General features: G+C 63.7%; 25 protein-coding genes, 6 tRNA genes and 1 pseudogene. 26 read left to right on the top strand and 6 right to left on the bottom strand.

Going from position 1 to position 46,642, the window contains the following annotated elements; all coding sequences use genetic code 11:
- The first annotated feature begins 261 nt into the window (after positions 1–261).
- The 16 genes from APH27_RS20310 to mgtE all read left to right on the top strand — a co-directional run bounded on the left by APH27_RS20310 (position 262) and on the right by mgtE (position 15,271).
- Positions 262–1,482 (top strand): aspartate aminotransferase family protein, encoded by a 1,221-nt coding sequence (locus APH27_RS20310; protein WP_027921092.1) that lies wholly within the window; start codon positions 262–264, stop codon positions 1,480–1,482.
- Between the two features lie 126 nt (positions 1,483–1,608).
- Positions 1,609–2,628: an arginine/ornithine succinyltransferase subunit alpha gene (gene aruF, locus APH27_RS20305; protein WP_060485742.1), complete on the top strand. Its 1,020-nt coding sequence runs from the start codon at positions 1,609–1,611 to the stop codon at positions 2,626–2,628.
- Between the two features lie 79 nt (positions 2,629–2,707).
- On the top strand, positions 2,708–3,736 hold the full coding sequence (gene astA, locus APH27_RS20300) for an arginine N-succinyltransferase (protein ID WP_027921094.1): 1,029 nt from the start codon (positions 2,708–2,710) through the stop codon (positions 3,734–3,736).
- Positions 3,737–5,200 carry a succinylglutamate-semialdehyde dehydrogenase gene (gene astD / locus APH27_RS20295; protein WP_060485741.1) on the top strand — a complete coding sequence of 488 codons (1,464 nt, stop codon included), beginning with the start codon at positions 3,737–3,739 and terminating at the stop codon, positions 5,198–5,200.
- A 23-nt stretch (positions 5,201–5,223) separates the two neighbouring features.
- The gene (gene astB / locus APH27_RS20290) at positions 5,224–6,573 is read left to right on the top strand and encodes an N-succinylarginine dihydrolase (RefSeq protein ID WP_060485740.1); all 1,350 of its coding nucleotides are present in this window, start codon (positions 5,224–5,226) and stop codon (positions 6,571–6,573) included.
- Positions 6,574–6,587: 14 nt separating this feature from the next.
- Positions 6,588–6,878, top strand: coding sequence for a hypothetical protein (locus APH27_RS20285; RefSeq protein ID WP_027921097.1), 291 nt, complete (start codon positions 6,588–6,590; stop codon positions 6,876–6,878).
- Positions 6,879–6,888: 10 nt separating this feature from the next.
- Entirely contained in the window at positions 6,889–7,896 is a 1,008-nt protein-coding gene (gene astE, locus APH27_RS20280) for a succinylglutamate desuccinylase (protein ID WP_027921098.1), read from the top strand.
- A gap of 306 nt (positions 7,897–8,202) precedes the next feature.
- Entirely contained in the window at positions 8,203–10,827 is a 2,625-nt protein-coding gene (alaS, locus tag APH27_RS20275) for an alanine--tRNA ligase (RefSeq protein WP_060485739.1), read from the top strand.
- Positions 10,828–11,071: 244 nt separating this feature from the next.
- Entirely contained in the window at positions 11,072–12,307 is a 1,236-nt protein-coding gene (locus tag APH27_RS20270; RefSeq protein WP_027921100.1) for an aspartate kinase, read from the top strand.
- A gap of 167 nt (positions 12,308–12,474) precedes the next feature.
- Positions 12,475–12,663: a carbon storage regulator CsrA gene (gene csrA, locus APH27_RS20265; protein ID WP_003254503.1), complete on the top strand. Its 189-nt coding sequence runs from the start codon at positions 12,475–12,477 to the stop codon at positions 12,661–12,663.
- 72 nt (positions 12,664–12,735) lie between these two features.
- Positions 12,736–12,826 (top strand) — tRNA-Ser (locus APH27_RS20260).
- Between the two features lie 106 nt (positions 12,827–12,932).
- A tRNA-Arg gene (locus tag APH27_RS20255) sits at positions 12,933–13,009 on the top strand.
- A gap of 72 nt (positions 13,010–13,081) precedes the next feature.
- Positions 13,082–13,158, top strand: a tRNA-Arg gene (locus APH27_RS20250).
- A gap of 70 nt (positions 13,159–13,228) precedes the next feature.
- Positions 13,229–13,305 (top strand) — tRNA-Arg (locus APH27_RS20245).
- A gap of 70 nt (positions 13,306–13,375) precedes the next feature.
- Positions 13,376–13,452: transfer RNA gene (locus tag APH27_RS20240), tRNA-Arg, on the top strand.
- A gap of 376 nt (positions 13,453–13,828) precedes the next feature.
- Positions 13,829–15,271, top strand: a complete 1,443-nt coding sequence (mgtE, locus tag APH27_RS20235) for a magnesium transporter (RefSeq protein WP_027921101.1) — start codon at positions 13,829–13,831, stop codon at positions 15,269–15,271.
- Positions 15,272–15,379: 108 nt separating this feature from the next.
- Here mgtE and APH27_RS20230 read toward each other — a convergent pair whose 3' ends face one another.
- Positions 15,380–15,706, bottom strand: coding sequence for an Arc family DNA-binding protein (locus tag APH27_RS20230; protein ID WP_003254499.1), 327 nt, complete (start codon positions 15,704–15,706; stop codon positions 15,380–15,382).
- 347 nt (positions 15,707–16,053) lie between these two features.
- Here APH27_RS20230 and phnN point away from each other — a divergent pair, with 347 nt between their 5' ends.
- The 9 genes and pseudogenes from phnN to APH27_RS20190 all read left to right on the top strand — a co-directional run bounded on the left by phnN (position 16,054) and on the right by APH27_RS20190 (position 36,729).
- The gene (gene phnN, locus APH27_RS20225; protein WP_060485738.1) at positions 16,054–16,641 is read left to right on the top strand and encodes a phosphonate metabolism protein/1,5-bisphosphokinase (PRPP-forming) PhnN; all 588 of its coding nucleotides are present in this window, start codon (positions 16,054–16,056) and stop codon (positions 16,639–16,641) included.
- Positions 16,642–16,768: 127 nt separating this feature from the next.
- A tRNA-Arg gene (locus tag APH27_RS20220) sits at positions 16,769–16,843 on the top strand.
- A gap of 202 nt (positions 16,844–17,045) precedes the next feature.
- Positions 17,046–18,023: a TauD/TfdA family dioxygenase gene (locus APH27_RS20215; RefSeq protein ID WP_027921103.1), complete on the top strand. Its 978-nt coding sequence runs from the start codon at positions 17,046–17,048 to the stop codon at positions 18,021–18,023.
- Between the two features lie 169 nt (positions 18,024–18,192).
- Positions 18,193–21,597 carry a non-ribosomal peptide synthetase gene (locus APH27_RS20210; RefSeq protein ID WP_060485737.1) on the top strand — a complete coding sequence of 1,135 codons (3,405 nt, stop codon included), beginning with the start codon at positions 18,193–18,195 and terminating at the stop codon, positions 21,595–21,597.
- 2 nt (positions 21,598–21,599) lie between these two features.
- Positions 21,600–29,366 (top strand): non-ribosomal peptide synthetase, encoded by a 7,767-nt coding sequence (locus APH27_RS20205; RefSeq protein ID WP_060485736.1) that lies wholly within the window; start codon positions 21,600–21,602, stop codon positions 29,364–29,366.
- Positions 29,359–33,486 carry a non-ribosomal peptide synthetase gene (locus tag APH27_RS20200; RefSeq protein ID WP_060485735.1) on the top strand — a complete coding sequence of 1,376 codons (4,128 nt, stop codon included), beginning with the start codon at positions 29,359–29,361 and terminating at the stop codon, positions 33,484–33,486. Before APH27_RS20205 ends, APH27_RS20200 begins: the two co-directional genes overlap by 8 nt.
- Before the next feature lie 147 nt (positions 33,487–33,633).
- Positions 33,634–35,631 (top strand): annotated as a pseudogene (locus APH27_RS20195) (hemagglutinin repeat-containing protein); the annotation flags it as partial.
- Positions 35,632–35,792: 161 nt separating this feature from the next.
- Positions 35,793–36,335: an EndoU domain-containing protein gene (locus APH27_RS26710; RefSeq protein WP_256250652.1), complete on the top strand. Its 543-nt coding sequence runs from the start codon at positions 35,793–35,795 to the stop codon at positions 36,333–36,335.
- Positions 36,336–36,342: 7 nt separating this feature from the next.
- The gene (locus APH27_RS20190; RefSeq protein WP_060485733.1) at positions 36,343–36,729 is read left to right on the top strand and encodes a hypothetical protein; all 387 of its coding nucleotides are present in this window, start codon (positions 36,343–36,345) and stop codon (positions 36,727–36,729) included.
- A gap of 146 nt (positions 36,730–36,875) precedes the next feature.
- Here APH27_RS20190 and APH27_RS20185 read toward each other — a convergent pair whose 3' ends face one another.
- The 5 genes from APH27_RS20185 to pvdM form a co-directional block, all read right to left on the bottom strand.
- Positions 36,876–39,344, bottom strand: coding sequence for a TonB-dependent receptor (locus tag APH27_RS20185; RefSeq protein ID WP_060485732.1), 2,469 nt, complete (start codon positions 39,342–39,344; stop codon positions 36,876–36,878).
- Between the two features lie 84 nt (positions 39,345–39,428).
- On the bottom strand, positions 39,429–41,087 hold the full coding sequence (locus tag APH27_RS20180; protein WP_060485731.1) for a cyclic peptide export ABC transporter: 1,659 nt from the start codon (positions 41,085–41,087) through the stop codon (positions 39,429–39,431).
- A 171-nt stretch (positions 41,088–41,258) separates the two neighbouring features.
- On the bottom strand, positions 41,259–42,113 hold the full coding sequence (locus APH27_RS20175; protein ID WP_060485730.1) for a formylglycine-generating enzyme family protein: 855 nt from the start codon (positions 42,111–42,113) through the stop codon (positions 41,259–41,261).
- A gap of 25 nt (positions 42,114–42,138) precedes the next feature.
- On the bottom strand, positions 42,139–43,428 hold the full coding sequence (gene pvdN, locus APH27_RS20170; protein WP_060485729.1) for a pyoverdine-tailoring periplasmic protein PvdN: 1,290 nt from the start codon (positions 43,426–43,428) through the stop codon (positions 42,139–42,141).
- Positions 43,428–44,786, bottom strand: coding sequence for a pyoverdine-tailoring dipeptidase-like protein PvdM (pvdM, locus tag APH27_RS20165; protein WP_060485743.1), 1,359 nt, complete (start codon positions 44,784–44,786; stop codon positions 43,428–43,430). The genes pvdN and pvdM overlap by 1 nt, the downstream gene beginning before the upstream one ends.
- 178 nt (positions 44,787–44,964) lie before the next feature.
- Here pvdM and APH27_RS20160 point away from each other — a divergent pair, with 178 nt between their 5' ends.
- Positions 44,965–46,596, top strand: coding sequence for a twin-arginine translocation signal domain-containing protein (locus APH27_RS20160; protein ID WP_060485728.1), 1,632 nt, complete (start codon positions 44,965–44,967; stop codon positions 46,594–46,596).
- The last annotated feature ends 46 nt before the right edge of the window (positions 46,597–46,642 follow it).

Raw genomic sequence — 46,642 nt, 5'->3', positions numbered from 1 at the left:
ATTTTCGCCATTACACACCAACCACGCCTTGCATCCGCTGCTACATCCATTTGCCTGTGCACACCCGTTCACCCAGCCCCCTCTCTCCCGTACACTGCGCGATTGCGACAGTGTTTGTCGCATTGCCGAAAGCCTTGGTAAAACTGGGTTTTGCGCTGTAACAAGTTGTCGCTTGGCCGCAAGGACAGGCGCGGATCAGTCCTTACAATCCCCCCCATCGCTCGCCACTTCCAGGCCAGCGTTCCTCTTCAGGAGACTCAGATGTCCGTTGAGCAAGCCCCGGTGCAACGTGCCGATTTCGACCAGGTCATGGTTCCCAATTATTCTCCGGCGGCCTTCATTCCTGTGCGAGGCGAGGGTTCCCGCGTCTGGGACCAGTCGGGCCGTGAGCTCATCGATTTTGCCGGCGGCATCGCGGTGAACGCCCTGGGCCACTGCCACCCGGCACTGGTCAAGGCCCTGACCGAACAGGCCAATACCCTCTGGCACGTATCCAACGTCTTCACCAACGAGCCGGCCCTGCGCCTGGCGCACAAGCTGGTCGATGCCACCTTTGCCGACCGTGCGTTCTTCTGCAACTCCGGCGCCGAGTCCAACGAGGCCGCCTTCAAGCTGGCTCGCCGCGTCGCCCACGACCGCTTCGGCCCTGAAAAGCACGAAATCATCGCCACCGTGAACAGCTTCCATGGTCGCACCCTGTTCACCGTCAGCGTCGGTGGCCAGCCGAAGTACTCCGACGGCTTCGGCCCGAAGATCACCGGCATCAGCCACGTGCCCTACAACGACCTGGAAGCGCTGAAGGCACAGATTTCCGACAAAACCTGCGCCGTGGTGATCGAGCCGATCCAGGGCGAGAGTGGTGTGGTACCGGCCGACAAGGCTTACCTGGAAGGTGCCCGCAAGCTGTGCGACGAACACAATGCCCTGCTGATCTTTGATGAAGTGCAGACTGGCGTTGGCCGTACCGGTTCGTTGTACGCCTACCAGCACTACGGTGTGACCCCGGACATCCTGACCAGTGCCAAGAGCCTGGGCGGTGGTTTCCCGATTGGCGCCATGCTGACCACCACCGACATCGCCAGGCACCTGGCCGTGGGTACCCACGGCACCACCTACGGCGGCAACCCGCTGGGCTGCGCCGTTGCTTGCGCCGTGCTGGACGTGATCAACACCCCGCAGACCCTGGCCGGCATCAAGGCCAAGCACGAGCGCTTCAAGTCCCGCCTGGAGAAGATCGGCCAGCAGTACGGCCTGTTCAGCCAGGTGCGTGGCGTCGGCCTGCTGATCGGCTGCGTGCTGACCGAAGCCTGGCAGGGCAAGGCCAAGGACGTGCTCAACGCCGCTGAAAAAGAAGGCGTGATGGTGCTGCAGGCCGGCCCTGATGTGGTCCGTTTCGCGCCAAGCCTGGTGGTCGAAGATGCCGATATCGACGAAGGCCTGAACCGCTTTGAACGCGCTGTGGCGCAACTGACCAAAGGCTGATCGGCCTGCGGTCGCTTCACCGATCCGTCGCGGGTCGGTGAAGCTCGAATTCCAGTGCGGGTGCCGTTGCGCCCGCCGTTTTTCCGTGCCGTCCTGGATGGCCCGTTTTTCCAAAGGAGTGACACCATGCTGGTGATGCGCCCCGCGCAAATGGCTGACCTGAACGAAGTGCAGCGCATGGCTGCCGACAGCCCCGTTGGTGTCACCTCGCTGCCGGACGATGCCGCCCGCCTGGGCGACAAGATTGCCGCGTCGGAAACCTCCTTCGCTGCTGAAGTCAGCTTCAACGGTGAAGAGAGCTACTTCTTCGTGCTCGAAGACAGCGACACCGGCAAGCTCGCCGGCTGCTCGGCCATCGTTGCTTCGGCCGGCTACTCCGAGCCGTTCTACAGCTTTCGCAACGAGACCTTCGTGCACGCCTCGCGCGAGCTGAAGATCCACAACAAGATCCATGTCTTGTCGCTGTGCCACGACCTCACCGGCAATAGCCTGCTGACCAGTTTCTATGTGTTGCCGGAACTGGTGAACAGTGGTTGGGCGGAGCTCAACTCCCGAGGTCGCCTGCTGTTCATGGCTTCGCACCCCGAGCGCTTCGCCGATTCGGTGGTCACCGAAATCGTCGGCTACAGCGACGAGCAGGGCGAGTCGCCGTTCTGGGACGCCATCGGCCGCAACTTCTTCGACCTCAACTACGCCCATGCCGAGCGCCTGTGCGGCCTGAAGAGCCGCACCTTCCTCGCCGAACTGATGCCGCATTACCCGATCTATGTGCCGCTGCTGCCCGATGAGGCCCAGGAAGCCATGGGCCAGGTGCACCCGCGGGCCCAGATCACCTTCGATATCCTTATGCGCGAAGGCTTCGAGACCGAGCACTACATCGACATCTTCGACGGCGGGCCGACCCTGCACGCGCGTGCCTCGGGCATCCGCTCGATCGCCCAGAGCCGCGTGGTGCCGGTCAAGGTGGACGATACCCCGGCCAAGGGCGGGCGCCCGTACCTGGTGTGCAACGGCCAGTTGCAGGACTACCGCGCAGTGTTGCTGGAGCTGGACTGGGTGCCGGGCAAGCCGGTCAGCCTGAGCAGCAAGGCGGCCGAGGCTCTGGGTGTAGGCGAAGGCGCCAGCGTGCGCCTGGTTGCCGCCTGAGCCCCGGCGCGCAAACCGGAACAGCAGGCAGGTATAGAGAGTCATGCGGCAGGCACAGGCCGCCGCACAAGGAGATAGCATGATCGTTCGTCCTGTACGCAGCAGCGATTTACCCGCGCTGATCGAGTTGGCCCGCAGTACCGGTACCACCGGGCTGACCACCCTGCCAGCCAACGAGGAGCGCCTTGGCCACCGTGTTGGCTGGGCCGAGAAGAGCTTCCGTGGCGAAGCCGAGCGTGGCGACACCGATTACCTGTTCGTGCTTGAGAACGATGAAGGGCTGGTGGTCGGCATCAGTGCCATCGCCGGGGCCGTGGGCCTGCGCGAGCCCTGGTACAACTACCGGGTCGGCCTGACGGTCAGCGCCTCTCAGGAACTGAAGATCTACCGCGAAATCCCCACGCTGTTCCTGGCCAACGACCTGACCGGCAATTCCGAACTGTGCTCGCTGTTCCTGCGAAGCGACTATCGCTCCGGGCTCAACGGCCGCTTGCTGTCGCGTGCGCGCATGCTGTTCATTGCCGAATTCCCTGAACTGTTCGGTAACAAGATCATCGCTGAAATGCGCGGCATGTCCGATGAGCAGGGCCGTTCGCCGTTCTGGGAAAGCCTGGGCCGGCACTTCTTCAGGATGGAGTTCAGCCAGGCCGACTACCTCACTGGCGTGGGCAACAAGTCGTTCATCGCCGAGCTGATGCCCAAGTTTCCGCTTTACACCTGCTTCCTGTCCGAAGCTGCGCGCAGTGTCATCGGCCGCGTACACACCGACACCGAGCCTGCGCTGGCGATGCTCAAGCAGGAAGGCTTCAGCTACCAGGGCTACGTCGATATCTTCGACGCCGGCCCGGCCATCGAATGCGAGACCTCTAAGATCCGCGCCGTGCGCGACAGCGAGACCCTGGTGCTGGCCGTGGGCACGCCAGGCGATGACGCTACCCCTTACATCATCCACAACCGCAAGCGCGACGACTGCCGCATCACTGCTGCGCCCGCGCGCCTGGCCGCCGGCACCCTGGTGGTCGACCCGCAGACCGCCAAGCGTCTGCGCATGGGCGCCGGCGACAATGTGCGCGCCGTGCCGCTGTCGGCAAGCCGGGAGGCCCAGTAAATGACTACGCATTACATCGCAGGCAACTGGCTGGCGGGCAAGGGCGAAGCCCTGCAGTCGCTCAATCCGGTGACTCAGGCGGTTGTCTGGCAAGGGCAGGGCGCCGATGCCGGCCAGGTCGACTCAGCCGTCAAGGCTGCCCGCCAGGCATTCCCGGCCTGGGCGCAACTGAGCCTGGAAGCGCGTATCGACGTGCTGGAGAAGTTCGCCGAGCAATTGAAGCAACATGCCGAGGCGCTGGCGCACTGCATCGGTGAGGAAACCGGCAAGCCGTTGTGGGAATCGGCCACGGAAGTGACCAGCATGGTCAACAAGGTGGCGATTTCGGTGCAGAGCTACCGCGAGCGCACTGGCGAGAAGAGCGGCCCGCTGGCCGATGCCACGGCCGTGCTGCGGCACAAGCCCCATGGTGTGGTGGCGGTGTTCGGCCCGTACAACTTCCCCGGGCATTTGCCCAATGGCCATATCGTCCCGGCGCTGCTGGCGGGTAACTGTGTGGTGTTCAAGCCTAGCGAGCTGACCCCCAAGGTCGCCGAGCTGACGGTCAATTGCTGGATCGCCGCGGGCCTGCCGGCCGGGGTGCTCAACCTGGTTCAGGGAGCACGTGAAACCGGTGTGGCACTGGCTGCCAACCGGGGTATCGACGGCCTGTTCTTCACGGGCTCCAGTCGCACCGGCAACCTGCTGCACCAACAGTTTGCCGGGCGCCCGGACAAGATCCTCGCCCTGGAAATGGGCGGCAACAACCCGTTGGTGGTGGATGAGGTCAAGGACCTCGACGCCGCGGTGTACACCATCATCCAGTCGGCGTTCATCTCTGCCGGCCAGCGCTGCACGTGTGCGCGCCGTCTGCTGGTGCCGCAGGGGGCCTGGGGCGATGCGCTGGTCGCCCGGCTGGTCGAAGTGTGCCAGGGCATTACCGTCGGTGCTTTCGATCAGCAGCCGGCGCCATTCATGGGCTCGGTGATCTCGTTGCAGGCGGCGCAGGCCCTGATCGCAGCCCAGGCCGAACTGCTGGCCAAGGGCGCCGTGAAACTGTTGGCAATGACCCAGCCCCAGGCCGACGCCGCGCTGCTGACGCCTGGCATTCTCGATGTCACCGCCGTGGCCGAACGCCCGGACGAAGAGTTCTTCGGCCCGCTGCTGCAAGTGATCCGCTATGCCGATTTCGATGCTGCCATCGACGAGGCCAATAACACCCAGTACGGCCTGGCCGCCGGCCTGTTGTCCGATTCCCGTGCCCGCTACCAGTACTTCTGGCTGCGCAGCCGCGCCGGCATCGTCAACTGGAACAAGCAGCTGACCGGCGCCGCCAGCAGTGCGCCGTTCGGCGGTGTGGGCGCCAGTGGCAACCATCGTGCCAGCGCCTATTACGCAGCCGATTACTGCGCTTACCCCGTAGCTTCGCTGGAGACCGCCAGCCTTGCCTTGCCGGCGACCCTGACGCCGGGCGTCACCCTATAACAACAGGTCACGGAGCCTAGCCGATGAAATCCTATGAAGTGAATTTTGATGGCCTGGTGGGGCCTACCCACAACTACGGCGGCCTGTCCTACGGTAACGTGGCTTCGCAAAGCAACAGCCAGCAAGGCTCCAACCCGCGTGAAGCCGCGCGTCAGGGCCTGGCCAAGATGAAAGCGCTGGCCGACATGGGCTTCAAGCAGGGTGTGCTGGCGCCACAGGAGCGCCCCGACGTGGCCGCCCTGCGCCGCCTGGGCTTCAGCGGCAGCGATGCCGAGGTGATCCAGCGTGCCGCCAAGGAGGCCATGCCGTTGCTGGTCGCCAGTTGCTCGGCCTCGAGCATGTGGGTGGCCAATGCCGCCACTGTCAGCCCGAGTGCCGACACCGCAGATGGCCGCGTGCACTTCACGGCTGCCAACCTCAATTGCAAGTACCACCGCAGCATCGAGCACCCGACCACCAGCCGCGTGCTGGCGGCGATGTTCAACAACGAGAAATACTTTGCCCACCACGAAGCCCTGCCTGCCGTGGCACAGTTCGGCGACGAGGGCGCGGCCAACCACACGCGCTTCTGCCGTGACTATGGCGAGGCCGGGGTGGAGTTCTTCGTTTATGGCCGCAGCGCCTTCGACAGCCGCTACCCGGCGCCGCAGAAGTACCCGGCGCGGCAGACGCTGGAGGCTTCGCAGGCCGTGGCCAGGCTGCATGGGCTGAGCGATGATGGTGTGGTCTACGCTCAACAGAACCCTGCGGTAATCGACCAGGGCGTGTTCCACAACGATGTGATTTCGGTCGGTAACGGTGAAGTGCTGTTCTATCACGAGGACGCTTTCCTCGAGACCGACGCGGTGCTTGGCCAACTGCAGGCTAAACTGGCCAGCAAGGGTGGCAACTTCCAGGCCATCCGTGTGCCACGCGCGGCGGTAGCGGTAGAGGATGCAGTGCGTTCCTACCTGTTCAACAGTCAGCTGCTCAGCCGTGACGATGGTTCGATGCTGCTGGTGGTGCCGGAGGAGTGCCGCAACAACGAGCGGGTCTGGGCCTACCTCGGCCAACTGACCGCCCAGGGGGGCGCGGTGAAGGAGGTCAAGGTGTTCGACCTCAAGCAGAGCATGCAGAACGGCGGTGGCCCGGCTTGCCTGCGTTTGCGCGTGGCATTGAAGGAATCGGAACTGGCGGCGGTCAATCCAGGCGTTATCATGACCGCCCCGCTGTACGACACGCTGGTGCAGTGGGTCGACAAGCACTACCGCGATCGCCTTGGCGAAGCCGACCTTGCCGACCCGCAGCTGCTGCTGGAATGCCGTACCGCGCTGGATGAATTGACCCAGATCCTGAAGTTGGGCTCGGTGTACCCGTTCCAACGCCAACCTTGAAGAGAGAATTTGCAATGACCGACGCCCTGCGCCTGATCCTCGAAGATGTAGACGGCACCCAGCTGGAAACCTCCTGCACCCGTTTTGCCATTGTCTGGCAAGGCAAGGAAGTGTGGGTTCAGCAGGACGGCCGTGGCCAGCTGCTGATCGGCGTGGATGTCGAGGAAGGCGATGCTGAATACGCCAACCTGCTGCTGCGCCCGATGGCCACCAACCTGGTCAGCCTGCAGCTGGAAATGGAGCCGGCAGAGGTCGGCGAAGATGACGATCACGTCCATGGCCCCGACTGCGGCCACCACCACTAAGGAAGCGCCTATGCTCGCCCTTGGCAAATTGCTCGAGCTGACCCTGACCGATCACGAGCCGGCCGAGAAGACCCAAGTGACACCCAAGGGCGTGCGGTTGCGCTGGTTGGGGGAGGGCGCACTGGAGGTGCGCCCACCTGAAGGCGAGGATTGTGGGCTGGACCTGCTGCTGTCGGCCGGCATACACGGCAACGAGACGGCACCGATCGAGCTGCTCGAAAGGCTCCTGCATGGCGTTGCCAACGGCAAGGTCAAGCCGCGCGCGCGGATTCTGTTCCTGTTCGGCAACCCCGTGGCCATCCGCAAGGGCGAGCGCTTCGTCGAGCAGGATATCAACCGCCTGTTCAACGGCCGCCACGAGCTCTCCAGTGGTTTCGAGGCATTGCGTGCAGCCGAGCTGGAGCAGTTCGCCCGGGTGTTCTTCAGCAAGCCGGAACGCACCCGCCTGCATTACGACCTGCATACAGCCATCCGCGGTTCGAAAATCGAGCAGTTTGCCCTGTACCCTTATAAAGAGGGGCGCAAGCATTCCCGTCGCGAGCTGGCCCGCCTGGCGGCAGCCGGCATGGAGGCTGTGCTGCTGCAGAACAAGTCGTCGATCACCTTCAGTGCCTTCACCTACGAACAGCTGGATGCCGAGGCATTTACCCTGGAGCTCGGCAAGGCCCGGCCGTTCGGGCAGAACGAGCAGGTCAACCTCGACAGGCTCGAAGAGCGCCTGATTCGTATCATCGAGGATACCGAGCCCGAGATCGACGGCTCGCTGGACGGCCTGAAGCTGTTCAGCGTGGCGCGCGAGATCATCAAGCACAGTGACAGCTTCCACCTGCACCTGCCGGCGGACATCGAGAACTTCTCCGAGCTGAGCAAGGGTTACCTGCTGGCCGAGGACCTGGCAGAGATGCGCTGGGTGGTCGAGGAGGAGGGGGCGCGGATCATTTTCCCCAACCCCAGGGTCAAGAATGGCCTGCGTGCCGGGATCCTGATCGTGCCAGATTCGGGGCAGCGCCTGGGCTGAGGCCAAAGCCGCCGTTGAAAACGGCGGCTGGTTTTCGGATCCGATTATTGATGAAAACCTTTTAATTCACCGCCTGTTCCATTTTCCCTTCCCTTGGGCGGTAATTGGCTTGCCAGTGGCGAAAGGCTGCATTTAGCATCCGCCCATGTCATTTTGTTTTGCAGGCGCCTTAAAAGCCGTCCAATCGACGCTTTCTATCGCATAAACACACTGCACCGAGATTGCAGGACCGATATAATGCGGCCCTTTGCCGTCGTTTCGTCGACGTGTTTGCCCCCAAGGGCCGCCGTTTCCGTGGAAGAACCTATGAAAAGCGCAGAAATCCGTGAAGCCTTCCTTCGCTTCTTCGAAGAGCAGGGCCATACCCGAGTCGCCTCCAGTTCGCTGATCCCGAACAACGACCCGACCCTGCTGTTCACCAACGCTGGCATGAACCAGTTCAAGGACTGCTTCCTCGGTGCCGAGAAGCGTGCCTACACCCGCGCAGTCAGCAGCCAGAAGTGCGTGCGTGCCGGTGGCAAGCACAACGACCTGGAAAACGTCGGTTATACCGCGCGTCACCACACCTTCTTCGAAATGCTGGGCAACTTCAGCTTCGGTGACTACTTCAAGCGCGACGCCATCACCTTCGCCTGGACCTTCCTGACGTCTGAGCAGTGGTTGAACCTGCCCAAGGAAAAGCTCTGGGTCACCGTCTACGCCTCTGACGACGAAGCCTACGACATCTGGACCAAGGAAGTCGGCGTGCCGGCCGAGCGCATGGTGCGCATCGGTGACAACAAAGGCGCCCCGTACGCCTCCGACAACTTCTGGACCATGGGCGACACCGGCCCGTGCGGCCCGTGCACCGAGATCTTCTACGACCACGGCGCCGACATCTGGGGCGGCCCACCCGGCTCGCCGGAAGAAGACGGCGACCGCTACATCGAGATCTGGAACAACGTCTTCATGCAGTTCAACCGCACTGCCGATGGCGTACTGCATCCGCTGCCAGCGCCGTCGGTCGATACCGGCATGGGCCTGGAGCGCATCAGTGCGGTCATGCAGCACGTGCACTCGAACTACGAGATCGATCTGTTCCAGAACCTGCTGTCTGCCGCGGCCAAGGCCATCGGTTGCAGCAACGACGGCCAGGCATCGCTGAAAGTGGTTGCCGACCACATCCGTTCCTGCGGCTTCCTGATTGCCGACGGCGTGCTGCCGTCCAACGAAGGCCGTGGCTACGTGCTGCGCCGCATCATTCGCCGCGCTTGCCGCCACGGCAACAAGCTGGGCGCCAAGGGCAGCTTCTTCTACCAGATCGTCGCTGCCCTGGCCGCCGAGATGGGCGAGGCCTTCCCAGAGCTGAAGAACCAGCAAGCGCACATCGAGCGTGTGCTCAAGGCTGAAGAAGAGCAGTTCGCCAAGACCCTGGAGCAGGGCCTGCGCATCCTCGAGCAGGACCTGGCGCAACTCAAGGGCGACGTGGTCCCGGGCGACGTGGTGTTCAAACTGTACGACACCTACGGCTTCCCGATGGACCTCACCGCCGACATCGCCCGTGAGCGCGAGCTGACCATCGACGAAGCCGGCTTCGAGCGTGAAATGGAAGCCCAGCGCGAGCGTGCCCGTTCCGCCAGCAGCTTCGGCATGGATTACAACAGCCTGGTCAAGGTCGACAGCGCCACCGAGTTCCTCGGTTATGACGCCACCGAAGGCCAGGGCAAGATCATCGCCCTGTACAAGGACGGCCAGTCCGTCGATCAGCTGGGTGAAGGCGAGCAGGGCGTCGTGGTCCTCGATCGCACGCCGTTCTACGCCGAATCCGGCGGCCAGGTCGGTGACAGCGGCTTCCTGCAGGCCGGCGCTGCACGTTTCGATGTGCGCGACACCACCAAGACCGGCGGTGCCTTCCTGCACCACGGCGTGGTCGCCAGCGGTGCACTGGTCATCGGCTCGCCAGTCGAGGCCAAGGTCGATGCCGACGTGCAGCACGCCACCTCGCTGAACCACTCGGCCACTCACCTGCTGCACGAAGCGCTGCGCCAGGTCCTGGGCGAGCACGTGCAGCAGAAGGGATCGCTGGTCGACAGCCAGCGCCTGCGTTTCGACTTCAGCCACTTCGAAGCGGTAACGCCTGCGCAGATCAAGGCCCTGGAAGACATCGTCAACCGTGAAGTGCGCAAGAACACCCCGGTTGAAACCGAGCTGACCGATATCGAAACCGCCAAGGCCAAGGGTGCCATGGCCCTGTTTGGCGAGAAGTACGGTGATACCGTGCGCGTGCTGAGCATGGGCGGCGACTTCTCCGTCGAGCTGTGCGGTGGTATCCACGCCAAGCGCACCGGCGATATCAGCCTGTTCAAGATCATCAGCGAAGGCGGCGTGGCCTCGGGCGTACGCCGTATCGAAGCGGTTACCGGTGCCTCTGCACTGGCCTACCTGAATGCTGCCGAAGAGCAGGTCAAGGAAGCCGCGCAGTTGGTCAAAGGCAACCGTGACAACCTGATCGACAAGCTGTCGGCTGTGCTTGAGCGCAACCGTCAGCTGGAAAAGCAGCTCGAGCAGCTGCAGGCCAAGGCCGCCAGCGCCGCCGGGGACGATCTCTCCAATGCGGCCGTTGAGGTCAAGGGTGCCAAGGTGCTTGCCGCTCGCCTGGATGGGCAGGATGGCAAGGCCCTGCTGGCCCTGGTCGATCAGTTGAAGAACAAGCTCGGCCACGCAGTGATCCTGCTGGGCAGCGAGCATGAGGGCAAGGTCGTGCTGGTGGCCGGCGTGACCAAAGACCTCTCCAGCCAACTCAAGGCTGGTGACCTGATGAAACAAGCCGCTGCGGCAGTGGGTGGCAAGGGCGGTGGCCGTCCGGACATGGCCCAGGGCGGTGGCGTCGACGTCGCTGCACTGGACCAGGCCCTGGCGCTGGCCGTGCCGTTTGCAGAGCAGGGACTTTGAGATGAAGGGGCCGGCGGTCTAGTGGCCTGTACGGCTAATTCTTGTGCTCAAATTCGAGTGCCAGGGTTTGCCGCGCAAGGCGCCGCGACGAGTCGTAGCTGGGCTACGGCGAGGAGTGGCAACGCTGCGAGGTGAATCCTGGTGCCGAATTTGAGTGCAAGAATTGGCCACACAGGCCACCTCGCCGGCTCCTTCATGTTGGATGGTTTTTTTGAGGCCCGGTATGGGCTGAGGCACCATTGAAATGGCGTTGATCGTACAGAAATTTGGCGGCACCTCTGTCGGTTCCATCGAGCGGATCGAGCAGGTAGCCGAAAAGGTCAAGAAACACCGTGAAGCGGGCGACGACCTGGTGGTTGTGCTGTCGGCCATGAGCGGTGAAACCAATCGCCTGATCGATCTGGCCAAGCAGATCACCGATCAGCCGGTTCCGCGTGAATTGGATGTGATCGTGTCGACCGGTGAGCAGGTCACCATTGCTCTGCTGACCATGGCCTTGATCAAGCGCGGTGTGCCAGCGGTGTCCTACACCGGCAACCAGGTGCGCATCCTCACCGACAGCGCGCACAACAAGGCGCGCATCCTGCAGATCGATGACCAGAAGATCCGTGCCGACCTCAAGGAAGGTCGCGTGGTCGTGGTGGCCGGTTTCCAGGGTGTCGACGAGCACGGCAGCATCACTACCCTCGGCCGTGGTGGCTCCGACACCACCGGCGTGGCGCTGGCGGCTGCGCTCAAGGCTGACGAGTGCCAGATCTACACCGACGTCGATGGCGTCTACACCACCGACCCGCGCGTCGTGCCGCAGGCCCGCCGCCTGGAGAAGATCACCTTTGAAGAGATGCTGGAAATGGCCAGCCTCGGTTCCAAGGTGCTGCAGATCCGCTCGGTGGAGTTCGCCGGCAAGTACAACGTTCCGCTGCGCGTGCTGCACAGCTTCAAGGAGGGTCCAGGTACCCTCATTACCATTGATGAAGAGGAATCCATGGAACAGCCGATCATTTCCGGTATCGCCTTCAACCGTGATGAGGCCAAGCTGACCATTCGTGGCGTGCCGGACACCCCGGGCGTTGCCTTCAAGATCCTCGGCCCGATCAGCGCTTCGAACATCGAAGTGGACATGATCGTGCAGAACGTTTCGCACGATAACACCACCGACTTCACCTTCACCGTGCACCGCAACGAGTACGAGAAGGCCTACAGCGTGCTGGAAAACACCGCACGTGAAATCGGTGCCCGTGAAGTGATCGGCGACACCAAGATCGCCAAGGTGTCGATCGTCGGCGTTGGCATGCGCTCCCACGCGGGCGTAGCCAGCCGCATGTTCGAAGCCCTGGCCAAGGAGAGCATCAACATCCAGATGATCTCCACGTCCGAAATCAAGGTCTCGGTGGTCATCGAAGAAAAGTACCTGGAGCTGGCCGTACGTGCGCTGCACACCGCGTTCGAGCTCGACGCTCCGGCCCGACAGGGCGAGTAACGCCTTGCCTGGAGGGCGCGGCTTAGCCGCGCCCTTCGCGTTTCTGGTCGCCACGCAGGCCCTGTCCTGCCGGCGGGGCGATCATCCAGGCCCTGTGCCGTGGCCCACGGCAAGGCCCTGACATCCCAAGACTGTAATCCCTGAATGTTTTGCGTAAGGAGAAAGCTATGTTGATTCTGACTCGTCGGTGCGCCGAGAGCCTGATCATTGGAGACGGCGAGATCACCGTGACGGTGCTCGGCGTCAAAGGCAACCAGGTGCGTATTGGCGTCAGCGCCCCGAAGGAAGTGGCTGTTCACCGAGAGGAAATCTACCTGCGGATCAAGAAGGAGAAGGATGAAGAGCCAAGCCTTTAATTTTTTTGAAGTTTTTTTCAAAAAAAGGGTTGCAAAGGTGAAAGAGGTTCTTTAATATTCGCCTCGTGTTGCGGTGAGGTGGCCGAGTGGCCGAAGGCGCTCCCCTGCTAAGGGAGTATACCTCATAAGGGTATCGGGGGTTCGAATCCCCCCTTCACCGCCATTATTTGCGTAGGGCGCTGTAAGCGGCAGGAACGCTAAGTCGTTGAAGTTAAACGAAAAAGTTCTTGCAAAAATGTTTCAGCGAACTATCATGCGCGGCAAGACACGGACTCATAGCTCAGCTGGATAGAGTACTCGGCTACGAACCGAGCGGTCGCAGGTTCGAATCCTGCTGAGTCCGCCACTTTTGAAGTGGCTTTGCTTTCAAAGCTGCTTCAAATCACCAGTGGTAATCTGGTCTAAAACTACCAACGACGGACTCATAGCTCAGCTGGATAGAGTACTCGGCTACGAACCGAGCGGTCGCAGGTTCGAATCCTGCTGAGTCCGCCACTTTTGAAGTGGCTTTGCTTGCAAAGCTGTTTCACCCGCCAGCGGTATCTGGTTTAAAACTGCCAACCACGGACTCATAGCTCAGCTGGATAGAGTACTCGGCTACGAACCGAGCGGTCGCAGGTTCGAATCCTGCTGAGTCCGCCACTTTTGAAGTGGCTCTGCTTGCAAAGTCGCTTCACCCACCAGTGGTAATCTGGTCTAAAACTACCACCACGGACTCATAGCTCAGCTGGATAGAGTACTCGGCTACGAACCGAGCGGTCGCAGGTTCGAATCCTGCTGAGTCCGCCATACAGTCAAGAAGCCCGCTCAATTGAGCGGGCTTTTTGTTTTCTGTTTCACTGCGTTGTCAGTGATGCCTACTAGACTGCACAGAAACCAGCCCGGCAGACTTTTGCGCGGCGCATGTGTTTTTAATTGCGCGCCTGCCGTCGCACTGATGGCTTCGAGCGTTGTCCCAGCTTTATCACGCAAACGATTGTTCTGGCCAAAATTTTAAGCGATCTGGCAGCTAAGGCAGTGTATGATTGCGCCCGTCAGCCCCGCCGGGGCTTGTGGAAAACCACCATGGACTTACCCAGTAGTTACTCCCTAACAAGATTCATACAGCTAGATCTGACTGATTGATTCTCCCGGCGTGCTCCGCTGCTGGGAGTGGAGTTCGCCTATGACTGAAGTAGAAGTAAAGAAAGCTCAAGAGAGCCTGCAGGATCGCCTGGCCCAGGTGGTCGAACTGTTGCAGCGCCAACGCGTGGTAGAAGACCTGACTCATCGTCAGGAAGGTCAGCACAATGACCTGGTGGAAAACCTCGTCCACCGTCAGAATCTGGTCGAGTTGCAACGCAAGCTCGACGATCTGCACCCGGCAGACATCGCCTACATCCTCGAAGCCTTGCCTCTGCAGGACCGCCTGACGGTCTGGCAGCTGGTGCGCTCGGATCGCGATGGCGACATCCTCCTCGAAGTTTCCGACTCTGTTCGTCAATCGCTGATCGCCGACATGGACGATCACGAGATCCTGGCTGCGGCCAAGGAAATGGACGCCGACGAACTGGCTGACCTGGCGCCAGAGCTGCCGCGTGACGTGGTTCACGAGCTGATGGAAAGCCTCGATGCCCAGCAGCGCGAGCGTGTGCGCTCGGCACTGAGCTACGACGAAGAGCAGGTCGGTGCGCTGATGGACTTCGAGATGGTCACCATCCGCGAAGACGTCAGCCTGGAAGTGGTGCTGCGTTACCTGCGCCGCCTGAAAGAGCTGCCCAACCACACCGACAAACTGTTCGTGGTCGACTATGAAGGCATCCTCAAGGGCGTGCTGCCGATCAAGCGCCTGCTGGTCAACGACCCAGAGAAGAAAGTGGCGGAGGTCATGGCAACCGACCCCGTGTCTTTCCACCCTGAGGAAGATGCCTACGACGCCGCCCAGGCCTTCGAGCGTTATGACCTGGTTTCGGCACCTGTGGTGGACAAGAGTGATCGCCTGATCGGCCGTCTGACCATCGACGAAATGGTCGACCTGATTCGCGAGGAGAGCGAAAGCGAAGTCCTCAACATGGCGGGTCTGCGTGAGGAGGAAGATATCTTCGCCTCGGTCTGGCGCTCTCTGCGCAACCGCTGGGCGTGGCTGGCGATCAACCTGATTACCGCCTTCGTCGCCTCGCGGGTGATCGGCCTGTTCGAAGGTTCGATCGAGAAACTGGTGGCGCTGGCTGCGCTGATGCCCATCGTTGCCGGTATTGGCGGCAACTCGGGTAACCAGACCATTACCATGATCGTCCGTGCCATGGCGCTGGACCAGGTATCGCCTGGCAATACCAGCCGGCTGATGCGCAAGGAGCTGGCGGTAGGGCTGCTCAATGGCCTGATCTGGGGTGGGGTGATTGGTGCGGTGGCGTTCTGGCTGTATGGCAGCTGGTCACTGGGCGTGGTAATGACTGCGGCGATGACCTTGAACCTGTTGCTGGCGGCGTTGATGGGCGTGCTCATCCCGATGACCCTGACGCGCCTGGGGCGCGACCCGGCAATGGGGTCAAGCGTGATGATCACTGCCGTGACCGACAGCGGCGGCTTCTTCATCTTCCTGGGCTTGGCAACGCTCTTCCTGCTCTGAGGAGTTGACGTTGGCGGGAGTGGTGGGGGAGCCGCGCTAAAGACCCGACAAAGCACAACGAAAAAAGCCAGCTTACGCTGGCTTTTTCGTGTCTGCTTGCTGCCGGCCTCAGGAGGCGTCGGCGGCCATTTCCACATCGTGAGCGATGAGGGCCACCAGTGCATTCTGCTGGCGGTGAGACAGCTGGCGGAAACGTTGCAGGAGCTCACGCTCGTGCAGCGACAGCTCCGGGCTGTCCAGGCGCATGCTCAGCTCGTCGCCCAGCGCGCCTTCCTGGATAAGGCTCTGCTCCAGGCGCGCGATGATTTCGGAGTTCATGCTGCGGTGATGGTTGCGCGCTACCTCGGCAATGCGCTCACGCATCCCGTCTGGCAGGCGGACGACGAACTTGTCAGCGGTGCGGCTCGAATAAATAGCCTGTTTCATTGGGCGCATATAAATTGACCGGATTTACTGGTTCAGGGGAAGCGGTTCTCAAATTGGCCGCACGGGGTGGAAGTACGACCGTGGCGACGACAAAATGTTCAACCGTCATGGAAATTTGGATGGTCATCTTGCCTCATGGTCGCCGTTTCCTTGGCGTCAATTCTGTGACAAATAGTGAGCTGGATAAAGGCTTTTTGCCAGTACCAATTATCAGAAATGAGCACTGGTTTGAAAAGTTTTTCATTATCCAACCCGCTTTACCGTCAGCCTTTTGCCGTCAAAAACCTGTAAAACGCAGCAAAAGTTGCAGAAAACACCTAGAATGCGCGGGTTTCCTTCCATAGAGCATAGTGGCTATGCAACATGACGCAAGCGCCCGAGATGGAGCCTCAGGCCGCCTGATATTTCTGGTAGGACCATCGGGTTCGGGAAAAGATTCCCTGATCAATGCTTCTCGTGCGCATTTGTCTGCCGCTGGGGTAGAAATTGCCCGTCGGGTCATCACGCGCTCGGCCGAGGCCAAGGGTGAAGAGGCCCACGGCGTGAGCGCGGAACGCTTCGCGCAGCTGCGCGAGGCAGGCGCATTCGCCATGCACTGGCAGGCCAATGGCTTGGAGTACGGGATTCCGGCCCAGGTGGATCAGTGGTTGGCGCAAGGGCGCTCAGTGCTGGTCAATGGCTCGCGGGCCTATCTGCCCGCCGCGCGCGAGCGATACCCGAATCTGCTGGCTGTGTGCCTCGACGTGCAACCCGAGGTGCTGCGTGAACGCTTGCTCGCCCGCGGGCGGGAAACCCCAGAGCAGGTCGACCAGCGCCTGGCGCGCAATGCCCGGCTTCAACTGGAGGCTGCGCCTTCGGTCCACACGCTCGACAATTCAGGTGATCTGGCTGCGGCGGTTACTGCCTTGTTCGAACTGCTGCGTCAGGAAAAGTTGATTGCCTGATCGCCCCCAGAAAAAACCTACGTGCAAAAAGCCCGATTCAGGCATGACAAACGGTGGCGCGCTGGTTAACATGCTCGCCGTCGCGCTAATGCTGCATTCAGCTCAGCAAAATCGCCGACGGGTTTCAGTCCCTGTAGTTTAATGGATAGAACGGGGTCCTCCTAAGACTCTGGTGCAGGTTCGATTCCTGCCGGGGACGCCATCCACGCTAAATCCCTCCCTCTGCCCCTCGTTTCCTCTGCACAAGGCCGACGTGCGCTGCGCGCCGGAACCTGAGCTCGCTGTCATTTTATCGAGGGTCGAAGGATGCATGCCGCCACCTGCTTCAAGGCCAGCCAGGCGCTGCCTGTTGCCATTCAATTGCTGCTCAGCCCGCTACGGCCCGCCGCCGTAAGGGGGAAGCCATGAGCGCCATACTGGAACTGCTTGCCCGGCCACTGCTGCCCGGCCAGCGCAACTTGCCCCTGCTGGTCGAGGCGCCCCACGCCGGCCTGGACCTCAATGAGGCGCTGGAGCCGATTCGCGAGTTGGTCGACCGCCACTTGCTCGATGCCGGTGGCATCCTTTTTCGCGGCTTCGACGTGGGTGGCGCCGAGGCCTTCCGCAGTTTCGCCGGCGGCTTCGGCCACGCGTTGCTGAATTACGAGTTCGGCTCTACCCCGCGCAGCAACGTCACCCAAGGTGTATACACCTCCACCGAGTACCCTCCGCACCAGAAAATCCCGCTGCACAACGAGCAGGCCTACACCCGCGAATGGCCGATGAAGATCTGGTTCTACAGCATGATCGCTGCCCAGAGCGGAGGGGAAACGCCAATCGCCGATAGCCGCGAAGTGTTCCGCCGTATCGACCGGCGCATTCACGAACGTTTCAATCGCCATGGGCTGATGTACGTGCGCAACTTCGGCAATGGCCTGGACGTGCCTTGGGAACAGGTATTCAACAGCGACGACCCGGCGGTGGTGGAGGCCTACTGCCAACGCCATGCGATCACCTGCGACTGGAAGGATGACGGTGAACTGCGCACCCGCCAGATCTGCCAGGCAGTGGCCCGCCACCCACGTACCGGTGAGGATGTGTGGTTCAACCAGGCGCACCTGTTCCATGTGTCCAACCTGCCGCCCGAAGTGCGTGAGAGCCTGCTGGAAATCGTCGACGAGCAAGACCTGCCACGCAACGTCTATTACGGCGACGGTTCAGCCATCGAAGACTCGATCCTCGACGAAGTGCGCGGCGTGCTGGATGAGTGCACCATCGCCTTCCCGTGGCAGGAGGGCGATGTGCTGATGCTCGATAACATGCTCGCCGCCCATGCCCGCAGCACCTTCACCGGCAAGCGCAAGGTCATCGTGGCCATGGCCGAGGGGCACGGCGCGGGCTGAGCCGCGCAAGCAGTGCAGCGACTGCCGGCACGTCTTCGGGCGCACCGGCGCGCGGTTGCCAAAGGGGCGCCACAGGTTTTGCCAACAGCGCCTAAATGCAAGCCGGAACCATTCGTTCAACAGGTATCGCGGAGCCCAGGGCGGCTCCCATCACCGGTTCGGACGACCTATGAGCACCCTCGATCAATCCCTGAAGCTGGCGCGCCGCTTCATTGAACTGCCGCTGGAAAAACGCCGTGTCTTCTTCGCCGCCCTGCGCGACGAGCAGGTCGATTTCACCCGCTATCCCATCCCCGACTGCAGCGGTGTCGCCGGCCGCGACCAGCTCTCCTATGCCCAGCAGCGCATGTGGTTCCTCTGGCAACTTGAGCCGGGCAGCGCTGCCTACAACCTGCCAGGGGCCGTACGCCTGCTCGGCAGCCTGAATCATCAGGCGCTGGAGCTGGCCTTTGCCGATCTGGTACAGCGCCATGAGTGCCTGCGTACCACTTTTGAGGAAGTCGAAGGGCAGGCCTTGCAGCATGTCGGTGACGGTGCGCAGGTGCAGGTTCGCCATGTCGACCTGACCGCCCTGGATGCGGACCAGCGCCTGCAGCGCACCCGGGAAGAAGTCGCCTGCGAAGCAGGCCTGCCGTTCGACCTGCAGCAGGGCCCGCTGCTGCGGGTAGCGTTGCTGCACCTGGCGGCGGATGAGCATGTGCTGCTGCTGACCATGCATCACATCATTGCCGACGGTTGGTCGATGAACATCCTCATCGAAGAGTTCATGCGCTGCCTGGACGCCCGCAGCGCTGGGCGCCAGGCCCAATTGCCGGGGCTAGCCGTGCACTACCGCGACTACGCCCTGTGGCAGCGCAGCTGGATGGAAGCCGGCGAGCAGGCGCGGCAGCTCGACTACTGGCGGGCGCAGCTGGGCGAGGAGCATGAGCCACTGGAATTGCCCACCGACCGGCCACGCCCGGCACAGCCGAGCCACGCCGGCGCGCGCCTGGAGTTCGCTATCGACGCCGAGCTGCGCAATGGCCTGAAGACGCTGGCCCAGCGCCAGGGCGTGACCTTGTTCGTGGTGCTGCTGGCGGCCTTCAAGACCTTGCTGTACCGCTACAGCGGGCAGGGCGATATCCGCGTCGGCGGCCTGATTGCCAACCGCAACCGCGGTGAGGTCGAGGGGCTGATCGGCTTCTTCGTCAATACCCAAGTGCTGCGCAGCCAGCTCGATGGCCGCCAGACCTTCGCGCAGCTGTTGCAAGCTCTGCGTCAGACCGCCCTGGGCGCGCAAGCCCACCAGGAGCTGCCGTTCGATGCGCTGCTGGAGGCGCTGCAGCCCAGCCGCAGCCAAAGCCACAACGCGTTGTTCCAAGTCATGTACAACCATCAGCCGCTGGTCACCGACATCCAGGGCATGCGCCTGGGCTGCGGCCTGCAGCTGGCGCATCTTGACGCCGAACAGAGCGTGGCCGGTGCCCGCAGCCATGCCGCCGCCAGTGACCTGATGCTGGAAACCCGCGAGGAAGGCGAACGCTTGCTGGCCGCCTTCACCTACGCCACCGACCTGTTCGATGCCGCCACCGTCGAGCGCATGGCCGGCCATTGGCGCAACCTGCTGCACAGTGTGCTCGCCGACCCGCAATGCCGACTCGGCGAGCTTCAAATGCTCGATGTTGCAGAGTCTCGCCAATTGCAGCATTGGGCGCTGCGTGCACCCGCTCCGCAGGCATCGGCAATGGCCCATCAGCGCTTCCAGGCACAGGCAGCGCGCACGCCCGAGGCGGTTGCCCTGGTGCTGGCCGGCGAAGGGCAGGGCGCCAGCCTGAGCTACGCCGAGCTGGAGCGCCGCAGCAACCGCCTGGCCCAACGCCTGATGCAGTCGGGTGTCGGCCCAGAGACCCTGGTCGGTGTAGCGCTGGAGCGTTCGCTGGACATGGGGGTTGCCCTGCTGGCGGTACTGAAGGCCGGTGGCGCTTATGTGCCGCTGGACCCGCAAGCACCCAGCGAGCGTATTGCCCAAGTGTTCGCCGACAGCGGCCTGCGCTGGCTGCTCACTCAATCGAACGTGCTCGGCCAGCTGCCAGAGGCTGACGGCATCGAGGTCGTGTGCCTGGATCAGGCGCAGGGTGAGCTTGCCGAGCAGCCTGAGCATGCCCCACCGGTATCGCTGCAGCCCGGCAACCTGGCCTACGTGATCTACACCTCCGGCTCCACCGGCCGCCCCAAAGGCGTCGCCATCAGCCATGGCGCGCTGGCCGAGTTCTGCGAACTGGCAACCGACTATTCGCGCCTGGCCGCGGAAGATCGTGTGCTGCAGTTCGCCACCTGCAGCTTCGACGGCTTCGTCGAGCAGTTCTACCCTCCGCTGTGCGTCGGCGCCCGCGTGGTGCTGCGCGACAGCCGCCTGTGGGACAGCGCCAGCTTCCTGCAGGCGCTGCAGCAGCACGGCATCACTGTCGCCGACCTGCCGGCGGCCTACTGGCACATGCTGGTGCAGGACTTCGCCCGCGCTACGCCACAGTCGTTTGCCGGACTGCGCCAGGTGCATGTCGGCGGTGAAGCCATGGCAGTCGATGGCCTCGACCTGTGGCGCCGCGCCGGCCTTGGCGGGGTGCGCTTGCTCAACACCTATGGCCCGACCGAGGCCACGGTAGTGTCAAGCATCCATGACTGCACGGCGCTGGCATCGCAGGATGTGTCCTGGCGCGGTATCCCCATTGGCCAGGGCCTGGCCGGCCGGTGCCTGTGCATCCTCGACGGCGAGATGCAGCCTGTGCCAGCGGGTGCCATCGGCGAGCTGTACATCGGTGGGCCCGGCCTGGCACGCGGTTATCACGGCCAGCCCGCGCTCAGCGCCGAACGCTTCCTGCCCGACCCTGAGAAGCCCGGTGAGCGCCTGTACCGCACCGGCGACCGCGCCCGCTTCGATGCCAGCGGTGCCATCGAGTACATCGGCCGAGTCGACCACCAGGTGAAGGTGCGCGGTTTCCGTATCGAGCTTGGCGAAATCGAGATGCGCCTGCAGCAATGCCCAGGTGTGCGCGAGGCGGCGGTGCTGGCCCTGGACATGGCCGGCGGGCGGCAGCTGGTGGCTTATGTGGTCACCCACGCCGATGGCGCCAGTGACGAAGCGCAGCGCCGGGCGATCCGCGAGAGCCTGCGCGCGACGCTGCCGGACTACATGGTCCCTTCGCACCTGGTGCTGTTGAACAACCTGCCGCTGACCCCCAGCGGCAAGCTTGACCGCAAGGCCTTGCCCGCGCCCGACCCGAGCCAGTTGCAGGCCAGCTTCCGCGCGCCGGTCAGCGAGCAGGAGCAACAGCTGGCGGCGATCTGGATGGAAGTCCTGCAGGTGCCCCGCGTCGGTCTCGACGACAGCTTCTTCGACCTTGGCGGGCACTCGCTGCTGGCGGCCCAGGTCATCGCCCGGATCAAGTCCGAGCTGGGTGTCGCGCTGCCCATGCGCAGCCTGTTCGAGCGCCCGCACCTGGCCGCCCTGGCTGAAGAGCTGCAGGCCCTCGGCGGCACCGCTGACGAGGACTGGGCCGACATGGAAGCGTTCATGAATTCACTGGAGGAGGTTTGAGCATGACCCGCAACACTACGCTGCGTATCGCCGAGAAGTTCATCGGGTTGCCGCTCGAACAACGCCGTCAGTTCCTCGCCAAGCTGCGCCAGGATGGCAAGGATTTCGGCCTGCTGCCGATCCCGGTCAGCCGTCATGGCCTTGAGGCGATTCCGCTGTCTTACGCCCAGCAGCGGCTGCTGTTCCTCTGGCAGCTCGACCCGCAGAGCGCCGCCTACAACATGGCCGCCGGGCTGCGCCTGCGCGGTGGCCTGGACGAAAGCCGCTTGCAGGGCGCCTTCGACGCCCTGATCGAGCGCCACGAAGCGCTGCGCACGGTGTTCCAGGTCGACGGCGAACAGCCGCTGCAACGGGTGCTGGCGGCGGCGCCTATGGCCCTGCAGCGTATCGACCTCGGCACGGCTGACGAGGCCGAGCTGGCGCGCCTGGTAGAGGACGAAGTGGCTCGCCCGTTCGACCTGCTCAATGGCCCGCTGCTGCGCGCCAGCCTGTTCCGCCTGGGGCAGGATGAATACGTGCTGGTGGTGTGCATGCACCACATCGTTTCCGATGGCTGGTCGATGGACGTGATGGTCCGCGAGTTCGTCCAGTGCTATCAGGCTGGCCCCCAAAGCCTGCCGGCGCTGCCGCTGCAGTATGCCGACTATGCCGTGTGGCAGCGCCGCTGGCTGGAGGCTGGTGAGGGCGAGCGCCAGTTGCAGCACTGGCGCGAGCAGTTGGGTGAAGAACACCACCTGCTCGACGTGGCTGCGGACTTCCCGCGCCCGCCCGTGCAGAGCCTGCAGGGCGAGACCCTGAAATTCGACTTCGGCGGGCCGCTGTCGCAGCGCCTGCGCGATACCGCCCGGGCCCAGGGCGTGACCCTGTTCATGCTGATGCTGACCGGCTACGCGCTGTTCCTTTCGCGCCATTGCGGCCAGCGCGACATCCGCATCGGTGTGCCCAACGCCAACCGCGGGCGCGAAGAGGTGGAAGGCTTGATCGGCTTCTTCGTCAACACCCAGGTGCTGCGCTGCGTGGTCGATGAGCGCTTGTCGCTGGGTGAACTGCTGGTGCGGGTGCGCGAGGCGACCTTCGCCGCCCAGGCCAATCAGGAGTTGCCGTTCGAGCAGCTGGTGGAGGTGCTGGCGCCGGAGCGCAGCCTTGGCCACAACCCGCTGTTCCAGGCCAAGTTCAACCAGAACGTCGGCGTGCAGAAGCAGACCGCGCTGCAACTGCCGGGGCTGGCCGTCAGCGAGTATGCGCTGCGCAAGGAAGGTACCCACTTCGACCTCGCCCTGGACGTCACCGACGATGGCAGCCTTGTGCATGGCGAGATGACTTACGCCAGCGATCTCTATCAGCGCACCACCATCGAAGGCTTCATCGTCGTGTTGCGTGAACTGTTCGAGACGTTGCTGGCCGCACCAGAGGCGCCGCTGCATACCCTGGTCAAGGCGCCTGCCCCAGAGGTGGCCAGCCCGCGCGCGCAACCGGCTCTGGTCCTGCAGCGCTGGGATGAACAGGTGCGCCGTCAGCCCGATGGCATTGCGGCGGTCTGTGCAGGGCAGCGGCTTGGCCATGCCGAACTGGACAAGCAGGCCAATCGCCTGGCCCATCACCTGCGCGACCTGGGCGTCGCTGCGGGTGCGCCGGTTGCGGTGCTGATGGAGCGCTCCCTGGACTGGCTGGTGTGCCTGTTGGGCATTCTCAAGGCGGGCGGCGTCTACATGCCGCTGGACATCAAGGCGCCGACCGAACGCCTGCAAGGCATGCTGCAGCGCAGCGGCGCGTCGGTGCTGCTGTGCGATTCTGCCGAGGCTCGCCAAGAGGCCTTGGCATCCCCAGGCTGCCAGGTACAACCTTACACCCCGCAATGCTGGGCTTCGCTGACGGGCAATGCGCCACACGCCGCGATACTGGCAACTGCACCGGCCTATGTGATCCACACCTCCGGCTCCACCGGTCAACCGAAGGGGGTGGTGGTCAGCCATGGCGCGTTGGCCAGCTATGTCGATGGGCTGCTGCAACGTCTGGACCTGGCCGCGGACGTGAGCATGGCGCTGGTTTCCACCATTGCCGCCGACCTTGGTCATACGGTGCTGTTCGGCGCCCTGTGCTCCGGGCGCACCCTGCATGTGCTGCCGGAGGCACTGGGCTTTGATCCCGATGCCTTCGCCGCTTATATGGCCGAACAGCGCATTGGTGTGCTGAAGATCGTCCCCAGCCACCTCAATGGCCTGCTGCAGGCGGCCAACGCGGCAGAGGTGCTGCCCGGGCATGCCTTGATCGTCGGCGGTGAGGCCTGCTCACCCGCGCTGTACCAGAAAGTGCGCGAGCTCAAGCCGGGCTGCCGCTTCATCAACCACTACGGCCCCAGCGAAACCACGGTCGGTGTGCTGACCCACGAGCTGCAGGGTGAAGCGCCGCACGCGATACCGTTGGGCGCAGCGCTGCCGGGTGCCAGCGTGCGGGTGCTGGACGATGTGCTCAACGTGCTGCCCGCGCGTGTTGCTGGCGAACTGTACATTGGCGGCGACAGCCTGGCGCAAGGCTACCTGGGCCAGGCGGCGCTGACCGCCGAACGTTTCGTACCCGACCCGTTTGGTGCGCCGGGCACGCGCCTGTACCGCAGCGGTGACCGTGTGCATCGCGACAACGCAGGCTTGCTGCACTTCCTCGGTCGTGCCGACGACCAGGTGAAGATCCGCGGTTATCGTGTCGAGCCAGGGGAAGTCGGCCGCGTGCTGCGTGGCCTGGCAGGGGTGCATGACGCCGTGGTACTGGCGGTTGCGCAAGGGGATGATCCGGCTCAGTTGCAACTGGTCGGCTGGTGCGTGCCGGGCAACCCCGCGCTAAGCGTCGAGGCCCTGCGCGAGCAGTTGCAGGCGTTGCTGCCGGACTATCTGGTACCGGCTCATCTAGTGTTGCTGGAACGCCTGCCGCTGACCGCCAACGGCAAGCTGGACCGCCGCGCATTGCCGCAGCCGCAGGTGCAACTCAAGCGTCATGTTGCTGCCAGTACAGCGCTGGAGGAGCAACTGCTGGCCATCTGGCAAGCGGTGCTCAAGCGTAAAGATATCGGCGTTGAAGACAACTTCTTCGAGCTTGGTGGCGACTCCATTCTCAGCCTGCAGATCATCGCCCGGGCCAAGCGCCAGGGGATCAAGCTCAGCCCGCGCCAGCTGTTCGAGAGGCAGACCATCGCCCAGCTGGCCCTGGTTGCCAAAGTGACTGCTGCCGTGGCCAAGCCCGCTGCTGTTGCCCAGGTCAGCGGCAGCATGCCGCTGCTGCCGGTGCAGGCACGCTTCTTCGAACTGGCCCTGACTCAGCCCGGGCATTACAACCAGGCGGTGATGCTGCAACCGCGCCAGGCGTTGACGGCGAACATCGTCGAGCAGGCGCTGACGCTGCTGGTCAACCAGCACGACGCACTGCGCCTGGCCTTCAGCAATCTGCAAGGCAGCTGGCGTGCCGAGTACCGTGCAGGCGTGCCAGGCGGACTGCTCTGGCATCGTCAGGCGACCGATGCTGAGCAACTGCAGGCAATCGCAGAAGAGGCGCAGGGCAGCCTTGACCTTGCTCACGGGCCGTTGCTGCGCGCAGTGCTGTGCGACCTTGCCGAAGGTGGGCAGCGCCTGTTGCTGGTGATTCATCACCTGGTGGTCGACGGTGTGTCCTGGCGCGTGCTGCTGGAAGACCTGGAGCAGGCCTGCGTTGCCCTGCTGGCCGGGCGCGCGCCCGCGCAGGCGGAGAAGGGCACGGCATTCAAGGCCTGGGCCGAACGCCTGGTGGGCTGGGCGCATGAGCCTGCCCGCGAGGCAGAGCTGGCTTACTGGCAAGCGACCCTCACGGGGCACAGCGGCGACCTGCCGGCTGCACGCCGCGATGTCAGCCTGCAGGTACGCCATGCACGCACCGTGCGCTGCCGGCTGGCTGCCGACATTACCCAGAGCCTGCTGCAGCAGGCGCCGGCAGCCTATCGCACACAGGTCAACGACCTGCTGCTCACGGCTTTGGCGCGGGTGCTGTGCCGTTGGACCGGGCAGGGCAGTGCGCTGGTCCAGCTGGAAGGCCATGGCCGTGAGGATCTGTTCGAAGGCGTGGACCTGAGCCGCACGGTGGGTTGGTTCACCAGCCTGTTCCCGGTGGCGCTGACCCCGGCCGACGGCCTGGCTGGCTCGCTCAAGGCCATCAAGGAGCAGTTGCGTGGCGTGCCCGGGCGCGGGGTCGGTCATGGCGTGCTGCGTTACCTTGGCAGCCCGGCGCAACAGGCAGTGCTGCAAGCGTTGCCGCAAGCGCGGGTGACGTTCAACTACCTCGGCCAGTTCGACCAGGGCTTCGGTGAAGACCGGCTGTTCGCACCCGCCATGGAAAGCGTGGGCGCCACCCAGGCGGCCGACGCGCCGCTGGGCAACTGGCTGAGCGTCAACGGCCAGGTATTGGGCGGCGAACTGGAGCTGGGCTTCACCTTCAGCCAGGCGATGTTCGACGAACCGGTGATCGCCAAGCTGGCCGACGACTACGCTCAAGAACTGGCCGCGCTGGTCGCCCATTGCCTCGACAGCCAGGCCGGCGGCGCTACCCCGGCCGACTTCCCGCTGGCGGGCCTGAGCCAGGCGCAGCTGGATGCGCTGCCCGTCGACCTGCGCCAGGTCGAGAACATCTACCCGCTGGCACCGATGCAGGAAGGCATGCTGTTCCACAGCCTGTACGACGGCCAGGCCAGCAGTTACGTCAACCGCCTGCGCCTGAACCTCGACGACCTCGACCCTGAGCGTTTCATCCAGGCCTGGCAGCTGGCGCTGGACCAGCATGAGTCGCTGCGCGCCGCGTTTGTCTGGGAACAGGGCCTGGAAGCGCCACGCCAGGTGGTATTGCGCCATGTCGAGCTGCCAGTCGAGCGCTTCGACTGGGCAGGCGAGGCCGATATCGACGCCCGCCTCGAAGCGCTGGCGCAGGCCGAGCAGGCACGCGCCTTCGACCTTGGCCAGGCGCCGCTGCTGCGCCTGGTGCTGGTGCGCACCGGGCCCCAGCGCCATCACCTGATCTACAGCAGCCACCACATTCTCATGGACGGCTGGAGCAATTCGTTGCTGTTCGCCGCCGTGATGCAGGCCTACTCGGGGCAGCCTACCGCGCTGACGCAGGCCACCCGCAGCGATTACCTCGGCTGGTTGCAGCAGCAGGACCGCGCTGGCGCCGATGCGTTCTGGAAAGCCCAGCTGCTCGACCTCGACGGGCCGTCGCTGCTTGGCGCTACCCGCGATGCCAGCCAGTCCGGGCAGGGCGCGGTGGTGCTTGAGCTGGGCGAGGTGCTGAGCCAGGCCCTGAAGCACTTTGCGCAGGCCCAGCAAGTCACCCTCAACAGCGTGCTGCAGGCTGCCTGGGCGCTGCTGTTGCAGCGTCGCACCGGTCAACGTCGGCCTTGCTTCGGTGCCACCGTGTCCGGGCGCCCGGCGGAATTGCCAGGTATCGAGCAGCAGTTGGGCCTGTTCATCAACACCCTGCCGGTGGCCGCCGAGCCACAAGGGCAGATGGCGGTGGGCGACTGGGTGCGTGAGGTGCAGGCGCTCAACCTGCGCTTGCGCGAGTATGAATACCTGCCGCTGTATGCCATCCAGGCGGCGGCCGGGCGTAATGGCGAGGCATTGTTCGACAGCCTGCTGGTGTTCGAGAACTATCCGCTGGCCCAGAGCCTGTCGGACAGCAGTGCCGGGCTGCGTCTGTCCGGCCTGGATTATCAGGAATACAGCGGCTACCCGCTGACCCTGATTGCCGAAGCACGCGAACAGATGCAACTGACCTTCGCCTACCAGCGCCAGGTCTTCGGCCATGAGCAGGTGCAGCAAATAGCGGCCGAGCTGCGCCATCTGCTGCAAGGCTTTGCCAGCGCGCCGCAAGCCTTGCTGGGCAGCTTCGGGCTGGTCGATGCGGCGGCTCATTCGCGAATCGTGAAAGGCTGGAACGCCACAGCACGCGAATACTCAGGTACGCCGTATGTGCATCAGCTGTTCGAACAGCAAGTCATCCAACAGCCGCAGGCGCCGGCTCTGACCTTCGCCGAACGCACCCTGAGCTACGCCGAACTCAATACCGAGGCCAATCGCCTAGCGCAGTACCTGCGTGGTATGGGCGTGGGCCCGGACGTGCTGGTCGGCATCGCCGCCGAGCGATCGGTGGAAATGGTGGTCGGCCTGCTGGCGATCCTCAAGGCCGGTGGCGCCTATGTACCGTTGGACCCGGACTACCCGCAGGACCGTCTGGCCTACATGTTCGAGGACAGCGGCATCGCGTTGCTGTTGACCCAGTCGCACCTGCGCGACGGCCTGCCGATTCCCGAGGGCTTGAGCGTGCTCGATCTGGACCGGGCCGAGGCTTGGAGCGCTCAGGGCGCGCACAACCCGGATGTGCCCATGCACCCGGAGAACCTCGCCTACGTCATCTACACCTCCGGCTCCACCGGCAAACCGAAAGGCGCGGGCAACCGCCATGTCGCATTGCACAATCGCCTGGCCTGGATGCAGGAGGCCTATCAGCTCAGCGCCAATGACAGCGTGCTGCAGAAGACGCCGTTCAGCTTCGATGTGTCGGTGTGGGAATTCTTCTGGCCACTGATGGAAGGCGCACGTCTGGTGATGGCGCTGCCCGGTGACCACCGCGACCCGGCGCGCCTGGCCGAGCTGATCACCCGCGAGCAGATCAGCACGCTGCACTTCGTGCCGTCGATGCTGCAGGCCTTTGTCGGCGACGAAAACGCCGCCCGCTGCACCTCGCTGCAACGGATCATCTGCTCCGGCGAAGCACTGCCGGTGGAGCTGCAACGCCAGACCCTGGCACTGCTGCCGCAAAGCGGCCTGTACAACCTGTACGGCCCGACCGAAGCGGCCATCGACGTCACCCACTGGACGTGCGTCGAAGAAGGCAAGGATGCCGTCCCGATCGGCCAGCCGATCGCCAACCTGCAGACTTACGTGCTGGACGGCGAGCTGAACCCGGTCAGCCCTGGCGTGACCGGTGAGCTGTACCTGGGCGGCATTGGCCTGGCCCGCGGTTACCACCGCCGCCCGTCGCTGACGGCCGAGCGTTTCGTCACCAGCCCGTTCGTTGTTGGCCAGCGGCTGTACCGCACCGGCGACCTGGCGCGCCAGCGCGAGGATGGCGTGATCGAATACGCCGGGCGTATCGACCACCAGGTGAAGATTCGCGGCCTGCGCATCGAACTGGGCGAGATCGAAGCGCGCCTGCAGGAACAGGATGCCGTGCGCGAAGCCGTGGTAGTGGCCGCTGAAGGTCAGCTGGTGGCGTATCTGGTCGCCGAACAGGGCGACAGCCTGGCGGCGATCAAGGCGCACCTGGCCGCCGTGCTGCCGGACTACATGGTGCCAAGCCAGTGGGTGCTGCTCGCGCGCATGCCGCTGTCGCCCAACGGTAAGCTCGACCGCAAGGCACTGCCCAAACCGGCGCTGGGCCAGTCCCGGCGCGAGTACCTGGCGCCGCAGGGCGCGCTGGAGCAACGCCTGGCTGCCATCTGGCAGGAGGTGCTGAAGGTCGAGCGGGTTGGCCTCAACGACAACTTCTTCGAACTGGGCGGCCATTCGTTGCTGATGGTTCGCCTGGTTTCCCGGATCAAGACCGAGTTTTCCGTCGAATTGCCGATCCAGGACGCCTACCTCGCCGACGACCTCGGCGCCTTGGCTGCCCTGGTGTCGCGCAACGCCGGCCCGGCAGAACAAGACTACAACGCCATTTTTGACGCCCTGGACGAATTGGAGGCATTTGATGCTTAAGCAAGGGACCCAACAGGGCAATGAGCTGGTCCAGCGGATCAGCGGGCTGGGCCATGACAAGCGCGTGGCCCTGTTCAAGCGCCTGCTGGAAAAAGGCATCGATCCGGGCCGCCTGCCCATCGTGGCGCTGGCTGAAGGCGACGAGCCACGCCTTTCCCATGCCCAGCAGCGCCAGTGGTTCCTCTGGCAGCTGGACCCACAGAGTGCCGCCTACAACATGCCGGCAGCGCTGCGCCTTGAAGGCCCACTGGACCTTGCCGCGCTGCAGAAGAGTTTCGATACGCTGGTGGCGCGGCACCAGCCGCTACGCACCACCTTCGAGGCAGCCGAAGGTGAACCCCTGCAGCGTATCCACGCCGCAGCCCCGGTGGCGATCGAGCACGTGGCCTTGCCAGGCGCCGACGACCAGGCCATCGCCGCGGCGGTAAGCCGCGAAGGGGTGCGGCCCTTCGACCTGCAGCGTGGCCCGTTGCTGCGGGTGTTGCTGCTGGAAATCGGCGCGGCGGACCGAGTGCTGGTAATCACCCAGCACCACATCGTCTCCGATGGCTGGTCGATGCAAGTGATGATCGGGGAACTGATCCAGCTGTACCAGGCCGCCTGCGAAGGCCGCGAGGCCAACCTCCCGGCGCTGGCCATTCAATACGCCGACTTCGCCGCCTGGCAGCGCCAACTGCTCGAAGCGGGCGAGGGGCCGCGGCAGTTGGCCTACTGGACGGAGCAACTGAGCAATGCCCCTGCGGTGCTGGAACTGCCCACCGATCGACCACGCCCAGCTGTACCCAGCCATCGTGGCCAAGCGGTGACCGGCACGCTGGACGAGCCGTTGCGCCAACGCCTGGTCGCCCTGGCCCAAGCGCACGGCTGCACGTTGTCGACTGTGCTGCTGGCGTCGTTCCAGCTGCTGCTGCGCCGTTACAGCGGGCAGAACGATGTCTGCGTGGGCATGCCGTCGGCGGGGCGCAACCGGCCGGAAGTGGAGCCGCTGACGGGGTTCTTCGTCAACACCCTGGTATTGCGCGGTCGGCTTGAAGATGGCCTGACCACCGCGCAGCTGCTGCACGACACCCGCACCACCTTGCTCGCCGCCCAGGCCAACCAGGACCTGCCTTTCGAAGCGCTGGTCGATAGCCTGGTGGCGCATCGCGACCTCAGCCACAACCCGCTGTTCCAGGTCATGTTCAACCACCAGGTGATGGGCGATGACCTGGGGGCCTCGGCGCTTGCAGGCCTGTCGATGACCCTGCTGCCCGCCCCGACCTCACGGGCCAAGTTCGACCTGGCACTGGACACGCAGGAGCATGGCGGTCAGCTCAGTGCCAGCTTGAGTTATGCCACCGACCTGTTCGATGGCGCTACCGCCCAGCAGATGTTCGCCCATTGGCAGAACCTGTTGTGGCGCATGAGCACCGAGCACGACAAGCCGCTTGGCGAGCTGTGCATGCTGAGCAAGGCCGAACGCAGCTGGCAGCTGGAGGATTTGAACCCTGGGCTGGGCATGGCCGCCGAAATGCGTACCGTGCACGGGCTGATACAGCAACAGGCCCAGCTGCGCCCCAACGCCCCCGCGCTGGTCGTGGCGGGCAGGCAGCTCGATTACCAGCAACTCAACCAGTGGGCCAACCGGCTGGCGGCGCGCCTGCACGAGGTGGGTGTAGGCCCGGAGGTGCGCGTGGGCATAGCGCTCGAGCGCTCTGTCGAAATGCTGGTTGCCTTGCTGGCCGTGCTCAAGGCTGGCGGCGCCTATGTGCCACTGGACCCGACCCATCCGCGCGAGCGGTTGAGCTACATGATCGAGGACAGCGGCGTTGCCCTGGTGCTGGCCCAGCCCCATCTGCTGACCGAGCTGCCGCTGCCGGACGGTGTCACGGTGTTGCCGGTGAGCGCGGATGGCGCCGAACTGCACGGTTACCCGGCGCACGATGCCCATTACCCGGTGGTGGCGGGCAACCTGGCCTATCTGATCTACACCTCCGGCTCCACCGGCCGGCCGAAAGGCGTGGCGGTCACCCACGGCCCACTGGCCATGCACTGCCTGGCCATTGCCGAGCGCTATGGCATGACCCCCGAAGACCGCGAGCTGCAGTTCGCCTCGATCAACTTCGACGGCGCCCATGAGCGCTGGCTGGTGCCGCTGGTTTCCGGTTCGATGCTGATGCTGCGCGACAACGATGCCTGGGATGTCGAGCGCAGCGCGCGCGAGATTGCCGAGCACGGCATCACCATTACCTGCTTCACCCCCAGCTACCTGCAGCAGCTGGCCGAGCATCTGGGCGAGGCGGGTGCAGACTTGCCCATTCGCTCCTACACCGTGGGCGGGGAAGGCACCAGCCGGGCCACCTTCGAGCAGATCCAGCAGGTGCTGCGCACACCGCGCATCATCAATGGCTATGGCCCGACCGAGACCGTGATCACGCCATTGCTGTGGGCGGTTCACCTGGGCAGCGGGTTCGATGCGCAGTACATGCCGGTGGGTACTCCCGTCGGCGCGCGTTCCGCCTATGTGCTGGGCAGCGACCTGCAGCTGTTGCCCGCAGGCGTGCCGGGCGAACTCTACATCGGCGGTGAAGGGCTGGCGCGCGGCTACCACCAGCGCCCGCGGCTGACCGCCGAGCGTTTCGTCGCCGACCCGTTCGGCCCGCCAGGTGGCCGCCTTTACCGTACCGGCGACCTGGTGCGCCTGCGCCATGATGGTGTGGTCGAGTACCTTGGCCGGGTGGATCACCAGGTCAAGGTACGCGGTTTCCGCATCGAACTGGGCGAAGTGGAATCGTGCCTGATGGGCATGGATGAAGTGCGTGAAGCGGTGGTTGCCGTGGCAGGCGAAGGGCGTGGTTCGCGCTTGGTGGCTTACCTGGTGCTGGCGCCGGGGCTGCAGTGGGATGCCGCGCTGCGTGGCCAGGTGCTTGCCCGGTTGCGCCAGGCCTTGCCGGAGTACATGGTGCCCGCGCACCTGCTGGTGCTGCCAGCCATGCCACTGAACCCCAACGGCAAGCTCGACCGGCATGCCTTGCCAGCCCCCGTGCTGGACCGTTCCGAACACTACCGCGCGCCGGTCACGCCATTGGAGGTGAGCCTGGCGAAGCTCTGGGGCGAGCTGCTGGATGTGGAAGAGGTCGGGCTCGATGACAGCTTCTTCGAACTGGGCGGCAACTCGCTGCTGGCCATGGAACTGGTACGGCGGGTGCGGGTGGCAGCGCTGGCTGGGTTCACCATGACCCTTCGCGATCTGATGACCACGCCGCGTATCGGCGAGTTGGTCGGGCGCCTGCAAAGCGCTGCCAGCCAGCCCCCGATGCTATTGCTGAACACCCCGGAGCAGGGCGCCACACCGCTGTTCTGCCTGCATGGTGTGCATGGCTCGGTGTTCGACTACCTGCCGTTGGCCAGGCGGCTGCAGCCGCAATGGGCGGTGCACGGCATCCAGTGCCGCATGCTGTTCAATGCTGCCTGGGTCGACGGGGATGTCGAGTCCATGGCGATCGACTACTGCGACTACATCCGCGCCGTGCAGCCGCAGGGGCCCTATTACCTGCTCGGCTGGTCGCTGGGCGGCGCCTTGGCGTTGCAGGTGGCGCGTGAGCTGGAGGCACAGGGCCAGGCGGTGGCCTTCGTCGGGCTGCTGGACAGCTACTTGCCGCAGGCCGACCAACAGCAGCGCTGGGATGAGCGCTTGTTGAGCCTGCTGCTGGCGCTGGGCGCCGATGAGAACGCCAGCCGAGTGCTGTGCATGGGTTGGCAAGGGCCCGAAAAGGATGAGCGACTGCTGTTCGGTGAGCCAATGGCGGCCGTGCTTGGCACCTTGTCGGCGCCAGTGTTGGTCGACCTCGCCATCGCCGAGCGGGTTGCCTTCGTGCGTACCACGCTGCAACTGGACCGAGTAGCGATGGCCATGAAGGCATTGCCAGGCACTCGAGTGAAACCCACCTGCTGGTGGGCGGCGGGGCGCGAAGTGGCGGCGCGGTCGAGTATCGATGGGCACTACGGCACGCCACTGCGGCACCTGAGCAGCGACCGGGGCCATTTCGAGCTGCTGCAGGATGGGCAGTTGATCGAGGATGTCGCCACGCTATTGCAGGGTATTGGCGTCGAACGCCAAGAGGCGGCACTCGCGGTTTGATCCTTAGCGCTGGCTCTCGACAGTCATAGCGGTACTGCGACAAACAAAGCAGTCATGCGCGACCACGGCCTCCTGCAGGAGGCCGCGGTCCGCTTCAGATCTTCGTGCATGCTTGATGCACCCATCATACGTGCCATCACTGTCGCGACCCAGCCGCACAAGTACCTGGTCGAAACCAGCCCCTTGCTCACCGACCTCAAGCAGTTCATGAGCTCCGACTACCTGCTGGCCGGCCTGGGCTACAACCCTGACGAAAGCGCCAAGCGGCTGGGCGATGGCTTCTATGAGCAGCGTTTGCTCCAGCAAGCTGTGGTGGCCGCCACCGGGCAGCGCTTCCTGGCCGGCCAGACCAGCGACGAGCAGATGTTCAAGTACCTGATGGACAACGCCATCGCCAGCAAGCAGCAGCTGAATTTGGCGGTGGGCGTGGGCCTGACCTCGGAGCAGGTGGCGGCGCTGACCCATGACATCGTCTGGCTGGAAGAGGTCACGGTCAACGGCGAGAAGGTGCTGGTACCGGTGCTGTACATGGCCAATGCCAACAACCGCCTGGCGCCCAATGGCGCGTTGGTGGCGGGCAATGACGTCAACCTGGTGGCCGGGCAGGACCTGCTCAACGTTGGCACCCTGCGCGCCAGCGACAACCTGTCGGCCGTAGCCGGCAACGACATCGTTAACAGTGGCCTGATCCAGGCGGGCAACCGGGTCGACCTGCTGGCCGGCAACGACATCGTCAACAAGGCCGGCGGCATCATTTCCGGTCGCGACATCAGCATGACCGCGCTGAAGGGGGATGTGATCAACGAGCGTTCGGTAACCAGCCAGGTCACCGACGCCGCGCGCCTGCAGGCGCGTACCGATTACGTCGACAGCGCCGCGCGCATCGAGGCTGCCAACGACCTGAGCATTAACGTCGGGCGAGATTTCGTCAGCGCAGGCGGGGTACTGCAGAGCGGGCGTGACACCTCGATCGAGGCCGGTCGCGACATCCTGCTGGGTTCCGCCGAGGCCATCGACAGCGCCGCCTATGGGCGCACCACCACCCAGTCGGTGACGCAGAACGGCTCCAGCGTCAGTGCCGGGCGCGATTTCACTGCCGTGGCAGGGCGCGACCTCACTGCGGTGGCCAGTCAGATCGAGGCGCAGCGCGCCATCGATATCAGCGCCGCTGGTGACGTGACCTTGATGTCGGCGGCGGATGAAACCCATTCGGCGTACACCTCGAAGAAGCTCAAGACCCAGGAAGACCATGTCAGCCAGGTGTCCACGGTGCTGACCGCCGGCAGCGATGTCTCCATCAGCGCCGGCCAGGACCTGGCCCTGAGTGCCAGCCGCATCAGCGCCGGCGACGAAGCCTATCTGGTGGCCGGTGGCCAACTTGCCTTGCTGGCGGCGGAGGACCTGGACTACTCGCTGTACGACAAGAAAAAGAAAGGCAGCTTCGGCAGCAAGTACACCAAGCGTGATGAAGTCACTCAGGTCACCAACGTTGGCAGTGCGATCAGCACCGGTGGCGACCTGATGCTGGTCAGCGATGGCGACCAGCTGTACCAGTCGGTCAAGCTCGACAGTGGCGCAGATCTGATCATCGACAGTGGCGGCGCAGTGATCTTCGAGGTGGTCAAGGATCTGCGTCAGGAAAGCCACGAAAAGAGCAAGGGCAACCTCGCTTGGCAGTCGGCAAAGGGCAAGGGCCAGACCGACGAAACCGTGCGCCAGAGCGAGCTGATCGCACAGGTCAACCTAGCGATCAAGGCCGTGGGTGGCCTGAAGATCGACTATAAGCATCTCGATCAGCAGTCCGTCAGCCAGGCGATCAATGCGATGGTCGAGGTCGACCCTAACCTGGCGTGGTTGAAGGACGCGGAAAAGCGCGGAGACGTTGATTGGCGCCAGGTTCAGGAAATTCATGACAGGTGGAAGTACAGCAACTCGGGATTGGGGGCGGCTCCGTCGCTCATCATCGCCATTGTAGCCGCGGCCTATCTTGGTCCGTTGTATGGCGCGATGGCGAGTAACGTAGCAATCGGCACGATCAATAACAACGGCGATCTTGGGCGCGGACTCAAGTTTGCTTTCAGTAAAGAGGCGCTGAAAAGTTATGCGGTAACGGTGGCCACGGCCTACGTCGTTTCGCCTTTTTGATGAGGCATTCGGCATAATTACCGATAATGCCAGTAAAATTACTAAGGCTTTGATCTAAACAATGTAACTGATATAGCGAAATTTCTGCCTTTTTAGCTGCGCAAGGCGTTGCTCAAGCCGGTCTTGAGACTGCCCTTGGCGGAGGCAGTTTTGGCGAAAATTTGAAAACTTCATGGACTGCTCAGGCAGGCAATTGGGGAAAAGTTTCCGGTGAGACCCTCGAAGCACTTGAGGCAGAATTTGGAGCTGATCTGCTAAAGGGAGGAGCAAAGGACGCAATTGATCTGAATACACAGGCCTCACTATCCGTAAGTAAGATTACTGCTCCGGTTGATTTTGATGATCACATACTTAGTGCTGAAGTAAAGAAAAATGGTAGCGTCGTTGGCGGGCATTCAACAGCAATGGGTGAGGTTAAAGTCATCCCTGGTACCGCATCGGCACCGAATGCGCAAGGGGTTTACACTGCCAAAGTTCAGGTGGCAGACCCAGCTAACCCAGGACAATTCTTGCCTAAAACGAACAATGGCGGTATTTCTACACTATTTCCCGATTCTTGGACCGCAGATAGGGTGAAGGTTGAAGTGGACGCAGCCTTTAAGAACAGAACAGTTGTAGGGAATAAATGGAGCGGCACAACCCCTAGCGGGGTAAAAGTCGAAGGCTATATCACTCCCAAAACTACCGTCTATCCAAAATATTAGGTGAAAAATGAAACTATTTTTTTCATGGGGAGAATCAGCTGGAGCTATTTTTCCGACTTGTTGTTCAAGCGTGGTTAACAAGGATGGTGTTAGCCCGCTTGCCTGTCTTTTGACTGACGATGGCGGGCAGGGGTTTCTGGATACGCTGTCGTGGCTGGATGAAGGTATGGCTCGAATGGATTTGGTTAAAAAATCCAAAGTTGATTTTTCAGATTGGAGTCGCGATGCTTGGGGGGCTGAGTTAACCAAGAAGCATGTAAAAGTATATTCTCTCCATGATGAGGAATATTTCGAACTGCTCAGTGTTGAGTCGTTTGAGAGTGCTCTATCGGCGTGGTCGAATTTTATTCGGCTGAAGCCAGAGTTGGGAGTGACTCGAGAAATTGAAATCTGATTGCTGAAGAGTTGCTGCAAGAGGTGCGTTCAGTACAGCCCTGCTCAGTGGGACGTTTTGACCGTCATTAAAAAAAGTAGCCACTCCTGGTTTTGCAAAAAGCCCCCTCGCGCATCGCGCCAAGGGGCTTTTACATACCGTCTGCGTCAGAAGTCAGCTCTGAGGGTCACGGTGTAGTTACGAGGTTCGCCATACACGTTGCTAGCGTTCAGCCAGCCGATGGACGAGTAGTACTTCTTGTCGAACAGGTTGTTGCCGTTGAGGGCAACGCTGAAGTTCTGGTTGATCTGGTACGCCACGCGGGCATTCCAGATGGCGTAGCCGGCCTGCTCGATCTTGTCGATGCCGTTGGTGCCACCCTGGTTGGTGTTGTGGTTCTTGCTCTGGATGTTGGCGCCGGCACCGACGGTCCACTGGTTCAGCTCGCCAGGCAGGTTGTAGTCACCCCAGAAGCGCAGCAGGTGGCGGGGCGTGTAGCTGTTGAAGGTTGCGCCAGACGCCGTGCTGCCATCACCCGGGTCGTTGAGAAACTTGGTCGAGGTATAGGTATAGCCGGCGAACAGTTGCAGGCCAGCCAGCACCTCGCCGCTGATTTCCGCATCGAAGCCTTCGGCGCGTACCTTGCCGCCTGCCACGTAGCAGTTGGTTTCGCCGTCCTGCCCGCACACCGAGTTGTAGTCGTACTGGGCGCGGTTTTCCTGGTCGACGCGGAACACCGCGAAGCTGGTGTTGACCCGGCCGTCCAGCAGTTCGCCCTTCAGGCCGATCTCGTAGTTGGAGCCTTCGATCGGCTTGAGCGGGGCGAGGTCTTCGGTCAGTTCGGTTTGCGGCTTGAAGATGTCGGCATAGCTGACGTAGGCCGACCATTGGTCATTCAGTGCGTAGATCAAGCCACCGTACGGCGTGACTTCACCGCTTTCCTTCGCATGTGAAGGGTCGGGCGATGCCGTGGTGAAACGCGTCAGTTCGTAGTCGTACTTGTAGTTGCTGACCCGTGCGCCCAGCACCAGGGTCAGCGGGTCGGTCAGCTTGTAGCGCAGCACGCTGTACACGCCATTCTGGCGAATCTTGGCCTTGGAAACACCGGCGTAGGTAGTGCCGAGCATTTCATCCAGGGTGGGTTCGCGAGGCGAGACCGGGTCATAGATGTTCATCGGGCCGAGGTTGAGCAGGCCGCCTTGCAGGTCGTCGGTGCGCAGGTCGCTGGCGTTGGCACCCACCACGATCTCGTGCTCATGGCCGAAGGCGCGCCATTTGCCGGTGAGGTTGATGTCGGCGCCCTGGTTGATGTTCTCGAAGTCGTACAGGTAGGCACGCGACTGCATGCCGTTACCGGTGGCCGGGTCGACGGCGCCGCGGCCGAAGCTGTAGAAAATGTCGTTGGTTTCGCGGACGTAGCTGCCGGAGGCTTTCAGGCGCCAGTCTTCGTTGAAGTCGTGGGTGATATCGGCGAAGTAGGTGGTCTGCTTGTTGTTCCACTTGTTCCAGTCGGCGCCGGTAAAGGTCGAGCGGCTGACGTTCACCGCGCTGCCGTCCTTGTTGCGCGGCAGGCCACCGAAGTAAGGCGTCGAATGCAGGTCTTCGACGCTGGCACCGGCGGCGACCGTGGTGGAGTCGCTGAGGTCGTATTCGAGAATCCCGTACAGCACGTTCTTGCGGCTATCCGCCGTGTCGTAGAAGTAGTCGCGGTCTTCATGGCCGGCGACCAGGCGCCCACGCAGCCGGCCATCGGCGGTTAGCGGGCCGCTAGCGTCGATGGTCTGGCGATAGGTGTCCCAGGAACCGGCGCTGGCGGTGATGGAGAGTGAAGGCTCGGCCTTCGGACGCTTGCGCACCAGGTTGATCGCCGCACCCGGGTTGCCGCTGCCTTGCAGCAGGCCGTTGGCGCCGCGCAGGACCTCGACACGGTCGTACAACAGGGTATCGGAGGTGAAGCTGCTGCCGATGCCGTAGTAGCGGCGGTCCAGCGGCACGCCGTCGTACTGGATGGTCTCGACCTCGAAGCCGCGCGAGTAGATGTACTTGCCGCCGGACGGGCTCTGGTAGGTGGTGATGCCGGTGGTTTTTTCCAGCACCTGGTCGAGGGTGTCGAGGCGCTGGTCGTCCATCGCCTTGCGGGTGACCACGCTGACCGACTGCGGGATGTCCTTGAGGCGATGGGTGCCTTTGCCGATGGTCACCGCGTTGGACGTATAGCTCCCCGAGTCCTCGGTGGTGGCATCGAACTGGCGCCCGGAAATGTTCACCGGGCCCAGGTTCAGGGCGGATGCATCGGCGGGCCCGCTGAGGGTGATGGTGTGGCCATCGAGCTGGTAGGTCAGGCCGCTGTCGCGCAGCAACAGGCGCAGGGCCTGTTCCGGCTCCATGTTGCCCTTGACCGCCGGCGCCGGGGTGTTGTGCACCGCGTCCGGGCTATACAGCAGTTGCAGATTGGCCTGCTTGGCCAGGGTATTCAGAGCCCCCACCAACCCTTGCGAAGGGATATCCAGCGCGACCGGCTCGGCTTGCGCTGCCATGGACGCTGCCAGCGCACAGGCGAGTAGCGACGAAGGGAGGATGGCCAGTGTTTTCCTGCGAACCGCCCGGGCGAGCGGCGAAACCGTGGTAATGGTCATGCGGATACTCAGTGTCAGCAGATAGATTACTTATGAGTTTTATTTGCATTTATGTAACGTGCCGGCTCCCCAGAACCGGAAAAATCAATGTGAAAATTCTGTGATTTCTTCTTCCACCCGCTTGCCGTCGCGCAAGCGCAGCAGGTGATCGGCCACGTCGAAGTAGCGGTCGTCGTGGCTGATGACGATGATGGTCTTGCCCAGGCGCTTCAGCTCCGGGAGCAGTTCGGTGTAGAAAATGCGCCGGAAGGTCGGGTCCTGGTCGGCGGCCCACTCGTCGAACACCAGCACCGGGCGTTTCTCCAGCCAGGCGTTGACCAGTGCCAGGCGTTTGCGCTGGCCGGTGGACAGGTCGGTGGTGGTGAAGGCGCCATCGCGGATCTGCACCTTGTGGGCGATCTCCAGGCGTTGCAGGTACTTGCCGGCGTCCTCCGGCAAGGCCTGGCCGCCCTGCAGCAGGTCATCGAACAGGTAGTAGTCGGCAAACACCGTGGTGAACAACTGGCGGTAATCGTCGCGGTTGCTGGCGGTAACGGCTTGGCCGTCCAGCACGATCTCGCCTTCATGGGGCGCGTACAGGCCCAGCAGCAGCTTGATCAATGTGGTCTTGCCGCAACCGTTCTCGCCGACGATGAACAGGATGTCGCCCTGTTCGACGCGAAGGTTGATCGGCCCCAGGGCAAACGGCGCGGCACCGTCCACTGGCGGGAAGGCGAAGCGCACATTGCGCAGTTCGAGGCTGCTGATCTGCCGGTCGGGGACCTCAGGGGCGTCGAGCAGCAGGTGCGGTTCGGGCGAAGAGAACTGGGTCGACAGCTCGGCAATGCGGCGGAAGGCGATCTGTGCGCGGCTGACAATGGGCAGGGTCGAAACCAGGTGCTCAAGCGGCCCCTTCATGAACAGCAGCACCAGCACGAAACCGCTGGTGACCTTCGGGTCGGTGATCAGCTCGGCCTGTTGCAGGGCCAGCACCAGCCCGATGACCACGAAGAACAGCATCGAGCCCAGGCTCTTGGCGACCACGAAGATGTTGATCGAGCGGATGTGGGTGTCGCGGATGAAGTTGGCGGTGCGGCTGATGCGTTCGTCGAACATGCGCTGGCGCCGCGGGCGGCTGATGCGCAGCTCCTTGGCCCCGGACGCGACACCGCTGTAATGCCGCTGCATTTCGTCTTCTGCCTCGCGGGCCGCATGGAAGCCGCGGATACCGCGCACCCGTGCGATGTACTGCACGGCCGTGCCGACCAGGATGGCGCAGGCGGTGATCAGGAACATCGGCAAGGACAGCTGGGCCAGGTAGCCGAGGCAACCCAGGGTCACCGACAGGGAAATGGCCAGCGGCGCGAAGGCGAAGGCAAAGTCGCTGATGGTGTCGACGTCATGGGTCAGCACCGGGATCAGGCGGTGGCTGCGGTAGCGCTCGATCTGCTCGATGGGCGCGCTGAGCACTTTTTCGCCGAGGTCGCGGCGCAGCCTGGCGATCACATGCTGGCCGACATAGTTGGTGCCGATGTCCGAGGCGATGGACGCGCACAGGGCAAGCAGGCAGATACCGGCGAACGCCAGTACCACCCCCCAGGTGATGGCGCCGGGGGCATGCAGCAGGTTGTTGATGTTGGCGAGCAGCAAGGTGATGCACAGGCCGCCGACGATCCCCAGCACGACGGCCAGGGCGACGATCAGTCGGTAAGGCTTGAGCAGGCCGAGGAGTTCGCGGAGTGCGCCAGGGGTCGATCGGTTCATGGTGAATTCCTGGTGGGTACGCGGATGCGGTTTCGGCGCTGCGCGTGCGAGCGCCGTGTGGGCTGGTTGCCCAGTGAAAAGACGTGTGAGAGGGGTTGTGATTTAGCCGGGCCGGGCCGTGCGCCCGGGCAAGCCAGGTACCGCTGGCGGTACCCGGCAGAGGGGTGTTGCTCAGAGCGCGCGGGCTACCCGGAAGCCCAGCCAGTCACCGCGCACATAGGGTTCGCGGTAATTGCGGTTGCCCGAGCGGGAGAACACCGGCGCTTCGCTGTAGTCGTTGCCGCGGATGTGGTTGTACTCGCAGCTCGCTTCCATCCACGCGCTGCCATCGCCGGGCGCGCCGACGTAGCTGTCGTGGCGGCAGTCGGCAACCCATTCGTAGACGTTGCCGTGCATGTCGTAGAGGCCGAAGGCGTTGGCCGGGAAGCTGCCGGCGGGCGAGGTGTAGTTGTAACCGTCGGCGGCGCCATAGGTGTTGGCGTGCTTGGCGATGCTGTATGCCTTGCCTTCATCGAAGGGGAACGGGAACGGGCCGCTGGAGCCTGCGCGGGCGCCGTATTCGCGCTCGGCTTCGCTGAGCATGCGGTACTGCTTGCCGGTCTTCTTCGACAGCCAGGCGACGTAGGCCTTGACCTCGTCATAGCTGATGCACACCGCCGGCTGGTCGGGGCCTTGCGGGTAGCTGGGCTTGCCGTTGGTGCAACGGCGCCCTGGGCGGTCGTCGCCGTCAGGCAGGGTGACCTTGGCTTCGCGTTGCCAGGCCTGCAGCTGCTTGGCCTGCACCTGGAACTGGCTGATGGCGAAGGGTTTGGCGAAGGTCACGGTGTGCATCGGGCCTTCGTCGGGCTGGCGGCCGACTTCGTCATCCGGTACGCCCATGGTGAAGCTGCCGGCGGGCAGCACGACCATTTCGGGGCAGTCCTTGCAGTCCTTGAAGGTTTTGCCGGGTGTGTGCGTGCCGGCGGCAAAGGCCGGGGCGCTGGCGAGCAGGGCGGCCACCAGGGCCAGGGGCTTGAACATGTGCATGGCGGTTCTCTTGAAAGGCGAAAGGTCAGGCGAGTTGCGGGGCGAGGATGGCCATCACCCGGTCGATCTCGGCTTCGTCGTTGAGCAGGCTCGGGGCCAGGCGCACAACCGGGCCGACATCACGGTCGACGGCATCGCTGATCACCTTGTTGGCCATCAGGTGGCGGGCGACGGCGTCGCAATCGCGGCCCTCGACGCGGAAGAAGGTGAAGCCTGCGCAAAGCTGGCTGCTGCGTGGCGTCACCAGCTGCACCTTGGCGTGCTCGGCGAGGCGCTGCTTGAGGTAGTCGTTGAGCTGGTGCACGCGGGCCTGGACATCGGCCTTGCCCAGTTGCAGGTGCAGTTCGAACGCCTTGCCCAGGGCCAGGCGATGGTCGAAGGCGTGGTAGCCACCGGGGGTCATCAAGGTGCCGAAGTTCTCGCCCTTGGTGAAGGTCGGCAGGCTGGGCACCAGGTAGGGCTGGGGCTTTGTTTCGCGGGCGATGATCACGCCGGTGCCGCGTGGGCCGAACAGCCACTTGTGGGTGCCGGCGATGAAGTAATCGCAGTTGAAGTCGGCGAAGTTCACGTCCTCGATGCCAAAGCCGTGCACGCCGTCGACCACGTAAATGATCCGGTCTTGCTCGTCGCGGCTCTGGTTGACGGTTTTCACCAGTTCGCCGACTTCACGGATCGGCAGCTTGACGCCGCTGCCGGACTGCACCCAGGTCATGCCGAGCACGCGGGTTTCGGGGCGGATGGCCTGGCGGATATTGCCGAGCATTTCGTCCACCGAGGCCAGCTGCGGGTCCTTGAACAACGCCACCCGGCGCACCTGGGTGCCCATCAGCCGTTCGCGGTAGGCCAGGCGGGTGTTGGTGGAGTAGTGCTCGTGGGCGCTGACCAGGATCTCCTTGCCCGGCGCCACCTGCAGGCCGCCGTAGATCATCGACAAACCCTCGGTGGTGCTGCCGGTCAGGGCCACCTGGCCCGGCTGCACGCCAAAGTAGCGGCCGGCCCAGGCGCGCACTTCGTTTTCATAGCCCCAAAGCTCCTCGCGGTCCCAGTCGACCATTTCGCCCGGGTTCTGGTCCAGCCGCGCACGGAAGCGGGCGATGGCCTCGCTGACCACACGGGGGTGGGAGGCAAGCAGGAAATTGCAGAAGTGCAGGTAGGCCGGGTCCAGGTCGAACTGCTGGCGCAGGGCCTGCCATTTGTTCTGGCCGGGCTTTGCCACAGGCGTGGCAGCCAGTGCGGTCTGGGCAAAACTGCCGGTCAGGGGCAGGGCGGCGGCAAGCACGCCTGCCTGCTTGAGAAAGCTGCGACGGTCGTTCATCAGCCACGCTCCGCTTGGGTGTTGGTGCCGGGTTTGGCCAGGCGTTGCACCTCTTCCCAAACGCGCAGGAAGTTGCCGCCCCACAGCTTGGCAATGTCGGCGTCGGAGTAACCGCGCTGGATCAGTTCGGCGGTGACATTGCGCGACTCGCCGACGTTCATCCAGCCGGTGACGCCGCCGCCATCATTGAAGTCGGAGGCGATGCCGACATGGTCGATGCCGATCTTGCGCACCGTGTAGTCGATGGCGTCGACCATGTCCTTGACCGTGGCGCGGGGCTCTTCGTCGAGGATGGCGTAGAGCGCGCTGGCGTACTCGCCAAACTTCTTTTCCGGCCAGATGGAAATGATCGCGTCGCCCGGCATCAGGGCGTTGGCCAGGCCGTTCAGCGGCTGCAGGTCGAAGCGTTTGCGCAGGGAGTTGAGCTTGTCCAGGGTGCCCTGGCTCAGCGGCTTGAGGTAGGCCGGGAAGCCCACCACCTGAACCACGCCGCCGCTGTGCTTGATCGCTTGCAGCTCGTGATCGCTGAGGTTGCGGGGGATGTCTACCAGTGCACGCGGTGCGGAGTGCGAGGCGACCATCGGCGCGCGGCTCAGGCGGGCGACGTCTTCCAGCGCCAGGGTAGACATCTGCGACACGTCGATGATCACACCCAGGTCGTTGAGCCGGCCCACGGCCTGTTCACCCAGCGGCGACAGGCCGCCGAGGGCGTCGGGGGTGTCGTTGAGGAACGGCAGCGGGCGCGAAGAGTCGGCCCAGGCGTTGTTGCCCACGTAGCTGAAGCCGAACATGCGCATGCCGCGCGCGGCCCAGGTGTCCAGGGCATTGAGGTCGTGGCCCAGGGGGTAAGCATTGAGCATGCTGAGGAAGATCGCGAACTTGCCTTCGCCGTGCAGGCGTCGGAAGTCAGCGGGGGTGTAGGCGATGGCGACCTGGTTGGGGTAGTCGCGAACCATGCCGGTGAGGATCTTGTAGCGCATTTCCTGCTGCTGGCGCGCTTCGTCGACGAAGGCGGCAGTCGGGCGATGGGGTGCGTTGGCGCCGTTCCAGATTTCCGGCCAGCCGAAGATCGTCAGCGCCGCGCCAGAGAGGCGGCCGCGGCCGGCCTTGACCAGGTCGAACTGGCCGCTGCCATCCTTGTCGGCCTCTTTGCCTTCGGTGCCGAAGTTCAGTGGCACGGTGATGTGGCTGTCGAAGGAGATGATGCGTTCCTGCAGCGCTTGGGCATGTTTCATCACCTCGCGCGGGTAGCCGGCGGGCAGGTAGATGAAGAAGTACCAGGCCGCGGCGCCCGCGAGTGTGAGGATCAGCGCCAAGGCGGCGAGGTAGGGGGCCTTGCGCAAGTGTGTCGTGTTCATTGCCATCCCGTTGGTTGCCAGGGTCGATGCGGTTGCGGCAGCCGCGATCACGGGGCTTGCCTGTCACGGAGGGACGAGAGCGGCAGGGGGAAATTTAGCGGTGTGCTACCGGTAAATTTGCTGCCCGGCATCTCGTTCTAGCTCGATAGGCGTGGCTGACACGGATACGGATGTGGCGATGAGGTTTTCCAGGCGTGGGTTCATGGTAGGGCTGGCGGTAGCCGGGGCGGCGGGTTCGGCAGCGTGGTATGCGCGCCAGCCGCAGGACCACGACGAGAAGCTCAGGAAAGATGAGGTGGAGACCCCCGGTGAGGCCACGGTCGAGGCCGCCGCCAGTGCGGGCGTGCGCATCGGCGACAAGCTGCGCGGCATCTGGGACCTGCGCTTCAGTGGTGCCGAGGCCGGCTTGGATGGCCTGCCGTTGCAGGGCGTGCAGATGCTGCTGGATGTCGGCCCGACCGGCCGCTCGCTGCGCGGCTTCATCGACGTGGCCGAGCGCCTGCGCGGCAGTGACCCGCCGCGCTACCGGGTGCTCGGCGAGCTGGTTGCCGCCGATGCTGGCAAAGTTCGCTGGCGCCTGGTGCCGGCTGGGGCATCAGCGCCGAGCCATGAACTGGAGGCGACCCTCGATGAAGTCTGGGCGTCCTGGGGCAACGCCGGTGCCGGCACCCTGACCGGGCGCATCCGCCGCATCGACCGGCCGCTGCTGAGCCCTGAGCCAGACAACCACTTCGTCGCCAGCAAGCGCGCCTTCCCCGAGGCACGCCAGGTCACGCCGCTGGCGCCGGCGCTGATGGCCTGGCTGAATTCGCCCGAGCACCGGCTGTTTCACCAGGTGTGGCATGCCACCCGGGACAAGTGGCACCGCCTGGACGATAGCAAGCGCGATGCCCTGCGCGGTGCCGGCTGGCAACCTGGCCCGCGTGACGCCGAACGCGGCGCACGCGGGCGGCGCAAGCACCTCAATGGTTCCGGCGAGGACTTCTTCTTCATGCACCGGCACATGCTGGGGCATGCGCGTGGCTTGCAGCCCGACTTGCCGAACTGGGCGCAACTGCCGCTGCCGTCACCGCAGCTTGAGTACGACCGGCAAGGGTTCATCCGCTATCAGGAAAACCATGACGGCAACTCGGTGCCGCCGGCCTGGGTCGCGGCCAATGATGAAGAACTGAGCCAGTGGCTGCATGGCATCAAGGCGGCAGAAACGTTCTTCAGCAATTTCCAGGTCTGGGAATCGCAGTACCAGGACCCTGACTACCTCAGCCGCCTGACCCTCGGGCAGTTCGGCTCGGAGGTGGAGCTGAACATCCATGACTGGCTGCACATGCGCTGGGCAACCGTCACCCGCGACCCTTCCAATGGTGCGCCGGTGATGGGCGACCGGAACCAGACGGACTATGCGGCGCGCTGGTTCCGTGAGGAGAACGACTTCCTCGGCGACCCGTTCTCGTCACACGTCAACCCGGTGTTCTGGCGCTTCCATGGCTGGATCGATGACCGTATCGAGGACTGGTACCGGGCCCATGAGCGGGCCCATCCGGGTGAGGTGCAGCGGCGCGAGGTCAATGGTGTGTCGTGGTTTGCGCCGGGGCGCTGGGTGCAGGTTGGCGACCCTTGGCTCGGGCCGATGACCCATGGTTGTGGGGGGATTTCCGATGCCGGGGGCGGTGCTGGGGAGATGGAGGTGGAGGCGATGAAGCTGGCGTTGCGCATTGCCTTTAGCGGTGAGCGGGATGTGGATGATTTGCTGCGGCGTACGCCCCGCAGGCCTTGGTATGCGCGGCATATGAAGTTGCCCGAAAGGTCATAGTGGGGGGCAACGGCTCGCAGGTGTTTGCCGTGGAAGGTTCAGCGCT

The sequence above is a fragment of the Pseudomonas sp. NBRC 111123 genome, assembly GCF_001320205.1.
GTDB classification, from domain to species: domain Bacteria; phylum Pseudomonadota; class Gammaproteobacteria; order Pseudomonadales; family Pseudomonadaceae; genus Aquipseudomonas; species Aquipseudomonas putida_J.
Note: the sequence above shows the minus strand (reverse complement) of the source record. Positions and strands in the feature narration are given on the sequence as shown.

Coding starts and splice junctions, on each gene's coding strand:
- APH27_RS20310 (WP_027921092.1), top strand. CDS start 262: ATGTCCGTTGAGCAAGCCCCGGTGCAACGTGCCGATTTCGACCAGGTC.
- aruF (WP_060485742.1), top strand. CDS start 1,609: ATGCTGGTGATGCGCCCCGCGCAAATGGCTGACCTGAACGAAGTGCAG.
- astA (WP_027921094.1), top strand. CDS start 2,708: ATGATCGTTCGTCCTGTACGCAGCAGCGATTTACCCGCGCTGATCGAG.
- astD (WP_060485741.1), top strand. CDS start 3,737: ATGACTACGCATTACATCGCAGGCAACTGGCTGGCGGGCAAGGGCGAA.
- astB (WP_060485740.1), top strand. CDS start 5,224: ATGAAATCCTATGAAGTGAATTTTGATGGCCTGGTGGGGCCTACCCAC.
- APH27_RS20285 (WP_027921097.1), top strand. CDS start 6,588: ATGACCGACGCCCTGCGCCTGATCCTCGAAGATGTAGACGGCACCCAG.
- astE (WP_027921098.1), top strand. CDS start 6,889: ATGCTCGCCCTTGGCAAATTGCTCGAGCTGACCCTGACCGATCACGAG.
- alaS (WP_060485739.1), top strand. CDS start 8,203: ATGAAAAGCGCAGAAATCCGTGAAGCCTTCCTTCGCTTCTTCGAAGAG.
- APH27_RS20270 (WP_027921100.1), top strand. CDS start 11,072: ATGGCGTTGATCGTACAGAAATTTGGCGGCACCTCTGTCGGTTCCATC.
- csrA (WP_003254503.1), top strand. CDS start 12,475: ATGTTGATTCTGACTCGTCGGTGCGCCGAGAGCCTGATCATTGGAGAC.
- mgtE (WP_027921101.1), top strand. CDS start 13,829: ATGACTGAAGTAGAAGTAAAGAAAGCTCAAGAGAGCCTGCAGGATCGC.
- APH27_RS20230 (WP_003254499.1), bottom strand. CDS start 15,706: ATGCGCCCAATGAAACAGGCTATTTATTCGAGCCGCACCGCTGACAAG.
- phnN (WP_060485738.1), top strand. CDS start 16,054: ATGCAACATGACGCAAGCGCCCGAGATGGAGCCTCAGGCCGCCTGATA.
- APH27_RS20215 (WP_027921103.1), top strand. CDS start 17,046: ATGAGCGCCATACTGGAACTGCTTGCCCGGCCACTGCTGCCCGGCCAG.
- APH27_RS20210 (WP_060485737.1), top strand. CDS start 18,193: ATGAGCACCCTCGATCAATCCCTGAAGCTGGCGCGCCGCTTCATTGAA.
- APH27_RS20205 (WP_060485736.1), top strand. CDS start 21,600: ATGACCCGCAACACTACGCTGCGTATCGCCGAGAAGTTCATCGGGTTG.
- APH27_RS20200 (WP_060485735.1), top strand. CDS start 29,359: ATGCTTAAGCAAGGGACCCAACAGGGCAATGAGCTGGTCCAGCGGATC.
- APH27_RS20190 (WP_060485733.1), top strand. CDS start 36,343: ATGAAACTATTTTTTTCATGGGGAGAATCAGCTGGAGCTATTTTTCCG.
- APH27_RS20185 (WP_060485732.1), bottom strand. CDS start 39,344: ATGACCATTACCACGGTTTCGCCGCTCGCCCGGGCGGTTCGCAGGAAA.
- APH27_RS20180 (WP_060485731.1), bottom strand. CDS start 41,087: ATGAACCGATCGACCCCTGGCGCACTCCGCGAACTCCTCGGCCTGCTC.
- APH27_RS20175 (WP_060485730.1), bottom strand. CDS start 42,113: ATGCACATGTTCAAGCCCCTGGCCCTGGTGGCCGCCCTGCTCGCCAGC.
- pvdN (WP_060485729.1), bottom strand. CDS start 43,428: ATGAACGACCGTCGCAGCTTTCTCAAGCAGGCAGGCGTGCTTGCCGCC.
- pvdM (WP_060485743.1), bottom strand. CDS start 44,786: ATGAACACGACACACTTGCGCAAGGCCCCCTACCTCGCCGCCTTGGCG.
- APH27_RS20160 (WP_060485728.1), top strand. CDS start 44,965: ATGAGGTTTTCCAGGCGTGGGTTCATGGTAGGGCTGGCGGTAGCCGGG.